The sequence below is a fragment of the Streptomyces sp. NPDC059092 genome, assembly GCF_042756365.1.
Lineage (GTDB): Bacteria > Actinomycetota > Actinomycetes > Streptomycetales > Streptomycetaceae > Streptomyces.
Genome location: NZ_JBHZEJ010000037.1, coordinates 1 through 57671 on the forward strand (window position 1 = coordinate 1; position 57671 = coordinate 57671).

General features: G+C 71.7%; 36 protein-coding genes (1 of these 36 running past the window's edge). 6 read left to right on the forward strand and 30 right to left on the reverse strand.

What is annotated here, in order from left to right; all coding sequences use genetic code 11:
- Positions 1-15034: type I polyketide synthase (locus ACFXPL_RS21565; RefSeq protein ID WP_384921787.1), on the reverse strand; the 15034-nt coding region annotated here is incomplete at its 3' end.
- A gap of 321 nt (positions 15035-15355) precedes the next feature.
- Between ACFXPL_RS21565 and ACFXPL_RS21570 the strand changes: the two genes are divergently transcribed.
- A complete protein-coding gene (locus tag ACFXPL_RS21570; protein ID WP_384921790.1) occupies positions 15356-16258 on the forward strand; it encodes a 2OG-Fe dioxygenase family protein in 903 nt (300 codons plus the stop codon).
- 36 nt (positions 16259-16294) lie between these two features.
- Here ACFXPL_RS21570 and ACFXPL_RS21575 read toward each other — a convergent pair whose 3' ends face one another.
- From ACFXPL_RS21575 to ACFXPL_RS21585, 3 genes are all read right to left on the reverse strand, one after another.
- Positions 16295-17446 carry a glycine amidinotransferase gene (locus ACFXPL_RS21575; protein ID WP_384921792.1) on the reverse strand — a complete coding sequence of 384 codons (1152 nt, stop codon included), beginning with the start codon at positions 17444-17446 and terminating at the stop codon, positions 16295-16297.
- A gap of 139 nt (positions 17447-17585) precedes the next feature.
- Positions 17586-18368: a thioesterase II family protein gene (locus ACFXPL_RS21580; RefSeq protein WP_384921795.1), complete on the reverse strand. Its 783-nt coding sequence runs from the start codon at positions 18366-18368 to the stop codon at positions 17586-17588.
- 264 nt (positions 18369-18632) lie between these two features.
- Positions 18633-19565, reverse strand: a complete 933-nt coding sequence (locus ACFXPL_RS21585) for a sulfotransferase domain-containing protein (RefSeq protein ID WP_384921798.1) — start codon at positions 19563-19565, stop codon at positions 18633-18635.
- Between the two features lie 994 nt (positions 19566-20559).
- Between ACFXPL_RS21585 and ACFXPL_RS21590 the strand changes: the two genes are divergently transcribed.
- Positions 20560-21477 (forward strand): TauD/TfdA dioxygenase family protein, encoded by a 918-nt coding sequence (locus ACFXPL_RS21590; RefSeq protein ID WP_384921800.1) that lies wholly within the window; start codon positions 20560-20562, stop codon positions 21475-21477.
- Between the two features lie 93 nt (positions 21478-21570).
- Here the strand turns inward: ACFXPL_RS21590 and ACFXPL_RS21595 are convergent, their stop codons facing one another.
- The 26 genes from ACFXPL_RS21595 to ACFXPL_RS21720 all read right to left on the reverse strand — a co-directional run bounded on the left by ACFXPL_RS21595 (position 21571) and on the right by ACFXPL_RS21720 (position 54804).
- A complete protein-coding gene (locus ACFXPL_RS21595; RefSeq protein WP_384921803.1) occupies positions 21571-23484 on the reverse strand; it encodes an ABC transporter substrate-binding protein in 1914 nt (637 codons plus the stop codon).
- Positions 23485-23698: 214 nt separating this feature from the next.
- Positions 23699-24745, reverse strand: coding sequence for an ABC transporter permease (locus ACFXPL_RS21600; RefSeq protein ID WP_384921806.1), 1047 nt, complete (start codon positions 24743-24745; stop codon positions 23699-23701).
- Complete coding sequence (locus ACFXPL_RS21605) at positions 24742-26295, reverse strand: sugar ABC transporter ATP-binding protein (protein WP_384921809.1); 1554 nt, start codon at positions 26293-26295, stop codon at positions 24742-24744. Before ACFXPL_RS21605 ends, ACFXPL_RS21600 begins: the two co-directional genes overlap by 4 nt.
- Positions 26296-26329: 34 nt before the next feature.
- The gene (locus ACFXPL_RS21610; RefSeq protein WP_384921812.1) at positions 26330-27445 is read right to left on the reverse strand and encodes a sugar ABC transporter substrate-binding protein; all 1116 of its coding nucleotides are present in this window, start codon (positions 27443-27445) and stop codon (positions 26330-26332) included.
- A 100-nt stretch (positions 27446-27545) separates the two neighbouring features.
- Positions 27546-28388 (reverse strand): polysaccharide deacetylase, encoded by an 843-nt coding sequence (locus ACFXPL_RS21615; RefSeq protein WP_384921815.1) that lies wholly within the window; start codon positions 28386-28388, stop codon positions 27546-27548.
- Positions 28389-28452: 64 nt separating this feature from the next.
- Positions 28453-29340 carry a nitrilase-related carbon-nitrogen hydrolase gene (locus ACFXPL_RS21620; protein WP_384921818.1) on the reverse strand — a complete coding sequence of 296 codons (888 nt, stop codon included), beginning with the start codon at positions 29338-29340 and terminating at the stop codon, positions 28453-28455.
- A 52-nt stretch (positions 29341-29392) separates the two neighbouring features.
- Positions 29393-30112 carry an SDR family oxidoreductase gene (locus tag ACFXPL_RS21625; RefSeq protein ID WP_384921820.1) on the reverse strand — a complete coding sequence of 240 codons (720 nt, stop codon included), beginning with the start codon at positions 30110-30112 and terminating at the stop codon, positions 29393-29395.
- A 126-nt stretch (positions 30113-30238) separates the two neighbouring features.
- Entirely contained in the window at positions 30239-30991 is a 753-nt protein-coding gene (locus ACFXPL_RS21630; RefSeq protein WP_384921823.1) for an SDR family NAD(P)-dependent oxidoreductase, read from the reverse strand.
- 403 nt (positions 30992-31394) lie between these two features.
- The gene (locus ACFXPL_RS21635; RefSeq protein ID WP_384921826.1) at positions 31395-32516 is read right to left on the reverse strand and encodes an aminotransferase class V-fold PLP-dependent enzyme; all 1122 of its coding nucleotides are present in this window, start codon (positions 32514-32516) and stop codon (positions 31395-31397) included.
- Positions 32513-32704: a hypothetical protein gene (locus ACFXPL_RS21640; RefSeq protein ID WP_384921829.1), complete on the reverse strand. Its 192-nt coding sequence runs from the start codon at positions 32702-32704 to the stop codon at positions 32513-32515. Before ACFXPL_RS21640 ends, ACFXPL_RS21635 begins: the two co-directional genes overlap by 4 nt.
- A gap of 325 nt (positions 32705-33029) precedes the next feature.
- Positions 33030-35891 carry a beta-L-arabinofuranosidase domain-containing protein gene (locus ACFXPL_RS21645; RefSeq protein WP_384921832.1) on the reverse strand — a complete coding sequence of 954 codons (2862 nt, stop codon included), beginning with the start codon at positions 35889-35891 and terminating at the stop codon, positions 33030-33032.
- A 312-nt stretch (positions 35892-36203) separates the two neighbouring features.
- Positions 36204-37901 (reverse strand): DUF6055 domain-containing protein, encoded by a 1698-nt coding sequence (locus ACFXPL_RS21650; protein WP_384921835.1) that lies wholly within the window; start codon positions 37899-37901, stop codon positions 36204-36206.
- Positions 37902-38174: 273 nt separating this feature from the next.
- A complete protein-coding gene (locus ACFXPL_RS21655) occupies positions 38175-40829 on the reverse strand; it encodes a beta-L-arabinofuranosidase domain-containing protein (protein ID WP_384921838.1) in 2655 nt (884 codons plus the stop codon).
- A complete protein-coding gene (locus ACFXPL_RS21660) occupies positions 40826-42187 on the reverse strand; it encodes an aminopeptidase P family protein (RefSeq protein ID WP_384921841.1) in 1362 nt (453 codons plus the stop codon). The genes ACFXPL_RS21655 and ACFXPL_RS21660 overlap by 4 nt, the downstream gene beginning before the upstream one ends.
- Positions 42184-43473 carry an alpha/beta fold hydrolase gene (locus ACFXPL_RS21665; RefSeq protein WP_384921844.1) on the reverse strand — a complete coding sequence of 430 codons (1290 nt, stop codon included), beginning with the start codon at positions 43471-43473 and terminating at the stop codon, positions 42184-42186. The genes ACFXPL_RS21660 and ACFXPL_RS21665 overlap by 4 nt, the downstream gene beginning before the upstream one ends.
- Entirely contained in the window at positions 43470-44315 is an 846-nt protein-coding gene (locus tag ACFXPL_RS21670) for an ATP-binding cassette domain-containing protein (RefSeq protein ID WP_384921847.1), read from the reverse strand. Before ACFXPL_RS21670 ends, ACFXPL_RS21665 begins: the two co-directional genes overlap by 4 nt.
- Complete coding sequence (locus tag ACFXPL_RS21675; protein WP_384921850.1) at positions 44312-45127, reverse strand: ABC transporter ATP-binding protein; 816 nt, start codon at positions 45125-45127, stop codon at positions 44312-44314. Before ACFXPL_RS21675 ends, ACFXPL_RS21670 begins: the two co-directional genes overlap by 4 nt.
- Positions 45124-46122: an ABC transporter permease gene (locus tag ACFXPL_RS21680; RefSeq protein WP_384921852.1), complete on the reverse strand. Its 999-nt coding sequence runs from the start codon at positions 46120-46122 to the stop codon at positions 45124-45126. The genes ACFXPL_RS21675 and ACFXPL_RS21680 overlap by 4 nt, the downstream gene beginning before the upstream one ends.
- Complete coding sequence (locus ACFXPL_RS21685; RefSeq protein ID WP_384921855.1) at positions 46119-47084, reverse strand: ABC transporter permease; 966 nt, start codon at positions 47082-47084, stop codon at positions 46119-46121. The genes ACFXPL_RS21680 and ACFXPL_RS21685 overlap by 4 nt, the downstream gene beginning before the upstream one ends.
- A gap of 1 nt (position 47085) precedes the next feature.
- Positions 47086-48774 (reverse strand): ABC transporter substrate-binding protein, encoded by a 1689-nt coding sequence (locus ACFXPL_RS21690; protein WP_384921858.1) that lies wholly within the window; start codon positions 48772-48774, stop codon positions 47086-47088.
- 328 nt (positions 48775-49102) lie between these two features.
- Complete coding sequence (locus ACFXPL_RS21695; protein WP_384921861.1) at positions 49103-49771, reverse strand: GntR family transcriptional regulator; 669 nt, start codon at positions 49769-49771, stop codon at positions 49103-49105.
- A 242-nt stretch (positions 49772-50013) separates the two neighbouring features.
- Entirely contained in the window at positions 50014-51015 is a 1002-nt protein-coding gene (locus ACFXPL_RS21700) for a proline racemase family protein (RefSeq protein ID WP_384921864.1), read from the reverse strand.
- A 1-nt stretch (position 51016) separates the two neighbouring features.
- Positions 51017-51946: a dihydrodipicolinate synthase family protein gene (locus ACFXPL_RS21705; protein WP_384921867.1), complete on the reverse strand. Its 930-nt coding sequence runs from the start codon at positions 51944-51946 to the stop codon at positions 51017-51019.
- Positions 51943-53367 carry an NAD(P)/FAD-dependent oxidoreductase gene (locus ACFXPL_RS21710; protein ID WP_384921870.1) on the reverse strand — a complete coding sequence of 475 codons (1425 nt, stop codon included), beginning with the start codon at positions 53365-53367 and terminating at the stop codon, positions 51943-51945. Before ACFXPL_RS21710 ends, ACFXPL_RS21705 begins: the two co-directional genes overlap by 4 nt.
- Entirely contained in the window at positions 53360-53617 is a 258-nt protein-coding gene (locus ACFXPL_RS21715; RefSeq protein ID WP_384921873.1) for a 2Fe-2S iron-sulfur cluster-binding protein, read from the reverse strand. Before ACFXPL_RS21715 ends, ACFXPL_RS21710 begins: the two co-directional genes overlap by 8 nt.
- Positions 53614-54804, reverse strand: coding sequence for an NAD(P)/FAD-dependent oxidoreductase (locus ACFXPL_RS21720; RefSeq protein ID WP_384921876.1), 1191 nt, complete (start codon positions 54802-54804; stop codon positions 53614-53616). Before ACFXPL_RS21720 ends, ACFXPL_RS21715 begins: the two co-directional genes overlap by 4 nt.
- Before the next feature lie 229 nt (positions 54805-55033).
- Between ACFXPL_RS21720 and ACFXPL_RS21725 the strand changes: the two genes are divergently transcribed.
- From ACFXPL_RS21725 to ACFXPL_RS21740, 4 genes are all read left to right on the forward strand, one after another.
- Positions 55034-55195 carry a hypothetical protein gene (locus ACFXPL_RS21725; RefSeq protein WP_384921879.1) on the forward strand — a complete coding sequence of 54 codons (162 nt, stop codon included), beginning with the start codon at positions 55034-55036 and terminating at the stop codon, positions 55193-55195.
- 284 nt (positions 55196-55479) lie between these two features.
- Positions 55480-56076 carry a hypothetical protein gene (locus ACFXPL_RS21730; RefSeq protein ID WP_384921882.1) on the forward strand — a complete coding sequence of 199 codons (597 nt, stop codon included), beginning with the start codon at positions 55480-55482 and terminating at the stop codon, positions 56074-56076.
- Between the two features lie 253 nt (positions 56077-56329).
- Entirely contained in the window at positions 56330-56497 is a 168-nt protein-coding gene (locus ACFXPL_RS21735) for a hypothetical protein (RefSeq protein ID WP_384921885.1), read from the forward strand.
- 909 nt (positions 56498-57406) lie between these two features.
- Positions 57407-57671 carry the 5' portion of an MFS transporter gene (locus ACFXPL_RS21740; protein ID WP_384921888.1) on the forward strand. Its footprint extends 1226 nt past the window's final position, so 265 of the gene's 1491 nt are visible here — the first part of the coding sequence; it begins with the start codon at positions 57407-57409; its stop codon lies off the right edge, out of view.

Consider the following 57671-nt stretch of genomic DNA (forward strand, 5'->3'; position numbering starts at 1 on the left):
CCGCCCACAACACCGGCTGCACCACATCCACCCGACCCAACGCCGCCCCATCCCCCAGAACCTCCAGCAGAGAAACATCAAGGTAGGGCTCCAGAACAACCGCACACTCCCCCATCCGCTCGGCGAACACCGGCACCTCCGCCAGCAACTCCACCGCCATCCCCACCCACTGCGACCCCTGCCCCGGAAACACGAAGACGACGCGGTCGTCGGAGGTGGTGCCGGTGCCGTGTACGACATCCGGCGTCCGGCGCCCCTCCGCCAGGTCCGTCAGTCCGTTCGCCAGCTCGGCGCCGCTCGCGCCGAGAACCACCGCCCGGTGGCCGAACGCGGTCCGGGTGGTGGCCAGGGCGTGGCCGATGTCGGTGGCCGAGGCCGCGTCCACGGTCAGCGGCAGCAGTCGCCTGGCCTGTTCCCTCAGCGCCGCTTCGGACTTGGCCGACAGCGTCCAGGGCACGACCGTACCGTCGGGGGCCGCACCGCTCTCCTGGGCTGCGGCGTCCGGGCCCTGCTCCAGGATGACGTGGGCGTTCGTACCGCTGATGCCGAACGACGAGACCCCGGCGCGCCGCGGGCGGCCGGTGTCCGGCCAGTCGCGCGGCTCCGCCAGGAGCTTCACGGTGCCGGGGGACCAGTCGACATGCGGCGACGGCTCCTCGGCGTGCAGGGTCCGGGGCAGCGCGCCGTGGCCCAGGGCGAGCACGGTCTTGATGACGCCCGCGACGCCTGCCGCGGCCTGGGTGTGGCCGATGTTCGACTTCACCGAACCCAACCACAACGGCCGCTCCGGGTCACGCCCCTGACCGTACGTCGCCAACAACGCCCCCGCCTCGATCGGGTCACCGAGGGTCGTCCCCGTACCGTGCGCCTCCACCGCGTCCACATCCGACACCCCGAGCCCCGCGTCCGCCAACGCGGCCCGGATCACCCGCTGCTGCGCCACACCGCTCGGCGCGGACAGACCGTTGGAAGCACCGTCCTGATTGACCGCACTCCCCCGCACCACCGCAAGCACCCGATGACCCTCACGCCGCGCGTCCGACAACCGCTCCAACACCAGCACCCCCACACCCTCGGAGAAGCCCGCACCGTCCGCGCCCACGCCGAACGGCTTGCTGCGGCCGTCGGGGGCCAGGCCGCCCTGTCGGGTGAACTCGGTGAACACCCCCGGGGTCGACATGACGGTGACACCGCCGGTGAGGGCGAGGTCGCACTCGCCCTGACGGAGTGAACGGGCGGCGAGGTGCAGAGCGACGAGGGAGGCGGAGCAGGCCGTGTCGACGGTGATGGCCGGTCCCTCCGTACCGAGCGTGTAGGCGACGCGGCCGGACAGCACGCTGCCGATGTTGCCGGTGGCGACGTATCCGGCGGTCTCCTCGGGGACGTCGGGGCTTATGGCGAGGTAGTCCCCGCCGTTGGTGCCGGTGAAGACTGCCGCACGAGTGCCGTGCAGAGTCGTCGGATCGATGCCCGCCCGCTCCAGCGCCTCCCAGGAGGTCTCCAGCATCAGCCGTTGCTGCGGGTCCATCGCCAGCGCCTCACGCGGCGATATGCCGAAGAACTCGGCGTCGAAGTCGCCCGCGTCGTAAAGGAAGCCGCCCTCACGGGTGCGCGAGGTACCGACGCGGTCGGATCCGGGGGCGTCGAGGGCATCGAGGTCCCAGCCGCGGTCGTCGGGGAACGGGGTGATGGCGTCGCCTCCCTCCTGGAGCAGGCGCCACAGGTCCTCGGGCGAGCGGACGTCGCCGGGGAAGCGGCAGCTCATGCCGACAATGGCTATCCGGTCCTCCACGTCTCCCGCGACCGCGACCGTGACGGGTGCGGGTGCGGGTGCGGGCTCCGTGCCCGGAGTGTCACCGAGGATCTCCTTCCGCAGGTGGGCGGCGAGCGCGCGGGCGTTGGGATGGTCGAAGACGATGGTGGGCGCCAGTCGCAGGCCGGTCACGCCGTTGAGCCGGTTGCGCAGTTCGACGGCGGTGACGGAGTCGAAGCCGAGATCCCGGTAGGCCACGGTGGGGTCGACCGCGTCAGGTCCCCGGTGGCCGAGGACCACAGCGATCTGCTCGCGGACGAGGTTGAGGAGGACGGCCTGCTGCTCGGCGCGGCCGCCCGGACCGGCGAGCCGGGCCGCGAGGTCCCCCGGTCCCGTGGCGGTGCCCGGTACGGACTCGTCCGCCGGTGCGGTCGCGGCGAGCCGTTGCACGTCGGGCAGGTCCGCGAGAAACGGGCTGGGCCGGGTGGCGGTGTAGGCGACATGGAACCTGTCCCACTCCACGTCCGCGACCATGACGGCCGGCTCGCGGTCGCCGGCCGTCATGATCAGGGCGGCGGCCGCGAGGTCGGGTGCCATGACGGGCAGGCCGTGGCGGCCGGCCGTCGCCTCGATGTCGCCCTCGGTCGCCATGCCCCGCTCGTCCCAGATGCTCCAGGCGACGGAGGTGGCGGGCAGTCCGAGGGCGTGCCGCTGTTCGGCGAGGGCGTCCAGGTAGGCGTTGCCGGGGGCGTAGTTTCCCTGTCCGGAGGCTCCCAGGGTGCCGGCCAGGGAGGAGAACAGCACGAAGGCGTCCAGGTCGGCGTCCCGGGTCAGTTCGTGCAGGTGCCAGGCGCCGTCGGCCTTGACCCGCAGGACCCGGTCGATCTGATCCGGGGTGAGGCGTTCGATGACGGCGTCGTCGAGGACGGCGGCGGTGTGCACGACGGCCGTCAGCGGGCAGTCGTGGGGCACGGCGGCGAGCAGCCGGGCGAGCTCCGCGCGGTCGCCGACGTCGCAGGCGGCCACGGTGACGCGTACGCCGGCGGCCTCCAGCTCGGCGCGCAGCTCGGCCGCGCCGGGCGCGCCGGAGCCCCGGCGGCTGGCCAGCAGGAGGTGTTCTGCGCCGGAGCTGGCCAGGTGGCGGGCCACCCGGGCGCCGAGTCCTCCGGTGCCACCGGTCACCAGGACGGTGCCGCGCGGACGCCACTGCGGACGCGATCCGGCGGCGGCACGGACGAGACGGCGGACGAAGGCGCCGGAAGGGCGCAGGGCGACCTGGTCCTCGCCGGTGGTGCCGGTGAGGACCGCCGCGAGGAGGCGGCCCGTGCGGGTGTCGGGCCGGGCGGGCAGGTCGACGAGGCCGCCGAACCGCTCGGGGTGTTCCAGGGCGGCGATCCTGCCCAGGCCCCACACCATGTGCTGCGCCGCCGCGTTGCCCCGGTCGGTCCGGACGTCCTGGCCGGTGGCGGTGACCGTGTCGTGGGTCAGGCACCACAGGGGAGCGCCGGTTCCGGTGTCGCCGAGGGCCTGGAGCAGGGCGGTGGTCGTGGTGAGGCCGGTCCGGGAGACCCCGTCCTCGGAGGCCGGGCCGTCTGCGACGGACAGCAGGGACAGTACGCCCGTGAACGGCCCCTCGGGCAGCAGGCGGGCGATGTCCTCCCGGGTGGCGGTGTCGGGCAGGACGAGCGTGGTGACGTCACCGCCGTGGTCGCGTACGGCGGCGGTGACCACTTCGGCGTACTCGGCCACGACCGCGTACTCGGTCACGACGGCGGAGTCGGTGGGGGCGGCGGAGTCGGTGCGGGCGGCGGGGACGGCCACCAGCCATGTGCCGGTCAGGGCGGGGGTGTCCGGCAGGGGCGCGGGAGCCCAGTGGGTGCGATAGAGCCATGAGTCGACGGTGGCCGTCGCGAGACGGTGCCGACGCCAGGTACGCATGGCGGGCAGAACTCGGGCGAGGGATGTGCCGTCGACATCGAGGACGTCCGCCAGGATGTCGGCGTCGCCGCTCTCCACAGCCTCCCAGAAGCCGGTGTCGTCGGCGTGGCCGGTGGTGTCCTCGGGAACGGCTGCCTTCCGCAGGGTGGCGGGGTCCCACCAGTAGCGTTCGCGCTGGAAGGGGTAGGCGGGCAGGTCGACGCGGCCGGCCCCGGTACCGGCGAACACCCGGGCCCAGTCCACCGGGACGCCGTGCGCGAAGACCTCGCCGAACGAGGTGAACAGGCGCCGGCTCCCACCGTCCTCACGGCGCAGTGTCCCGGCCACCACCGCCTCGTGGTCGGCCGATTCCAGGGTCTCCTGCACCGCGGCGGTCAGCACCGGATGGGCGCTGCACTCGACGAACGCCCCGAAGCCCGCGACGGCGAGGGCACGTACGGCCTCTTCGAAACGGACGGGGCGGCGGAGGTTGCGCACCCAGTAGCCGGCGTCCGGCACCTCGTCCCGGAGCCAACCGCCGGTGACCGTCGAGAAGAACGGAACCTCGGCACGCCCCGCACGCACCGGCCCGAGGTCGGTCAGGATCCGCTCGGTCAGGGCGTCCACCTGTGCCGAATGTGAGGCGTAGTCGACGGCGACGGGCCGGTATCGCACCGCGTTCCGTTCGCACCGGGCCCGAAGCGCGTCGAGCCCTTCAGGGGTGCCCGAGACAACGGTGGCGGTCGGCCCGTTGACCGCGGCGACGGCCACGGAGTCCGTGAGGTCCGCCATGAGGCGACGGACCTCGTCCTCGGATGCCGCCACGGCCGCCATGCCGCCGTGGCCGGCGAGTTCGGCGGCGATGGCCCGGCTCCGCAGAGCCACCACCCGCGCCCCGTCCTCCAACGAGAGAGCACCCGCGACCACCGCGGCGGCGATCTCACCCTGCGAATGCCCCACCACCGCAGCCGGACGCACCCCGAACGACTCCCACACCGCCGCCAAAGACACCATCACCGCCCACAGCACCGGCTGCACCACATCCACCCGACCCAACGCCGCCCCATCCCCCAGAACCTCCAGCAGAGAAACATCGAGATACGGCTCCAAGGCGACCGCACACTCCCCCATCCGCTCGGCGAACACCGGCACCTCCGCCAGCAACTCCACCGCCATCCCCACCCACTGCGACCCCTGCCCCGGAAACACGAACACCGTCCGCGGCACGACGTCCTCGCCGGGCACCACGCCGGCGTCCCCGGCGCCGCGCGCCAACGCCTCCACCGCGTCCAGGAGTTCCTGCCGGGTGGCGCCCGCGACCACCGCGCGATGCCCGTGCACCGCACGACCGGTGACGAGCGCAGCTCCGACGGCGGTGGCGGACACCTCGGGCCGCGCCTCGACGAACGAGGCCAGCTGCTCCGCCTGGTCCCGGAGCGCTGCACGGCCACGCCCGGACAGCACCCATGGCACGACCGTGAGGTCACCGTGTTCAGTGCCGGACTCGGCGGGAACCGGCGGCGCCTCTTCCACGATCACGTGCGCGTTCGTGCCGCTGATCCCGAACGACGACACCCCCGCACGCCGCACCCGACCGGACTCCGGCCAGTCGCGTGCCTCCGCCAGAAGCCGCACGCCACCAGAGGACCAGTCGATATGCGGCGACGGCTCCTCGGCGTACAGCGAGGCGGGCAGCACCCCGTGGCGCAGCGCCTGCACCATCTTGATGACGCCGGCCACGCCGGCCGCGGCCTGGGTGTGGCCGATGTTCGACTTCACCGAACCCAACCACAACGGCCGCTCCGGGTCACGCCCCTGACCGTACGTCGCCAGCAACGCCCCCGCCTCGATCGGGTCACCGAGGGTCGTCCCCGTACCGTGCGCCTCCACCGCGTCCACATCCGACGCCCCGAGCCCCGCGTCCGCCAGAGCCTCCTGGATCACCCGTTGCTGCGACGGCCCGTTGGGCGCTGTCAGACCATTGCTGGCCCCGTCCTGGTTGACGGCCGAGCCACGGACCACGGCCAGCACCCGGTGCCCCTCGCGCCGCGCGTCCGACAACCGCTCCAGCACCAGCACGCCCACACCCTCGGAGAAGCCCGCACCGTCCGCGCCCACGCCGAACGGCTTGCTGCGGCCGTCCGCCGCCAACCCCCGCTGCCGAGCGAACTGGATGAAGGTGCTCGGGGTGGACATGACGGTCACGCCGCCGGCCAGCGCCAGGTCGCACTCCCCCGACCGCAGCGCCCGACCGGCCAGATGCAGCGCCACCAGCGACGACGAACACGCCGTGTCCACCGTCATCGCCGGACCCTCGAAACCGAACGTGTACGCCACACGACCGGACAGGACACTGCCGGTGTTGCCGGCCAGCACGAGGCCCTCGACGTGCTCGGGGATCCGGTCCAGAGGCGGGGCGTAGTCGTGGTAGATCTGGCCCGCGAAGACCCCGGTGCGGCTGCCGTGGAGGCCGCTCGCGTCGAGCCCCGCCTGCTCCAGCGCCTCCCAGGACGCCTCCAGCATCAGCCGCTGCTGCGGGTCCATCGCCAGCGCCTCACGCGGCGATATGCCGAAGAAGCCCGCGTCGAAGAGTGCGGCGTCGTACAGGAAGCCGCCTTCGCGGGTGTACGACGTGCCCGGGTGGTCGGGGTCGGGGTGATAGAGCGCGTCGTGATCCCAGCCGCGGTCGGCCGGAAAACCTCCGATGCCGTCGGTGCCGGTGGACACCAGCTCCCACAGGTCCTCCGGACTGGTCACACCGCCGGGGTAGCGGCAGGCCATCCCGACGATCGCGAGAGGCTCGTCGGCGGCAGCGGTGAGCACCGGGCTTTCCTCTTCGGACGCGGCGCTTTCCTCTTCGGTGGCGGAGCTCTCCTCTTCGAGTGCGCGGCCGACCAGTTCGTCCACCAGGAACGCGGCCAGCACGGTGGGGGTGGGATGGTCGAACAGCAGTCCGACGGGCAGGCGCAGGCCGGTCTCGACCTTCAGCCGGTTGCGCAGTTCGAGTGAACTGAGCGAGTCGAAGCCGATGTCCTGGAAGGGCCGTGCGACGGGGACACGCTCGGCCGACGCGTGGCCCAGGACGGAGGAGGCCAGGTCCCGGATGAGGCCGAGGACCATCTCGGCCCGCTCGTCCGGTGCCAGGGCCGTCAGGCGGTCGGCGAACGTTCCGTCGCCGTCCACCGGTCGAGGGCCGCCCACCGGTCGAGGCGGGTGGACGATGCCGCGGAGCAGCGCGGGGATCCCGTCCCGCGCGGCCTGCTCACGGACCGGCCGCGTGTCCAGCTTCGCGGGAACCACCAGCGGCCTCCGGTCGGCGACCGCGCGATCGAACAGGGCGAGGGCCTCGCCCTCGGGCATCGGCCTCACCCCGAGCCGCGCCAGCCGCGTCCGGTCGGCGGTGTCGAGGCCCGAGGCCAGACCGCCGCTGCGGTCGTCCTGATCCCACAGGCCCCAGGCGTGGGACTGTCCCGGCAGGCCGAGGTGGGCACGGTGCGCGGCCAGCGCGTCGAGGAAGGTGTTGGCGGCGGCGTAGTTGGCCTGCCCTCCGCCGCCGAGCACGCCGGAGACCGAGGACAGGAGGACGAACGCGGTCAGCGGGTCCCCGCGGGTGAGTTCGTGCAGGTTCCAGGCGGCGTCCACCTTGGGGCGCAGCACGGCGGCGAGTTGGTCGGGCGTCAGGGAGGTGACGACACCGTCGTCGAGGACGCCCGCGGCGTGCACCACCGCGGTGAGGGTGTGGTCGGTGCGGATGCTCGCGAGTGTGGCGGCGAGGGCCTCGTGGTCCGCCAGGTCGCACGCGAGTGTCGTCACCGCGCAGCCCGCCTCGGTGAGTTCGGCGGTGAGGTCCCGGGTCGCGTCGGGCCCGCGTCGGCTGACGAGGACGAGGCCGCGTACGCCGTGTTCCTGTACCAGGCGCCGGGCGAGCAGCCGACCGACATGCCCGGAGGCGCCTGTGAGCAGGACCGTGCCGCCCGGGCCGAAGGGTGTGGCGGTGTCGGCCGGGCCCGTGACGCGGGCGAGCCGAGGGGCGTGGGCCCGGCCCGCGCGCAGCGCGATCTGGGGTTCGGTGCCGGCGACGACAGCGGGCAGGAGCCGCAGCGATTCCGGGTTCCGGTCCGTGTCGGCCAGGAGGAATCGTCCGGGGGTTTCGGTCTGCGCGGTGCGCAGGAAGCCCCAGACGGTGGCCGCGGCGACATCGGTCACCGGGTCCGGTCCGACAGCGCTCTCGGTGACGGCGAGGAGGCGGGTGGTGGCCAGCCGGTCGTCGAGGAGCAGGGCGCGGGCGGCCTCCAGGACCGCCGCCACATGCCCGTGGGCGGTGGTCACCGTGTCGCCGTCCGGCTGCGGTACGAGCCACACGAGGACGTCGGGCGCGGTGGCACCGGCGTCCAGGGCGGTACGCAGGTCGTCGAGGTTCCGGTAGGTGTCCGGGGCGGCGCCGCGGTCCCGGAGCACGGCCAGGGCCGGGCGGCCTCGATCACCGTCCGTCAGCAGGGCCCAGTGGCCGCTGGACCGCGTATCGCCGGGCAGCGTCAGCGGTTCCCATGTCACGGTGAACAACGAGCGGGCCGCCGCGCCCGAGGAGGCGGTGAGGCGCGCGGTGTCGGCCGGCCGCAGCGCGAGCGATCCGATGCTCGCCACCCGGTGCCCGGACGCGTCGGCGAGGTCAAGGGAGACGTCGTTGTCGCCGGTGCGGGCGATCCGGGCGCGCAGCGAGCGGGCACCGGCGGTGTGCACCGCGACCTCGTTGAAGGCGTACGGCAGCCGCAGTCCCCCTCCTGGCGGGCCGGTGGTGATCACGGCGTGCAGAACGGCGTCGAGGAGTGCCGGGTGGAGGGCGAATCCTGGTTCGTCCGCGGGGTCGGCGCCGTCCCGCTCGGGCGATCGCGCCTCGGCGTAGACGGTTCCGTCGGCGGTTTTCCAGAGCCGGGTGAGGCCCTGGAAGGCAGGCCCGTAGACGTACCCGGCGTCGGCCAGTTCGGCGTAGGTGCCGGTGAGGTCGGTCTCGGGGGTGTCCGTGGGCGGCCAGACGGCGGCCCAGTCGGGTGCGGCGAGGGGTGCGGCGGGAGGCGCGCCGACGGTCGCCGTGGCGTGGTGCGTCCAGGGCGTTTCGGCGTCGCCGGTGCCCGGACGGCCGTGGGCACCGGGCCGGGTGTGGATGGTGACGGTGGCGCGACCTGGCATGTCGGCCGCGGGGGTGACGGTGACCTGGACGTCCGTGGCGTCGCCCGGCGCGGGCAGCGGCACCGGGGCGTGCAGAGTGAGTTCGTCGACGTACGGGGTGCCGTACCGCTCGCCCGCCTGTGCGGTCAGTTCGAGCAGGGCCGTTCCGGGCAGCAGCGGGAGCGCGCCGACGGCGTGGTCGTAGAGCCAGCGGTGGGTGTGGAAGGTGAGCCGTCCGGTCAGGACGAGGGTTTCGCCGGTGGCGGTGCGGACGGCCGCGCCCAGCAACGGGTGACGGGTGGGGATGAGTCCGGCGGCGGCCACGTCGAGGGTGCCGGTGCCGCTGTCGAGCCAGTAGCGGTCGCGCTGGAAGGCGTAGGCGGGCAGGTCGACGCGGCGGGCTCCGGTACCGGCGTAGGTCTGCGTCCAGTCCACCGGGACGCCGTGTGTGAACGCCGCGCCCAGCGAGGTCAGCAGGCGCCGCAGACCGCCGTCGCCACGGTGCAGCGATCCGACCACGACCGCCTCACGACCGGCCGCCTCCAGCGTTTCCCGCACGTTCCCGGCCAGCACCGGATGGGCACTGCACTCGACGAACGCGCCGAAGCCGTCGGCGGTCAGCTCGCGTACGGCTTCCTCGAAACGGACGGGCCGGCGGAGGTTGCGCACCCAGTAGGCGGCGTCCGGCACCTCGTCCCCCAGCCAGCCACCGGTGACCGTCGAGAAGAACGGAACCCCTCCACGACCCGCACGCACCGGCCCGAGATCAGCCAGAATCCGCCCGGCCAGAGCATCCACCTGCGCCGAATGCGACGCGTAATCAACAGGGATACGACGTGCCCGTACACCATCCGTCCCGCACACCGCCAGCAGAGCCTCCAACGCCCCGACATCCCCGGAAACGACCGTCGCGGCAGGGCCGTTCACCGCCGCCACCGTCACCCGCCCCCCGTACACGGCGAGAAGCCCCTCCACCTCCGCCACCGACCGCTGCACCGCGACCATCCCACCGTGGCCGGCCAACTCAGCGGCGATGGCCCGGCTCCGCAGAGCCACCACCCGCGCCCCGTCCTCCAACGAAAGAGCACCCGCCACCACCGCGGCAGCGATCTCACCCTGCGAATGCCCCACCACCGCAGCCGGACGCACCCCGAACGACTCCCACACCGCCGCCAAAGACACCATCACCGCCCACAACACCGGCTGCACCACATCCACCCGACCCAACGCCGCCCCATCCCCCAGAACCTCCAGCAGAGAAACATCAAGGTAGGGCTCCAGAACGACCGCACACTCCCCCATCCGCTCGGCGAACACCGGCACCTCCGCCAGCAACTCCACCGCCATCCCCACCCACTGCGACCCCTGCCCCGGAAACACGAACACCGTCCGCGGCACGACGTCCTCGCCGGGCACCACACCGGCGTCCCCGGCGCCGCGCGCCAACGCCCTCACCGCGTCCAGGAGTTCCTGCCGGGTGGCGCCCGCGACCACCGCACGATGCCCGTGCACCGCACGACCGGTCGCCAGTGAGACACCCACATCCAGCGCGGACGCCTCCGGCCGTGACTCCACGAAGGCTGCCAGCCGCTCCGCCTGTCCCCGAAGCGCCCCGCCACTCCGCCCGGACAGCACCCACGGCACCACCGACGGAACATGACGCGCGCCGGCCGGTTCGGCCGCGGCCGGGGCCTCCTCGACGATCACGTGCGCGTTGGTGCCGCTGATCCCGAACGACGACACCCCCGCGCGCCGTGCCCGTCCGGTCTCCGGCCAGTGGCGTGCCTCCGCCAGAAGCCGCACCGCTCCGGAGGACCAGTCGACACCGGACGACGGCTCCTCGGCGTACAGCGAGGCGGGCAGCACCCCGTGGCGCAGCGCCTCGACCATCTTGATCAGACCGCCGACCCCGGCGGCCGCCTGGGTGTGGCCGATGTTCGACTTCACCGAACCCAACCACAACGGCCGCTCCGGATCCCGCCCCTGACCGTACGTCGCCAGCAACGCCCCCGCCTCGATCGGATCGCCCAACCGCGTCCCCGTACCGTGCGCCTCCACCACGTCCACATCCGACGCCCCGAGCCCCGCGTCCGCCAACGCGGCCCGGATCACCCGCTGCTGCGCCACACCGCTCGGCGCGGACAGACCGTTGGAAGCACCGTCCTGATTGACCGCACTCCCCCGCACCACCGCAAGCACCCGATGACCCTCACGCCGCGCGTCCGACAACCGCTCCAACACCAGCACCCCCACACCCTCGGACCACGCCGTTCCGTCCGCGTCCGCCGAGAACGCCTTGCAGCGGCCGTCCGCCGCCAGCCCTCCCTGCCGGTCGAACTCGCGGAACATCCCGGGTGTCGCCATGACGGTGACACCGCCGGCCAGCGCCAGGTCGCACTCCCCCGACCGCAGCGCCCGACCGGCCAGGTGCACCGCCACCAGCGACGACGAACACGCCGTGTCCACCGTCATCGCCGGACCCTCGAAACCGAACGTGTACGCCACACGACCGGAGATCACGCTCGGGGTACTGCCCGTGAGGAGGTGTCCGGAGAGGTGGTCAGGGGCTTGGTGCGCACGGGGGCCGTAGTCGTGCGTGGTGGCGCCGACGTAGACACCGGTGGCCGAGCTCCGCAGACCGGCCGGATCCATCCCGGCCTGCTCCAGCGCCTCCCAGGAGGTCTCCAGCAGCAGCCGCTGCTGCGGGTCCATCGCCAGCGCCTCACGCGGCGATATGCCGAAGAAGTCCGCGTCGAAGTCCGCGGCCCCGTCGAGGAATCCACCGCCGGGAGCGGGATCGCCGGAGCCCGCACCGTACCGCTCCGTCGGGGCCCAGCCGCGGTCCTCGGGCCAGGTGGCGGCGGCGTGCGCGCCTTCGTCGACCATGCGCCACAGGTCGTCCGCCGAGGCGACGCCGCCGGGGTAGCGGCAGGCCATGCCGACGACGGCCAGGGGCTCGTCCGCGTCACGCCCCGAACTGACCTGCCGGCCCGTGTCGGTGCCGGCCGGTTCGTCGCCGAGGTGAGTGGCGAGCGCCGTGGGCGCAGTGGGCGTCAGGTGGTCGAACACCGCACCCGCCGTCGGCGGCACTCCCGTGCGCGCCGCAAGCCCCCCGGCGAGCTCCTCGGTCATGACCGAATCGGCACCGAGGCCCTCGGGCTCGTCCACGCCATGCCGGGAACCGATGTCCCGGCCGATGTCCCGGCCGGTGCCGGTGCCGGTGCCGGTGCCGGTGCCGGTGCCGGTGCCGGTGCCGGTCAGACGGTCGCCGAGGTGAGTGGCGAGCGCCGTGGGCGTCGGGTGGTCGAACACCGCACTCGCCCTCAGCGGCACTCCCGTACGCGCCGCAAGCCCCCCGGCGAGCTCCTCGGTCATGACCGAATCGAAACCGAGGTCCTTGAAGGTCAGTGCCGGGTTGACCGGGCCGGTGTCCTTCATGACGACGCGGGCCTGCTCACACACCAGCTCGCGCAGCGCGGCTCCACGCTTCGGCCCGGTGAGCGCGGCCAGTCGGGCGGTGAGCTCGGCGCCACCGTCCGCGGGCTCTCCGGCCGGGACGGCAGCGGTGTCGGGGGGCGCGGCGCCCGTCACGGCGGGCCCCGCGCCCGTCACGACAGGCTCGGCGGTGGCCTCGGCGGTGGTCGGTGACGGCAGGCCGTCCAGCCAGAACCGCCGACGCTGGAACGGGTAGGTGGGAAGATCGACGCATCGGGCGCCGCCCAGCAGGGGCGCCCAGTCCACGTCCGCGCCCGCCACCCACAGCTGCGCCAGCGCCCTGACCGGGGCATGCCGTTCGTCCTCCCCCTCACGGATCAGCGCCACGGCGGTGGGAAGTCCCGTCGCGTCCGCGCCCGAGGCGTGTACCGACTCCTCGACCAGAGGTGTGAGCACGGCCTTCGGGCCGATCTCCAGGAATGCCGACACGCCGTGGTCCCGCATCGCGGCGACGCTCTCGGTGGACCGGACCGTCTCCCCGGTCTGCCGCATCCAGTACGCGGGGTCCTGCAAGAGCCCCGGTTCCGCCGGTGCTCCCGTCACGTTCGACGCCACCTTCAGCCGCTGCACGCCGAACTCGACCGAGGACAGCACCTGGTGGAACGCCGCCGGTATCGCCCCACCGGCCGGCGCGGCCTCCATCAGCCAGCCGCGCGCCAGCACCACTCGCGCGGCGTCCCGCAACGACCACACGCCCGCCACATGCGCGGCCACCAGCTCCCCCGCCGAGTGTCCGGCCACCATCGACGGCTCGACACCCCACGACGTCACCAGACGCCACGCGGCCACACCGAACGCGAACAACCCCGGCTGGGCCCAGCCGGCACCGCCCGGTCCGGATCCCTCGGCGACGGATCCGTCAGCGACGGATCCCGGGCCATCGGCCCCCTCCGCCATCACCCGCCGCAGACCCGCGCCGAACGCCCCGCGCTCCACCGCGAACCGCTCACGCGACTCCGCCGACAGCCCCACCGCGTCGGCGACCTCCGCGGCCACCTCGTCGAACGCGCCGCACACCTCCGCCAGCGCCTCGGCGAACACCGGGAAGGCGGACAGGCCCGTACCCATGCCGCCGCGCTCCGGGCCCTGCCCGGAGAACACCACCCCCACGTCGCCCGGCGTCGCCTCGCCGGAGAGCAGGACGCCGGGCGCCGCCGTCCCGTCGGCGAGTCCGCGCACCCCGGCCAGCAGGTCCTGGTGCGACGGCGCCACGATCGCCGCACGCCGTTCGAAGGCGCTCCGTGACGACGCGAGGGACCACGCGATGTCCGCCACCGAGCTTTCCGTGCCGTGGACCGCGTCACCGCTCGCGAGGCGGGACGCGGCGTCGCGCAGGGCGGCCTCGCCGCGTCCGGACAGCAGCCACGGCACCGCGGGAAGGGCCGCCGGTGCGGCGACCGGCGCAGGCGACCGCGGATGCCAGTCGCTCAGCACCACATGGCAGTTGGTGCCGCCCATGCCGAAGGAGCTGACACCGGCGACGAGTTCGCGGCCGGGCGCCGGGTCGCCGGGCCACGGACCGAGCCGCCGCTGGACGCGGAGGTTCAGTTCTGCCAGCGGGATACGGGGGTTGGGGTTCTCGAAGTGGAGACTGGCGGGCAGCCTGCGGTGCTTGAGCGCGAGGACGGTCTTGATGAGGCCCGCGATGCCGGCGGCACCACCGAGGTGACCGATGTTGGTCTTGACGGAGCCTACGGCGAGGGGACGGTCGGCGCGGCGGTGGCGGCCGATCGCCTCGCCGAGCGCGGCGGCCTCGACGGGGTCCCCGGTGGGGGTGCCGGTGCCGTGCAGTTCGACATAGTCCACGGCGTCGGGGGAGATTCCGGCGCTCCGGTACGCGCGGGTGAGGACGTCGGACTGGGCGGCGGCGGTCGGCGTGGTGAAGGTCGCACCGGCCGGGTCGTTGTTGGTGGCGCTGCCGCGGACCAGGCACAGGACGCGGTCGCCGTCGGCGACCGCGGAGCCGAGACGTTTCAGGACGACGGCGCCGCCGCCCTCGCCCGGTACGTAGCCGTCGGCGCGCTCGTCGAACGTGAAGCAGCGGCCTCGCGGAGACAGGGCGCCCAGACGAGCGGCGAGCAGCACGCTCTGGGGCAGCAGATGAAGGTTGACGCCGCAGACGAGCGCGGTGTCGGACTCTCCCGTGCGCAGGCTCTCGCCCGCCAGATGCAGGGCCACGAGGGAGGAGGACTGGGCTGAGTCGACCGTCATGCTCGGACCTCGGGCGCCGAGGAAGGCGGCCAGGCGGTTGGCGATGACACCGCGCTGCACGCCGGGCAGCGCGTGCTGCGTGGCGAGCGCCTGGACGTGCGGGAAGAGCAGATGCGCGTAGTCGTCCCCGGTGACGCCGACGAACGTGCCGAGCCGGCTCCCGCGCACCTGCTCCGGCACGATCCGGGCGTCCTCCAGTGCCTCCCAGCCGAGTTCCAGGACGAGCCTCTGCTGGGGGTCGACGAACGGCGCCTCACGCGGCGAGATCCCGAAGAACGCGGCGTCGAACTCCTCGACGTTGTCCAGGAAGGCACCCCAGCGGGGCGTCTGCCCGGCGGCGGGGTCCGTCCAGCGGCCGGGCGGCACCTCGCCGACGCTGCTCCCGCCGGCGGCCAGCAGCCGCCACAGCCCGTCCGGGTTCTCCGCCCCGGGAAAGCGACATGAGACACCGACGACGGCAAGCGCCGTTTCCTGGCCGCCCGCTGCCCTCATGAGTGCGACTCCCTTGACCCTGGAAAGAAAGCGGAAGAACGTAATCGAGACCTGCTCCGCGGACCTCCAGAATTACATTCCGGATTCTGCGGCAGCATTATTCCCGTGGAAGCATTCCACGGGGTTCCCCCATGGTTCCCCGCGCGGGCGCGGAAGGCATCCGTGAACGCCGCCGTTACGACGTCGACCAGGCGGCTTCCGCCGCATTGCGGCGCACCGTCTTCCGAACGGCATTGCCTTTCCGGGTTGGCCGGTGGTAGACCTGACGCTAATTCCCGCGGCTCGTACCGCACCTATCCTGGAGGAAAATCGGGAATGCCGATGGACAGTCTGACTTCCGAGATCGCAGAGATACGTTCGTCCTATGTCCGTGACCGTCTCGCCTTCGTACCCGGCGAGCGGATGGTCCGCATCGTGCAGGCGCTGGGCGCCACGGACGAGGACCTCGACCGGCTCGTCACCGTCAGCGACGCCCTGGAGAGCGATCCGACGCTCCCGTTCCGTAAGACCCGCACCGGGCGGTTCGGCTTCGACCCCGGCGCCATGGAAGTGCGGCGGCTGGAGTTCCAGCCGTTCATGCTGTCCACGGAGGACGACTTCGTGCGGCACGACGCCGGGCAGGTCCGGGTCTTCGACGAGATCCGCGACGACCTGCAGCTGAACACGGCGCTCCAGGCGCTGTTCGTCTTCAAGTACATGGTGTTCGACGGGATGGCGGTCGAGCACCGCCCGAAGCTGGACTACGACAGTGACCGCTGGGTGTGCACACTGCTGAACGTGCGTACCACCACGACCCGTGACCTGATCGGCGAACCGGCGCTGGAGGGTGTGCACAGCGACGGCGTCGACCACACCATGACCACGTATCTGGGCAGCACCAACATGACCGAGGACAGCGCGGTCACGTTCCTGCACGAGATGGACGAGGTCAACGGCGTCCGCTGGCACGAGACCGACCCGGATCTGGTGCGTGCTCGCGCCCAGCACCGCGACTTCCTCGACACGTGTCTGATCGTCGACCACGAACTCAAGCACAGCGTCTCGACGCTGCACGCGGCCGATCCGGACCGGCCGGCCACCCGTGACCTGCTGGCGTTCCTGACCCGCCGGCCGGTGGGCGGGGGCCACCACTCGTACGAGTTCGACTCGCCGGCGCCGCATTCGACGCTGCCGATGACGGTGGCGCTGAGCACCTTGGACGAGTCGACGCGCACCGCCGGCTGACCTCACGGCGGTCGATCCGGCGGTCCGCCGTCGGGGTCATGCGAGGTACTCCTCGGGGCCGCCGTCACGGACGGTGTCAAGGGTGAAGCAGTGGAATCCGCCCCCGAAGAGGCGCCGGTGCCGGTGGCGTACGGGGACCACGGTGAGCTTCGCCGCCTCCAGGGCCCGGACCAGTTCGGGGCTGGCCTCATTGACCAGGACGGTGTCCGGGGCGACGGACAGCACGTTGAGGTCGATGAAGGGGCTGGTCAGGATGAGCGCGTCGTCGTCGTACCGCGGAAAGCTGTTCTGCCGCGGCGTGGGCGCGACGATCCGGTCCCAGCGGCGCAGCGCGGGCGGCAGCGCGTCCGCGACCGCCTCGGAGCGGACCAGCAGCAGACCGGGGCGCAGGGCCAGCACCATGCTGTCGATGTGGCTGTCGCTCAGCCGGTGCACCCGGTGGATACGGAATCGGCCTTCGAGGTGGCGCTCCAGCCAGGTGACCGCGAGCCCGTGGTTCTCGGTGGCGACGTTGACGACGATGTCCCGGCCGAGCCGGAGGCACTGGGCCGCGTCGAACATCATCTCCACGCCCACGTCCCAGGGCGAGGGCCGCGGCTCCCCGACGGGTTCCGTCGGTCCGCCTGCGGTCGCGGTGCGCACGTACGACAGGTCGAAGGACGTGTCGGTCATCATGGGGCGCGGCATGGTGGTCCAGCGGGCGCCGCGGCGGAAGTACTCCTGGAAGAGCGGTTTGAGGAACTGGGTCTCGAAGTACCGCGAGCGGATCATCGGGGGTGTCTCGATGATCTCGTCGCCGAGGATGAGCGTGTTGTCACGGATGTTGAGCGGGGGTACGACGGAGGCGGACCAGGCCGGGGTGGTGACCTCGACGGTGTCCGGGGGGAGCGGAAGGGGCCGGTGGACGGTGACGCCCAGGGTGCGCAGGGTGTCGGCCAGGCCCTCCAGGTCCTCGTTCAGCTCGTCGACGTACTGCCGGGCCACGGGCAGCCGCCGCCGGCCGGATCCCTCGCGCCGCGCCGTCAGCCGGGGGTAGTACCACTCGGACCGGGTGGGGTTGTCCTGGGCGAGGTTGTCGTGGAAGAAGAGGTCGAAGGAGAGTTCCCGCTCGTGCGAGACATAGTTCTCCGCGGATCCGACGACGACCTCGCGCAGGGTCGACCACTCGTCAAAACTGTTCAAGCGCACGTGGGGACCGCCTACTCATCTGGACGACTGGTTCACGGGATCCGGACAGGCCCTGCTCAGCCGTCCATCACCTCGATCAAGTTCTTCGGGCTCAGGTGGGTCCGGTACTCCTCGGACCGCAGAGAGCGCCGCGCCGGTGTCAACGGATGGGGTGTCCGGGTCGGGTGGCGGCCCGCAGGGTGTCGGTGACCAGCGAGGCGATCTCCGGTTCGTGGTCGGTGAGGAAGAAGTGGCCGCCGGGGAAGACCTTCAGGCCGAAGGTGCCTGTGGTGTGGTCACGCCATTCGGCCACCTCGTCGACCCCGACATGGGCGTCCCGGTCCCCGGCGAGCGCGACGACGTCGCACCCCACGATTGCGCCGGGTCCGGCGTCGTACGTCTCCGAGGCGATGTAGTCGGCCCGCACCGACGGCAGGAGGAGCCGCAGCAGTTCGGGCTCGTCGAGAATGCGGCCGTCGGTGCCCTCCAGGCTCCGTAGTTCGGCGACGATGCCCTCGTCGTCGAGGAAGCGTACGCCGCGGTCGCCGCCGATCGACGGGGCGCGACGGCCGGAGGCGAACAGGGCGAGAGGCGCGGCGGGACCCTCGCGTTCGAGGAGTCGGGCCAGTTCGAAGCCGACGGCGGCGCCCATGCTGTGCCCGAGAAGTGCGAAGGGGCGTCCCGCGATCAGCGGATCCAGGACCTCGAAGGCGCCGCGGGCGAGGTCCCGCACGGATTCCAGACACGGTTCGTGGAACCGGTTCTGGCGCCCCGGGTACTGCGTGGAGAGGACGTCGACCTCCTCGGCCAGGAGCTCCGACAGGGAGAAGTAGGCGCTCGCGGACCCTCCGGCGTACGGCAGGCACACCAGGGCGGCCTCGGCATCCGGGCGCGGGTGGAATCTGCGGAACCATTGGCTCTTGGACGCAGCGGGTGACTCCATGGCGGGGCTGCTCCCTTCGGCTCGTCGAGGCGGGCCCGAGCGGCTGCCGCTCCGTAGGCACTTGCCCGTACGACATGCACGGCCCACCGTACGTTTCGGCCTGTCCGGGCCGGGTCCGTTGCTGTCCGGGCCAGGGCGTCAGGGCCCTGGCGGGTACCGCTTCGCGGGGTTGTTGTCACAGGTGACGGGCTGGCGGGTGGCCGGCATCGCCGGGTTCACGGTCCATGGCGGTGTCGGGCCCCGTCGGTGCGGAGCCGCCTCAGCTCAGCCGAGGGCGCCCGCTCCGCCGCCGTCGGCGGGTGAGTCGCGGTGCAGCCACTCCAGGAACGGCTGCGGAGCAAGGGTGCTGACCCGTTTCCGGTACGCGTCGAGGTCGGCCTCGGTCAGTACTTCGCGGCCGGCGCCCGAGCGTCCTCCGTGGAAGAAGTCCACCGGGTCCGTGAGGACTTCCGTGTCCGGCGCAAGCCACTGCGCGTTGGCCTTCATCGCGTCGAACGTCGCGGCCTTCACCAGCTCCGGCCAGAGCGCCTCGTCCACCGTGATGCCCAGCCACTCGGCCAGCGCCGCCATGTGACCCCCGAGGTCGGTGCACAGGTCGTCGTAGTGCACGAGCTGGATGTTCGGCTCCGCCCGCCGTTTCCAGGCGTCGAAAGGATGATGCAACTCGGCCGAGGCCACGTCCTGCTCCCAGCCGTCGGACGAACCGGGCTCACACCAGTTCAGCAGATACTCGCGCACCGGCGGAAGCGTGGGCGAGGGCTGGTCGGCAGCCGGTGTGTCCTGGTCGCTCCGGAAGGCGTGCAGCCACTCGGCGCGGATGTTGGCGGCCTGGCGGTACATGGACAGTGCCCGGTCGAGAGGGTGCCGGGCGACCACGATGTAGCTGACGCGCGGATCGAGCGGCAGACCGTCGAGCGGAACGTGCGTCTTGAGGAAGCGGCGGTGTTCCTGCTCGGCGAGTTGTGCGTACATCTTCTCCCGCGGTGTGAACAGCTGGTCCAGCCACGGTGACAGGGCCGACAGCGGCTTCGGGAGTTCAGGCGTCTGGAAGACGAGCAACGCGCATATCATCTGCACCCACGTCGTGCCCGACTTCGCCGGGCTGCTGATGACGATGTCGCCTTCACGCAGCGGAAAGTCGTCCCAGCGGGCGCTGTCCTGCTGCGGCGAACTGTACCGACGCGGTGCTGCCGTCATCGTCGCCCCCCGACCGCTCGGAGAACGTCGCTCAGCACCGGTTCGCCACCGTCGCCGGCGGGCTCGAACGGTTCGGGGCGACATTCGTTCAGGACCGGGTGTCGAACACGCATAACGGTATTCCTCAAAGGAGAACGGGCAGGTGGCGGATACCGTCCCAACCTGCCGTCGCCGCCGTGGGGAGGCATCCACGATCACCACAGTTACGGCCGTACGGTGGCCCTTCCGCTCACCACGCGGCGGCGTGCCGCAGCAGGGCTGCCGCCTCGTCGGACGTGGGCCGTGCCGTGGACGGGGACAGCCGGCACCGGTCGCTCGCGCACGACCCTCAGGAGGCGGCGCCGGAGGACGTCACGGTCGGTGCGCTCGTACGCGGTTTTCACGCCGCCGGCAGAGCCGTCGTGACGTAACGGCGGCTCACACCGATCTCCCCGGCCACCGCGGTTCGGGAGCATCCCTCGCAACGGCCGTACGGTCGGCCTCGCTCCGGCCCCTGACGCCGGTCAGGTTCCCTCCGCGCGGAAGGTCGGGCTCCCATGACACATGCCGTCGATTGCGGGTGCGTTCGCCCCGGTTCCGCCGGGGGACGCTCTGCCCGGTGTCGGCGCCGAGGTGTGCGGGGAACGCGTGGACCGGGTGCGAGGTGACCGTGCCGGGGCACCGCACTCGACTCGCTGATCGAGGACTGCCCGCTGGTGGCGCGGACCGGTCCGGCGCACGACGGGCGAGCGGCGGCCGCACGGAGAGCCCCGGGTCGGCGACCCTGTCGGCTTCATCGACCCGCTGTTCTCCTCAGGTCTCCGCACGGCCACCCGCGGTGCCCTGCCTGCCGAACGCGGATGCGCCGGTATCTCCGGACCGAGTCCGACGAGTTGCGCCGGCTCGGGCCGGAAGGCTGTGGCGGGTGGCCCACCGGATCGGCCCCGACGGCAGCCACCGCGTCGCCACCGCCCGCTCGTACCCCGACTCCCGTACTCATGAAGGAGATACCGCTGTGCCGCAGTCCGCATCCCCGCAGCCCACCAGCGCCGCTGCTCCGGCCCCCGCTTCCGCATCCGGCGACGAGTTCGACATCCGCCTCGTCTCCGGCGCCCTCGGCGCCGAGGTACGCGGAATCGATCTGAACACGGTCACGGACGCGCAGTTCGACCGGATCCACGAGCTGATGCTCGAACACCTCGTGCTGTTCTTCCCGGGCCAGGCGAGCCTGACCCCGAAGGCGCATGTGGCGCTCGGCCGGCGCTTCGGCGACGTCGAGGTCCACCCGTTCCTGCCCAAGCTGGAGGAACACCCCGAGATCACTCTTATCGAGTCCGACAAGGGTGGGAAGGCCGACGAGTGGCACATCGACGTCAGCTTCAGCCCCAATCCGCCCATCGCCTCGATCCTGCACCTGGTCACCTGCCCGCCCTCGGGCGGTGACACCATGTGGAGCAACCAGTACCTCGCGTACGAAACACTGTCCGCGACGTTCAAGGAGATGCTCGACGGCCTCACCGCGGTCCACGTGCTGAAGATACCGCCGGTCGTCGAGATGTCCGCCGAGCACCCGGTCGTGCGGGTCCACCCGGTGACCGGGCGCCGGTCGCTCTACGTCACCCGGATGTGGACCTCGCACATCCCACAGCTGACGCGGCAGGAGAGCGACGCCGTGCTCCAGCACCTGTTCGAGCACTCCGAGCAGCCGCGCTTCACCTGCCGGCATCGCTGGGACGCGCACACCGTGGCGCTCTGGGACAACCGGGCCACCCAGCACGTCGCCATCAACGACTACCAGGAATACCGCCGCGGCCAGCGCGTCACCGTCCCCGGGGACCGTCCCACGAGCGACACCCCGCGCAAGCCCGACTACGAGCGGAACGGCGACGAGCGGTACTACCCGCGCCGCGTCAACGCCCGCGTCGGCTACTGAGGTCGCGCCTCTCCGCCGCCCCGGACGCGCGCTGTCGCCCGCGCGACGGAGCGCGGTCCGGCTCACCGGCGAACCGGACGAGGTGGTGCTCGTCTACACCGCGGCTTCCGGGTCACCGTCCGCCGCCGCGCCGCGCGTGATGTCCCGCGCGTCGGACGTCGGCTCCGTACCGCGCCGACCGGCCGGTTCGAACCGGGGCGGCAGCCGGAACCGGCCGTCGGCGTACGGGGACGGCGCGAGGATGCGGTGCCGGCCGTCCTGGATCTGGTGCACGAGGTGGGCCTGGCCGATCGACGGGTCCGGCGTCAGCTCCGGATAGGCCAGCGCCGCCTGCCCGGCGTCGGCCAGGTAGTAGGCGCCGTTCACGCCCCGGTGGATCGTGGTCCGCAGCGCGGTGGCGACCCGCCGGTAGTCCCGGGGGTCGTCCACGCGCGACCACGCCCCGGCGATCATCCGCGCCCGGTCGTAGGCGATCCCCGCATGCGACCGGCCGGGCGCGACACCGTGCAGCACCCGGTAACGCGCCGCGAAGGAACGGCCGATGTGATCGGCGTACGTGCCCGTCACCGTCGCCCAGAGCAGCCCCTCGGCCAGCGGCCCCAACGCCTCGCGGAAACTCGGTATGGAGGGGGTGTAGAGCAGGTACGGCAGTACGGGCGGGCCGCCGTCGCGCAGCAGTTCGCGCAGGAACGCGAGGCTGCCCGGCATGAAGTAGTGGCCGACCAGGACCGAGGCCGGGGCCATCTCCCGCACCCGCCGGGCGACCGACTCCCACTCCGCCCCGGCCATACCGATGCCCGACAGCACCGTCAGGGACCAGCCGCCCTCCTCCACGGCCTTTTCCATCTCCCCCCGGCCCAGATCGCCCAGCGGCCACACTCCCTGCACGACCACCAGCCGGTCCGAATCGGGACGCCACCGGCCGCTGTCCCGCAGCCGGGTCAGGAAGCGGACGTAGCCGGGCCCGTAGCGGGTGTCGCTGGGACACACCTGGAACACGCCGCCGTACCGCCCGGGATCGTCGGCGACCCGCGTCACCATCGAGTCCAGTGTCGCCGCGTGGAGGTAGGGACAGCCGTAGTCCGCCGCGATCTCGTGCGCCACGTCCTGCGGACCGATGTAGCCGGAGGTCAGCGCGTCGACCTCCAGGGCCATCAGCTCCTCGAACGCCCCGCGCACCGAAGCCGGGTCCGTCACCTCGACATCCGCGGTGACCACCTCGACACGTCGGCCCGCGATCCCGCCCAGGTCGTTGATCTCCTCCAGCGCGAGCCGTGTCGCCAGCAGCATCTCCCTGCCGTCGTCCGCCGCAGGACCCGTCAGGGGCAGGACCGCGCCCATCAGCAGCGGGCGCCGCCGCAGCGGCCTGGTGGGTCCCGGCACCGGCGCGGGTACGGGGGTGCCGCCCTGTGCGGCGACCGCGACCCGGCCCACCGCGAGACGGCCGAAGGGCGCGCCGCCGCCGGGGAACGGCAGCCGGACCAGGCCCTGGTCCAGGGCGACGGCCGCCGCCGCGGCGCGGCTGGAGAGCTGGAGTTTGGTGAGCAGCCGGTCCACGTGGGTGGTCACCGTACGGGGGCTGGTGAACAGCCGCTCGCCGATCTCGTTGTTGGTGAGTCCGGCGACGATCAGGGTGAGGACGTCGAGTTCCCGCAGTGTCAGCCCGTAGGGCGAGGGGTGACAGGGCTCGATCAGGACACGGCCCAGTGGCCGGTCCGCCGCGTCGCGGAACGGATCCACCCAGACCCGGACCAGGGCGCGGGCCGTGCTGTCGGTCCACATGAACCCGATCCGGCCGGGTTCGGTCCGCACACTTGCGCTGATCAGATCGGTCAGCGCGGTGTGCGTTCGGAGGAAGGCGACGGCCGGGCCCGGCCCGTCGGACGGGTCGCCGGGGGCCCGGTCGGTGGCCTCGACCCGCCCGTCGGCCAGCACGACAGCGGTGGCCGGAGGTGTCGGACGGGTGCCGTGGTGCCAGGGAGGAGGAGTTTTCTTCACTGCGGACACGGGCGTATCCCCGTCCCTTTGTGTGAGGGCGGCCGCGGACGACGCGGCCCCGGCACGGTGCCCGGACAGTCCCGGGACCGCGGTGTGATACGCGCTCATCATGCCGGGGACGGGCGCCGACCAACAGGGAGATACGTAACAAACAGATAAGGAGTTGTTTCGGCCATCTTCACCCGCGCGCCGGCCGTGCGTGGCCGCCGGGCCACGGAACCGCTCAGGTCCGCCGTCGGCGCAGCAGCGAGTCGAGCGCGACGGCCGCCACCACGATGGTGCCCTTCGCGATGAGCTGCCAGTGCTGGCTGATGTTGAGGCTGTAGAAGACGTTGGTGAGCGTGGCCAGGATCAGCAGCCCGACGCCGGAGCGCCAGACGGCGCCCTCACCGCCGCGCAGCGAGGTGCCGCCGACCACGACGACGGCGATGGTGTCGAGCGCCACGGTAGCGCCGACGTCGGCCTGGCCCACGCCGAGCCGGGAGGCGTCCATCATGCCCGCGAGCGCGGCCGCCACTCCGGTCATCACGTACGCGCTGCCCACCAGCCACGGCACCCGCAGGCCGGACAGCCGGCCCGCTTCCTCGTTGCCGCCGATGGCGTAGATGTTGCGCCCGTATCCGGTCTGCGAGAGCAGTACGGCGCCCGCGAGGAAGACCACCAGCAGGATCCAGATCGGCAGCGGCACCCCGGCGACCGCGGTGAGGGCCAGGTACTGGAAGGAGATGCCGTCCACGATGAACGGCGCCGAGTTGGAGTACACGTACGCCAGTCCCGAGATCACCGAGGACATGCCCAGCGTCGTGACGAAGGGGTTCACCTTCCAGCGGGCGATGATCGTGCCGTTGGCGGCGCCGACCGCCACGCCCGCCAGCAGGGCGCAGCCGCCCGCCAGGACGACCGACCCGGTGCTCTTGGTGACCCCCGCGAAGACCGTCGCTCCCAGGGCGTAGGTGGCGCCGACGGAGAGGTCGAAACCACCGGAGATGATCACGAACGTCATGGCGACGGCGATGAGGCCCACGGCGGCGTTCTGCGTCAGGATGTCCTGCACGTTGGCGAGCTGGAGGAAGCCCGGGTAGAGCACGGTGGCGGCGAGGACGAGGGCCACCAGGACCCACAGCATGCTGTAGCGCAGGGCGAGCGCCCGGACCCGGGCGGCCCGGCCGGTGGCCGCGGCGCTGTCGGCGGGGTGTTCCGGGCCGGTGGGCACGCCCGGACCGCCGCTGGGCGGCGCGGACGATGTGGTGGGCACGGCGGGTGAACTCATCTGTCGGTCTCCTTCTCGTGAAAGCCCAGGCGTACGATGTCCCGCACCCGGAACCGGGGTGAGTCGGCGGGGATCTCACCGACCACCCGCCCCTTCGCGAAGACCAGGAGACGGTTCGCGATGGCGAGCACCTCCTCCAGTTCGGAGGAGGTGACGATCACGGCGGCGCCGTCCCGCGCGAGGCTGACCAGACTGGCCAGCACCTCGGACTTGGCGCCGACGTCGATCCCGCGGGTCGGCTCGTCGATGAGGAACACGCGTGGGGTGCGGGCCGCCCACTTCGCCAGCAGGACCTTCTGCTGGTTGCCGCCGGACAGGTGGCGCACCGGGGCGTCCAGCCGGTCGGCGTCGAAGCCGAAGTAGCGGGTGAAGCGCTCGGCGTCGGCGCGCTCCCGGCCGCGGTCGATACGCCCGAGCCGTGTGAAGCGGGTGACACCGACACTGACGTTGCCCACCGCGTCCATGCCGGGGACGAGCCCGTTCTTGCGGTCCTCGGGCACCATGACCACACCGCTCGCGATGGCCTCCCTGGCGGAGCGCGGCCAGGGCACGGGCTCGCCGCCGAGGCGCAGTTCGCCCGAGGACGTACGGTCCAGGCCCGCCAGGGCCCGCATGAACGTGGTGCGGCCGGAGCCGACCAGCCCCCACAGACCGACGATCTCGCCCTGGTGGACCCGGATGCCGATGTCGTCGACGATGCCCGCGCTGACGGCGGACGCCTCCAGCGCCGGGCCGCCCGGCTCGTGGGTGGCGCCTCGCGCGGTCACCCCGATCTCCCGGCCGACCATGGAGCGGATCAGCGCCTGCCGGTTCCACCGCTCGCGGGGAGCGGTCTCCACCAGGCGTCCGTTGCGCAGTACGGAGATGGTGTCGCTCAGCCGGAGCACCTCTTCGAGGTTGTGGCTGACGAAGACGATCGTCGTTCCCCGGGAGCGCAGCCGGTCCAGGATCCGGTACAGGATGTCCCGTTCGTGCTCGGCGAGGGCGGCGCTGGGCTCGTCCAGCAGCAGCACCCGGCCGTCGGCCTGGACACCGCGCATGATCTCCAGGATCTGCTGCTGGGAGACGGAGAGGGTACAGGCGAGGGCGTCGGCCGGGATCGACACCTCGAAGTCCGCGCACATCTCCTCGTACCGGCGGCGCATCTCACGGCGGGAGAGCAGCCCCCGCCGGGTGAGCTGGCCGCCGAGGAAGACGTTCGCCTCGGCGCTCAACGCGGGGACCATGGTGAGTTCCTGGTAGACCGTCACCAGTCCGAGTCCACGTGCCTTGCGGGGACCGCCGGCGCCCAGGACCGTGTCGAAGACCTCCACGGATCCGGTGTCGGCGGCGAGCCGGCCGCTGACCATCCCGAGCAGGGTGGACTTCCCGGCGCCGTTCTCGCCGACGAGGGCGTGCACGGCGCCCGCGGGGATCTCCAGGTCGACGTCGCGTACCGCGTACGTCTTGCCGAACACCTTTCCCACTCCCCGGCACACCACGGCCGGCGGGGGCGGCTGCGCCACCGGAGGGGACGCGGCCCGATCGGAGGCGGTGGGTTGCGCTGTCATCTGTGGCTCCTCTCGTGACACGGCACGGACCGGTTCAGTACTCGGGGTGGAAGTCGCCGATGGTCTCCCGGGTCGCGAAGGGCGTGCCGGGCAGCGCGGACGACTCGGTGAGGTTGATGAAGCGCGGGACGTCCTCGCCCTTGACGTGGTCGGCGAGCGCGCGGATCGCCTCGATGGTCTCCTGCGCGGGCAGCATCATCACGCTCTGTTCCAGCGCGCCCCGCTTCACCGAGTCCAGTGCCCAGGCGTCGCCGCCGAAGTCGTAGATCTTGACCTTCCCGGCGCGTTGCACACCGCTCACGGCCTGGACGACGCCGCGGCTCATCCCGGAGAAGTTCGACATGATGACGTCGAGGTCCGGGTTGGCCCGCAGGATGGTCTGGGCCGCCGCCAGGCCCTTGGGCGTGGTGTAGTCGGTGGACTGCCGGGCGACGACCTCGAACCCCTTGTGCTTCGCGAACTCCTTGGCGGCCTCCTGGAAGCAGATGGTGTTGGCGTTGAGGTCGGGGCCGGAGATGAGCGCCACCTTGGCGCCCCCGGGGTTGTCCTTGACGACTTGGCCGACCCACGCGCGGTAGACGTCGAGGGTCTGGCCACCGACGTAGGTGACGGTGCCCGGCTCCCAGGTCTTTTCACCGAGTTCGGTGGCGCGCCCGCAGATCGGCAGGTTGAAGACGGAGACGAGGATGCCCTTGTCTGCGGCGTTCTTGGTGAGCAGCTTGCACACCAGGTTGCCGTCGTTCGGTTCGACGGCGAAGGCGTTGTACCGGCCGCTGGTCAGGGCCGTCTGTATCTGGTCGAACTGCTTCTGCGCGTCGAACCGCCCGTCGAAGACGTCGAGTTTCACCCCCAGCGTGCCGGACTCCTTCTTGGCCGCCGCGATGGCCGCCTGGAGGTAGGCGTTGCTGGTGCCCGCCGAGAAGTAGGCGATCTTCAGATCCGAGACCTCGGCGGGCCCCTCGGCGCCTGCGGAGGAGGTGCCGTCGGAGGCGGACGCGGCCTGGTCCGAGGGGACGGAACACGCCCCGGCGGTCAGGGCCACGGTGAGCGCGCAGGCGACGGCAGCGAGGAGGGAGCGCGCGCCGCGCCTGCCGGTGGCGGTACGGGTGCCGGGTCTGCGAGGGCCGGAGTTCTTGACGGGTCGTTCCATGGTCGTTCTCCCTACGGGGTACGGGCGAGGTGACACGGGAGCGCGGGGGGCGTCGGCCGGGGGGGGCGAAAGCGGGATGCGATGGCTTCGGGGTGTGCCCTCAGTCCTCGGTCCAGGTGTCGTAGATCTCGCTCAGACCGGCGAACCAGGTGCCCTCGTGGCCGCTCATGTAGTCGATGAGCTTCTCGAAACCGATCAGGTTGTGCGCACGCGCGATGGTCTGCGGGTGCACGGTCAGTGCGAGCACGCCCGACGGCACATGCTGGTAGGCATAGTCGAAGTGGTCCTTCCAGCGCTGGAACATCACCTCGCTGGAGCCCAGTCCCTGGTTGACGCCGGGGATGTACTCGGCGACGGGGAAGTCGTCGAGGAACCACGAGACGGGGAACTCCAGCAGCGGGCTCGGCGGACCGAAGCTGCTGCCCTCCTCCCAGCCCACGGTCACCGGCCGCGGGTGGTACGGCTCGAAGTCACGGCCCATGAGCGAGGAGTCCCACTCGAATCCGTTCTCCTCCAGGATCTGGAGGGTCCCGTCGGTGAAGTCCCAGGCGGGGGAACGGTATCCGCGCGGGCGGACACCGACCAGTTTCTCGTGCTGGGCCAGCTGCGCGGCCATCAGCCGCCGCTCGGTGTCGAGGTCGAGGCTCGGCACGCCCTCGTGGTAACAGCCGTGGGCGGCTATCTCGTGACCGGCGTCCACGATCTCCCGGAAGCGGTCCGGGAACGTCACCATGGAGTGGCCCGGCGTGCACCAGGTGGCCCGTACCCCGTACCGCTCGAAGAGGCTGATCAGCCGGGGCACTCCGACCTCGGCGCAGAACTCACCACGGGAGAGATAGCTGGGGCTGCTGAGGTTGAAGGTGCCCATCCAGACGCTGTGCGCGTCGAAGTCGGCACCGATGGAGACGGCGAGAGTCTTGCCCTCGGGAAGGTGGAGAGGCATGTCGTCCTCCGATGGGAGACGGGAAAGGAAGGGGGCGGGTGCTACGCGGGGCGGACCCGGGAGGTCAGAGACCGGCGAGCAGTTCGTCGGCGTAGCCGCGGTACACCGGCGCGCGGCGGCGCCGGTCCCTATGGGTGGTGGCCGCGCCCGTACGCCGGTTCTCGTGGAGCAGATCGAGGTCGAGCCGGGCCAGGATGACGTCCTCGGTGTCCGGGGCCGCCTCGGCGAGCACACCGTCAGGGGTGAACCCGGCGTCGCAGGGGCCGAGGACCGAGGAGCGGCCCCTGCCCGGGGAGAGCGGAGCCCCGGGATCGCCGGTGGTCGGGCAGTGCACCATGTACACCTGGTTCTCGATGGCGCGGGCCTGGGCGCAGTGCCGGACGCGCCAGAAACCGGCCGGGGTGAAGGTGTAGGAAGGGCTGACGATCAGATCCGCGCCCTTGCGGGCGAGGACCGTCGCGACCTCGGGGATCTCCGTCTCGTAGCAGATGGAGACGCCGACGGTGACGGAGCCGACACGGAAGGGCGCCAGGGTGTCGCCCTCGCCGGTGCCCCAGCCGGCCTCGGCGGGGAAGATATGGGTCTTGACGTGACGGACGACCGAGCCGTCGGGGAAGAACACGAAGGCCGTGTTGTGCACCCCTGCTCCGTCGGGGGCGCGCACCAGGTGCGAGCCGGCGACGATGACCTGGCCCCGGATGCGGGCCAAGTCCTGGAACAGGGCGCCGTAGTCGTCGGTGTAGTCCGCGATACGGCTCAACTCGCCGACGGGTTCGCCGCGCCAGCCGGGCCGGGCGGTGAAGAGCGCCGCCGTGAACAGCTCGGGCAGGACCACCAGGTCGGCGCCGTCGGTACGGTCGAGCAGGCCGCGCACCTGTCCGGCGAAGGCGGCGAACCCGTCGACCTCGCGCATCTCGAACTGGGCCGCCGCGACGGTGAGGGAGTTACTCATCTCGGGTCTGTCCTCTCTGTGGTGGGTCCGGCCTCCGCGTACCCGTAGTGGCTCACTGGGCGAGCAGTCCGCCGTCGATGACCAGGTCGGTGCCGGTCACGTACGCCGACTCGTCCGAGGCCAGATACACACACCCGTGGGCGATCTCGGCCGGTGTGCCGCCGCGGCGCATCGGGGTGCCCGCCAGGACCGCCGCGTTCAGCTCGGCGGGCTGTGCGTCGGTCAGCGGGGTTTCGATCCAGCCGGGGATAACGGAGTTGGCGCGGATCGCCTCGGCGGCGTAGGTGACGGCAGCGTTGCGGGTCATGCTGCGCACCGCGCCCTTCGCGGCGTGGTAGGCGTGGGTGCCCACACCGCCCACCACCCCCCAGGCCGAGGAGATGTTGATGAGCGAGCCGCCGCCCGCGCGGCGCATCGCGGGGATCGCCGCCCGCATCCCGAGGAAGACACCGGTCTGGTCCACGGCGACGACCCGCTCCCACTCGGCGAGGGTGAGGGTGTCGATCGGCTCGTAGGAGATGAGACCGGCGTTGTTGACGAGGATGTCGAGGCGGCCGTACGTACGCTCCACATCGGCGACGGCCTCCGCCCAGCCGTCCTCGTCCGTGACATCGAGGCGGATCTCCCGGACGCCGGGCACCGGGGGATCGGCCACGGTCAGATCGGCGGAGACGACCACGGCGCCCTCCCGGACGAACGCCTCGGTGATCCCCCGGCCGATCCCCCGGGAACCCCCGGTGACCAGGGCGACCTTGCCCGCCAAACGTCCCATGATGTGCTCTCCGGTCCTACCGGCGCACGGCCGGTCGCAGTATGGTGCGGTGCGGTGTGTGGTGGTGCGGTGTGTGGTGTGATGTGGCGCTGTCCCGGCGTCGGTGCGGGTGTTGACGCGCGAGGTTCAGCGCGCCAGAAAACCGCCGTCGATCACCAGATCGGTACCGGTCACATACGCCGACTCGTCCGACGCCAGATAGACACACCCGTAGGCGATGTCCAGCGGCTCGGCGCCCCGGCCCATCGGCGTCGACGCGATGACGGCGTCGTTGAACTCCGCGGTCTGCGACGCGGTCATGGGCGTGCGGATCCAGCCAGGCAGCACCGCGTTCGCCCGGATCGACTCGGCGGCGTAGGTGACGGCCGCGTTACGGGTCATGCTGCGCACCGCGCCCTTCGTCGCCTGGTAGGCGAGCGATCCGGGGACGGCGGCGGCGCCGTAGATCGAGGAGATGTTGATGAGCGACCCGCCACCGCGCCGCCGCATCGCGGGAATCACCGCCCGCATCCCGAGGAAGACACCGGTCTGGTTCACACCGAGGACACGGTCCCACTCGGCGGCGTGCAGCTCGTGGACGGCTTCGTACGAACCCACTCCGGCGTTGTTGACCAGTACGTCGATACCGCCGAAGCGGTCCTCGACCACGCCCACGACACGGGCCCAGGCGTCCTCGTCGGTCACGTCGAGCCATTCGAACGCGACGGTCCCCGCACCCTCGGCGTGGTCCACCCGGCCGTCCGGCCTCCCGGGGTCGGGCCGGATGACATCGGCGGCCACCACCATGGCCCCTTGCGCGGCGAAGAGGTCGGCGATACCCCGTCCGATCCCCCGGGCCCCGCCACTGACCAGTGCGACCTTGCCTGCCAAACGGCTCATGTCCGCCCTCCGTCCTCAGCCTCGCCCCGGGCCCGGTGACCCCGGTCCGGGGGCTCGTGGAAGGACAGTAGGAGCGGCGGACGCGCACCACGTCCGTAGAAATGCTTACTTCCTGGTCCGCACCGGCCCGGCGGGCCGCACGAGCGGCGGGCAGCGGCTCAGGCCAGAGGCAGGCGGAGACGCGGTGGCGCGGGCGGCGGTACGGGCGGTGGCCGCGCCCGGAGCGAACACGGCCTCAGCGGCCGGAGTCGCCTCGGTGCGGCGCCTTCGGTCCTCCTGTCCGTCGTCCTCCGCCGGATCCTCTTCCGCCCCGTTCAGCTCGACGCCGCCGACGCCCGCCGTCCGGTGACCAGGTTCCTCGGCGCACCGGCATGGGCCCATGGCGGAGAGGGTCAGGAGCGGCTCATGACGGTTCTCCCAGAACGGCCAGGGCGGCGTCGAGTGCGCTCGGCGTGGTGGTGGCGTGCATGCTGAAACGTATGCGGTCGTCCCCGTGCACGGTTGCGGTCACGCCCGCCGCGTCGAGCCGTTCGTGGAGAGCCGGGGCGTCGCCGTGCGTAACACCGACCACGACAAGACCCGCGCGTTCAGACGGTGCGACGGGCGACAGTACCGGCAGGCCGGCGGCGAGCAGCCGGTCGATGAAGGCCGTCGCCGTGTCCTCGATACGACGGTGGACGGTGGCGACCCCGACCGATTCCAGCTGCGCGAGCGCCGTCGCGAGCGCCCCGGATGCGAACGGTGATCCGTTGGTCGTCGAGAAACGCTGTGCGCCCGGGAGCAGTTCGTGGGGCACGCCGTCGTAGTGCGAGGGCCTTTCGACACCGGTCCAGCCGCCGAGAACGGGCCGCAGGCGAGCCAGGCCCCGGGGGGACAGTGCCACGAAGCCCGTGCCCCACCCGGCTCTGAGCCACTTCTGACCGCCGACGACGAGCGCGTCGGCCACGGTCCAGTCGGCGTCGACGACACCGAATCCCTGGATACCGTCGACCACGAGGAGGCGGTCGCCGATCGCCGATCTGATGCCGGCCAGATCGGCGCGGGCCCCGGTGCGGAAGTCGACCGCGCTGACCGCCACGGCGACCGTGTCCGGCGTGAGGGAGGCCGCCACGCGTTCGGGTGTGACCGGCGCGAGCTCGTTCCCGGGCACGGCACGCAGGGTGCGTACGGTAGTGAGCCCCGCGTCCTGTGCTCGCCACCACGCGTACAGATTCGAGGGGAACTCCGCACTGCTGACGAGCACGGCGCCGCGCGGCAGGCCGAAGGCGATCTGGAGGAGGCCGAGCGATGTGCTGGGCGTCAGCACCACCGCGCCGCGGTCGAACCCGGTGAGTCGCGAGACCGCCGCGAGGGCCTTGTCGTCCTCCGCGTGCAGTCCCGCCGAGGGAACACCGGCGCCCGCGTCGGCCGTGAGCCGCCCGATCGTCTCCACGACCGCGCGCGACGGTGGTCCGTAGCTGCCGAAGTTGAGGTATCCGGTCGGCTCGGTGAAGGAGGCGAGGTAGTCGTCGAGCTCCGCCGTCACGCGAGCACCCCCCGGAGGAACTGCCGGGTACTCGGTTCGCCCGGGGCGCCCGTCACCTGCTCGGCCATGTCTCTCTCGACGATGCCGGAATCGTCGATGAAGACGGTCCGCTCGGCACCCTCTCGGGCGAACGCGATCTCGTGTGGGACGACGAGCATGGTCATGCCGTCGCGCGCCGGGGCGCTCATCACGCGCAGTACCTTCCTGACGGGCCGGGGCCGGGCACCGGAGTCGGCTCGTCGAAGAGCAGGAACGGGGGGCTTCATCACGACGGCCCGCGCGTCGGCGACGCGCTGCCATTGGCCTCCTGGGGGCTGTCCAGGATACGCGTCGGCTCCGTCACCGGGGCCCACGCCCTGAGGGATCTCGACAGCCCTGGCCCGCATCCGCCGCACGCGCACCCGTCCCTCCCTCCTGTACCGACGACTTGACGACTTCGAGGACGGGTGCGGTGCGGTGCGGGCGGCCGATGCAGCGGCTGCGGCTGCGGCTGCGGCTGCGGCTGCTGATCCTTCAGCGCAGCCGGAACGCGTCTCGCGTCATCGGTGCCGCGGCCGCGGCCGCGGTGACAGCGGCGGCCTCCGCCCGGCTCAGCAACCCGTCGCTCCTCCACTCGCGGGCGGTGGCGGCCACCGCCCGCAGGAACGCCGGGCGGCCGGCGAACGGGGCATCCGCCCACAGCTTGTCGAGGAACGTCGTGCCACTTCCGTCGGCGCGGTTCGCGACGCCGGCATCGGTGCCGGCGAACACGATCCGCGGCTCCTCCCGGCGGAAGTAGGTGTGGTACGGGTCGGTGTCGCCCAGGTAGAACGGCTCGAACGGCACTCCACCAGCCGTGAACGTCATCGGCCGCTCACCCGCCTCGACGGCGGTGGTGAGGTCGCCGGAGAGGCCCAGGGAGCCGTACCACGACATCGGCGGGGACTCCGGGCTCGCCGACTTCGCGACGAGCGCGACGGGCCCGTGGAGGAGGGCCTGCAGACCGGGGTCGTCGAGAGCCCGCTCGACGTGCAGCCGGAACGGGAAGCGGACCTGGACCCGGTCGCCGTCCCGCCAGGTCCTGGCGACGCTCGCGTACCCGTCGCGACCTGCCCGTACCGTCTGCTTCCGGCTGTTGACCGTGACCGTGAACCCGGACCGTGCCCACGACGGCACCCTCAGCCGCAGGTCCAGCCGGCCGCCACCGGTGATCGTCAGCGTGGTGGTGTCCGACCTCGGGTAGTCGCCGCGCTGGGTGACGGTCAGTCCCCGCTCCGTCCACCGCAGGGTCGACGCGAGATACAGATTGACGTAGAGCACGTCGCCGCGCGGGGACCGGAAGTAGATCGAGTCCTGGTACTTGGTGTGGTTCTCCAGGCCGGTGCCGCCGCAGCACGTGCCGGTGTTGCCGTACTCCCGCCGCACGCCAGGGCCGACCGGCACCATGTACGTGACCAGCGGGTCGTCGGTGCTGTCGGTGTCCTGCCGGGAGGCGAGGATCTGGTTGACCAGCGTCTTCTCGTAGTAGTCGAAGAGCCGGGCGTCCGGGGCGTGCAGGAACAGCCCCCGTGCCACCTTGAGCATGTTGTACGCCGCGCACGACTCGGCGTTGGTCGTCGTGACGATGCTGCCGGCGATGGCGTCCCGGCCGCGGAAGACCTCGCCCTGGCCGGTGCCGCCGTGCGCATAGGTGCGGTGCGGCACGACCATGTCGTAGAAGTTGGCCGCGGCCGTCCGGTACTCCTCGCCGCCGCCGTTCTCGAACAGGCGCAGATAGCCGAGGAACTGCGGGATGTGCTGGTTCGCGTGCCTGCCGTCGAGGCTGTCGGTGCCGGCCACGCAGTCGGCGAGCAGACCGGTGTTGTCGAAGCAGCGGGCCGTGGCGAGGAACGTCGTGTCGCCGGTCAGCGCGTACAGGTCGGCCATGACCTCGTTCATGCCGCCGTACTCCCCGGCGATGTACAGCGACCACATCCGGTCGAGCTGCTCGCGGGGCAGCGTGCCGAGCCGGCTGTGCACCCACTCCCCCATCCCGGTCACGACGGCGAGCGCCGTCGTGTTGCCGGCCAGTGTGTACGCGTCGAGCAACCCCCGCATGATCTTGTGGCAGGTGTAGTACGGCGCCCAGATCCCCGGGTAGGTGGCGTACGACTCCAGCTGGATGAACTGCGTCTCGGGGTAGGCCGCGAGGAAACCGGCGTGACTCGGCCCGGGGGCGCCGCCGGTGCCGGTGACGACCGTCGCGTCCCGGCCGCGGCCCGAGGAGTCGGCGACCGCCGATCCGGAGGTCTCGTCGAACCGGTACCAGGCGAGGTTGCCGTGCGTGCCGCCCTCCGCGGCCGCCAGCGCGGCGACCTCCGCCGCGTCGAGGGCACGGTCGTACAGGTGGAACTCGTCGACGGTGGCCGCCAGGTTCGCGTCCCCGAACGGGGAACGGCCGATCCAGTTGTTCTTCGGGGCGCCCAGATCGGTCGGGGACAGGGTCATCTCCGCGTTCGTACCGGCCACCGCGCCGTCGACGTAGAGCGTCCCGGTCCCGCCCGCGAGGGTGACGGCCAGATGGACCCACCGTCCGACCGGCAGTGGCGCGGTGCCCCGGATCCGTTGCTCGCCGGAGCTGCCTCCGGTGGTGATCGCGAAGCGGGGTGCCGCGCCGTCGTCCACGGTCAGGAACATGTAGGTGCCGGTGCCGGTGCCGAAGTCGAACACCCGCGACCAGGTCCGCCTCTCGGCGAGCCGTACCCATACGGCGGCGGTGAAGGTGTCGAGACCGTCGACGGTGGCGTCGGGCAGCCCGATGTACTGGCCGTCACCGGTGAGTTCGAGCCCGCCTCCGGCCCTGCCGGTCGACCACACCGCCGGCGGCGGCGGTGTGCCCGGCCGGCCCACCTGCTCCGTCCAGGCGTCCTGGCACTCCTTGAGCCCGGCGACGACGGCGTCGAGCTTGTCCTTGAACACGGCCTCGCCGGTGCCCGCCCACGCCTGGGCGAGCATGGACAGGAAGTGTCCGCTGTAGTGGCCTCGCAGGTTGCCCGTCGCGTCGTCCCATCCGCCCGGCGGCTCCGCGCCCGCGGTGTCCAGTCCCGCCGCGGCGCGGAAGTTACTGAGGACACGGTCGACGGGGTACGCCCGGGCGTAGGCGAGGACGCGGTCACGTTTCTCGGTGAACAGGCTCGCCCCGAGGGTGACTTGGCCGAGGGAGAACGGTACGGCCAGCCACGACGGGGGGACCGGGAGGCGGTCGACCCGCGGCCGGCCGTCGCCGACGGCCGGCGCCACCGGAGTGTCCGAGGCGGCGGCTGCCGGCCCGGTGCCGGTCACGCCGGCCAAGGTCGCACCGGCGGTCACCGCTCCGTACCGCAGCAGCCGGCGGCGGGACATCTCGTTGTGCGTCATGTGTGCGTCCACTCCCGGTACGAGTCCATAAAAGGGTTTCTTCGGTCGTTGACCGCGTCGCAATGCTTTTCCGGAAGGCTTTCGGTATCGATATCGATCGACGGCGCTTGAACGGCCGTCCGGGAACGGCGAATGGAACACCGGTCCCGGCCTGAAGAAGGCATGTCGGATCGAGGCCGGAAATGTTTCCCGGGAAGCTGTCGACGCGGGACATTCACTGTCAGGAACGTCGGTGGTTTCACCGCGGGAACCGGATGGTCCGCGCCGCTCGGACGGGCCGCCCCGACCTGGCCGGCCGGGGCGGCCGTCGCGCTAGGAGATGGCCAGATCGACGCTGGGGAACGCGGTGAACGACGGGTTGACGTCGGACTCACCGGCGCCGCCGTCGCAGCCCCGGTCCGGGTTGAACATCAGATAGGTACCGGCACCGCAGGTGATGGCGAGCTCGGCGTCCCCACCGACGACGATGTTTCCGGACAGGTTGGCGCCGCCCTGGATCAGGGCGTTGTCCCTGACCACGGCGTTGCCGCCGACGGTACCGCCGTTGACCCAGCCGAGCCCCTCGATACGGGCGTTGCCGGAGACCGTACCCGCGTACACCGCGGCCTTCGGGCCGACATAGGCGGAAGCGGCGACGTTGGCCGTGTTCGAGACCCAGCCGCCGCCGTTGGCGTGCCAGTGCCCGCCGCCGGTCGCGGCCGGCTTGACGTGGCCGGGCTCGAAGCCGGACGGGGTGGCGCCGGAGAGCCGGAACTCGTAAGGGAAGCGCCGGGCCTTGGGGTATCCGTCCAGGAAGCCGTGGTGCGGCACCGCGGTCGGGGTGGCGGTGACCACGAGCCAGAGCTCGCTCTCACCGGACTGCGGCTGGAAGCTGATCTGTCCGTCGGTGCCCGAGGTCAGCGCCGAGTAGCGGGCCGTACCGTTACGGACCGCCACCAGTCCGAACGTCCAGCCGCTCGCACCGGTCTCCGCGTGCCCCTTCACCCGGATCTTCACGAGCCCGCCCGCCGACGCCGGTACCAGCTTGATCTTGTTGAAGCCGTAGTCCGAGGGCGCCACCCGCGCGTTGATCCGGTAGTGGCCCAGGCTCTGGTCGACGGCCTCGACGTTGCCCCCGTTGTACGCGTTGAGGAAACCCGCGCCGTACACATTGTTGAGGAACGGCATCAGCGTCGACCGGTTGCCGAAGTCGTAGGTGACGGTGCGGGTGGCGTACTCGCCGACCCGCCGGTTGAGCTCCGGCTGGCTGATGCCGGTGATCCGGCGGTACGTCTCCAGCGGATGCTCGGTGCTGCGTGCCTCGTTCCAGATCCGGTTGAACATCGCCAGACCGTCACGGTCCTTGATGTACTGCGCCAGCATCCAGTTGCCGTAGTGGTGCCGGCTGGAGCTCCAGTACAGATTCTCCGAGCGCAGCCAGCGGGTCAGGTCCCCCGCCGCGGTGGTGGGCAGCGCCTGCATCGCCATGAACTCGGCGCTGGTCTCCCAGAACGTGCCCGCGCTCGGATCGACGAAGCCGGCCCCGGACCGGCCCAGGAACGTGTAGTTCTGGAAGACATGGGCGAGTTCGTGCGCCAGCCCCCATGAACCGGGCAGCGCCGCACCCGGGGCGGCATTGATGATGCCGACCCTGTTGTCCACAGAGCCGCCACTGGCCCACGCGTCCAGCTCGGTACGGTTCCAGGTGCGGGTGACGATCACGATGATCTTGTGCTGCGCCAGCAGCCCGGTCTCCGGGGTGAAGGCCATCGTGTTGACGTAGAAGCTGTAGAGATTCTCCAGCTGGGTGATCACACTGTTCGGGTCGAAGTTGTACGGCGAGGGCGCCGACACCGGGTTGGTGCCCGACTTCTCGCCCCACAGCAGGACGAAGTTCGTCGACTCCCGGCTCCGGTCGGCCGCCCAGGGCACCTCGCCCGTCTGGGTCCATCTCGCGGGGATGTACACCGACTTCGCGGCGGCGGCCGAGGCGCGCGCCGTCGCGGGCGGCGCGACGGACGCACCGGTCACCAACGTGAGAGTCAGTACGACAGCGAGCCACAGTGGCCGTAATCGAGCATGAAGAAGCTTCATGACGGAAACACCATCCCGTTGAGGGCCGATGATGGAAGAGCGCCACGTCTTTTCCGGCCTTTCCCGCGCACCGGACAATGACGGTGGTTACGGAGGACTCCGGTGAGCGAGTGAAGACCAACACCGTTGGACGGGGAATCTATTGCTGTCGACACTGACGTACGAAAACCCTTTCGGCAACCTTCGGTTCGGGAAAATCGCCCGGGATCCTCACGGCAGCGGCGGCAACTCCACCCGCTGGACCGGTGTGGTGTTCCCGGCGCGGTCGGTGGCGATGAACTCAAGGGTCTGCGGCTCGTCGCGCAGGGCCCTGGTGAACGGCTCCTGATAGACGCCCCAGAACGTCTCCGGGGTACGCCATTGAACGCGGTCCACGCCGGACACGTCGTCGTCGGCGTGGAGGGTCACCTCGACGTTGCTCGGTCCGAGCGGACGGACCTCGGCACGCACCGCCGGGGGCCGCGTGTCCACGGCGACCTCACACGTGGTGTGGACGGTCCGGCCGGAGGAGTCGGTGGCCCGGCCCCGGAGCACGTGCCGGCCCTCCCGGTCCAGCGCGATCACGCCGGTCGTGGGCCGCCACGCGCCCTCGCCCACCGCGGCTTCGAGAGTGGCGGGCGAGACCGAGGTCACCGCGAAGCCGGGCTCCCGGGTGTACCACCCGGACGGGGCACGGTCGCCGGTCACCTCCACCCGGACCACCGGCAGCGGATCTCCCACGCCGACGTCCGCCGGGAGCGACCACTCGACGACGTCCTCGGCCGGCGTACCGTCCGCGGAGGTCAGCCGGGTCACGCGCGGTACGTCCGCCGAGTCCTGGCCGACGACACCACGGCGGGGCACGGCCGGGCCGTCGAGGGTGCTCGCGGCGGCTGCCATGAGCACCAGGGCAGCCTCGTCCCGGCTCAGCAGCCCGGAGCGGGCCGCCCGCACCACCCCCCGGTGGACGGCGGTGAAGAACGCGGCGACATCGGCGTAACCGCCGTCCGCCCACAGTCCGGTGAGGAACGACCAGCCGTCCGGGTCATGGCGGTCGGGTACCCCGGGTGAGCTGCCCAGGAAGGCGATCTCCGGGTCGGCCAGGCGCAGGTACATGTGGTAGCGGTGGTCGCCGCCGGACCAGGCCGGTTCGAAGGTCCGGCCGAGCACCGAGACCAGGTCGCCGTCGGTGGTGTGCCCGGCGACGCTGCCGTCGAGACGCCGGTGGGCGGCCGCCGCGACGGGCAGGGTGGTGGTGGCGTCGTCGCGCGCGAGCAGCACCGTGGGGCCGAGTTCCAGGCTGACCAGGGTGGGGTCGTCGGGGGTGGGGACCAGCCGCAGCGGCATCGGCAGGTCGAGCTCGACGAGGTCTCCGGGGCGGAAATCGCGCCGCAGTGTGACGAATCCGGTCTCCGGCACCGGCGTCTCCACCCCGTCGAGGCGGGGGCCGGCGGCCCAGGGCGGGATGCGCAGGTGCAGTTCGCCCGAGAAGGCGACGCCGAACTCGATCGCCACCTTCCCGTCGCGGGGGTACCGGGTCCGCAGGGTGATCTCGCCGTCGGCGTGGCGCAGCCGCGTGGGTATGTACTGCGTGACGTACAGCTGTCCGGGTGCGTGGAACCACACCGATTCCTGGTGTTTGAGGTGGCTCTCCAGACCGGTGCCGCCGCAGCAGGTGCCGGCGTTGTCGTACTCGCGGACGGCGCCCGGGTCCACCGGGTACATGTACAGGACCTCGGGGCTGGTGTCCGAGGTGACGTCCGCGCGGGAGCCGACGATGTGGTTGAGCGAGGCGCGCTCGGCGTAGTCGGCGTACCGGCCGTCGAGGGTGTGCGCGAAGAGCGAACGGGCGATCTTCAGCAGGTTGTAGGTGGCGCAGGTCTCGGCGTTGCGCCGGTTGACGAACCCTGCCACGGTGTCCGCGGGGCCCCACAGTTCGCCCTCGCCGGTGCCGCCGTGCGCGAAGGTGCGGCCGGGCACGATCTGGTCCCAGAGGGCGGTCACCGCGTCGAGGTAGCGGCGGTCGCCGGTGGCGTCGTACTGGTCGAGGTGTCCGACGAGCATCGGGAGGTGCTGGTTGGCGTGCATGCCGTCGAGGACGTCACGGCCCCCGGCCGCGGCGTCGAGCACGTGGTCGACCTCGAACGCCCCGGCGGTGCGCAGGAACGACGGTTCTCCGGTGATCCGGTGCAGTGTCGCCATGGTCTCGTTCATGCCGCCGAACTCGCCGGCGATGTAGAGCGACCACATGCGCTGCGACCGCGCCCGCTCCAGCCGCAGAATTCGGCCGGCCACCCAGTGCCCCATGCCGGTGGCGATCCGCAGCGCTTGCTGGGAGCCCGTCAGTTCGTACGCGTCCAGCAACCCGGCCATGATCTTGTGGCAGGTGTAGTACGGCGCCCAGATCTCCCCGTACGGTGCCAGGTCCTCCAGCCGCGAGAACTGCCACTCGCCGTACGCCGCCAGAAACCCGGGATGGCTGTAACGCCCGGTCGCCGCCAGCGCGTCGCGCACCTCGGTCAGGCCCGCGACCATCTTGTCCGTCTTCACCCGCAGGGCTTCCTCGCCGGTCGAGGCGTACGCCAGCGACAGCATCGACAGGAAGTGCCCGGCGTAGTGGCCGCGCAGCAGGCTCGCCGTGGGTGCCACGCCCGGTCCCGGGTAGCCGGCCCCGGACCAGGCCCGCTCTTCGGGGTGGCCGAAGTCCTCCCAGGTGCCGGGGGGCAGCGCCCCGTGGGTGTCGAGCCCCGCGTTGGCCCGGAAGACGGCGAGCACCCGGTCCACCGGGAACTCCCTGGCGAGATGGAGCATCTGGTCCCGGGTCCGGGAGTGCACCCCGTCGAGAAGCTCGACGTCCCGCAGGGCGAAGGGACGCGCGCGGGTCATCGGGCCGCCCATTTCTCGATCCCGGCGGCGTCGATCGGCAGCGCGCCCGACAGCACCTCGTGCCCGGTCCCGGTGACCAGGAGGTCGTCCTCCAGGCGTACGCCTGTTCCGCGCAGTTCGGGGGGCAGGGTCTCGTCGTGGGCGTGGAAGTACAGGCCGGGCTCGACCGTCAGCACCATGCCGGGCCGCAGGGGCGCGCCCTGGTAGTGCTCGTACGTCGAGGAGCCGCAGTCGTGCACGTCCAGGCCCAGGTGGTGGCCGATGCCGCAGACGAGGTAGCGGCGGTGCTGCTGGCCCTCGGGGGCGAGGGCCTCGTCGACCGAGACGGGCAGCAGCCCCCAGTCGTGCAGCCCGCGGGCCAGCACCTCCATGGCGGCGAAGTGGAAGTCGGTGTAGGTGGCGCCGGGGCGTACCTGGTCCATGCCGGCCCGGTGGGCGGCCTCGACCAGGTCGTGCACCCGGCGCTGGGCCGGGGTGAAGGTGCCGCCCACCGGTATCGTCCGCGTCACGTCCGCGGTGTACAGCGAGTTCGTCTCGACGCCCATGTCCAGCAGCAGGGTCTCGCCGGGCCTGACCGGGCCGTCGCAGCGGACCCAGTGCAGGATCGGCGCGTGCTCGCCGGAGCCGACGATGGTGTGGTAGCCGGGCCCGTTGCCGAAGGTGCGGGCGTGCCGGTCGAAGGTGCCCTGCAACCAGCGCTCGCCCAGGCCGTCGGCGACGGCCCGCGGGATCTCGTCGGCGACGGCGGCGAATCCGGTGACCGTGTGGTCCACGGCCTCACGCAGCTGTGCGATCTCCCAGTCGTCCTTGATCATGCGCAGGCCGGAGAGCACGGTACGCACTTCGTCCGGCCGGCCGCCGTGCTCCTCGCCGAGGTCGCCGATCGGCCGGACCGGCAGATCCAGCGCAGCCGACCACGCCGCGAGCCCCGCCGACGGGCCGACCCACAGTTCCCCGTGCGCCGCGCTGGCGTGGAAGTCGCGTTCGCCGGGCCGGGCCGGGGCCGGCATGTACAGCACCGCGTCGTGGCCGCCCGGCCGTGGCCTCATCACCAGGACCGCGCCCTCGGCCTGGCACGAGGTGGCCCAGACGAAGTCGCTGTCCGCCCGGAACGGGTGGTCCGCGTCGCCGTTACGGCGGGGGGCGCGGCCCGCGGCCAGGACCAGGGTCCGGTCCGGCAGGCGGGCGCTCAGCCGGGCCCGGTGCTCGGCCGCCGCGCGTGCCGCGGCCGGGCTCACCGGTGCCGGGACGTCGCGTGCGGCCCAGCCCTGCCCGATGCGGGCCAGGAAGCCGGGGCTCTCGTCGGCCAGCCGTGGCGGTTTCGTCCCGGCGTACGGCGGGATGGTCGTCTCGGTCAACGCTGTTCGCCTCCTCGGTCGCGGACCATCTCCCGCAGCCGGCGCAGCACCCGGCCGTCGGTGATGCCGTCGTGTTCGTACTCGTTGGTCACCCAGGTCTGCGCGTTGCCGACCCGGGTCAGGGTGTCGCGCTGCAGCCCGGCGTCGACGAACACGTCGTCGGCGTAGACGGCGGCGGCCAGCGGGACGTCGTTGGCGGCGAGCCGGGCCGGGTCGTAGAGCGGGGTCCAGACCCGCTGCTCGGCGAGTTCGGCCATCGCGGGCCCGAACGGCCGCAGTGCCCGTATCTCCTCGAACATCCACGGAAACGTCATCTCCGAGGTGAACAGCAGCGGCCGGCGGTCCTCGGCGAACTCCGGCCGCCGGTCCCGTTCGCGCTGGGCCGCCCAGCGGAAGGGGCCGTTGGCGCCGTCGCCGTAGATCGACTCCTGGAGGGTCCAGAACAGCGGGTTGCCCGCGTTCGACGTCTTGACCAGCACCGTCTCCAGGAAGGCGCCGTCGAGACGGCCGTCCCGGCGGACCGCCTCGGAGACCAGCCAGTGCAGGCGCTGGTGGCCGGCGCCGAAGCCGAGGTCACCGCCCAGGGTCTGGAACCGGCGTACCGACAGGGGCGTTCCGTCGGGCAGCGTCACGTCACCGGCGGCGAGCCGGTCGGCGATCGCCGCCACGGCGGCGGCGTCCTGCGGGTAACGCCGGTAGAAGTCGGCGGTCTTGCCGGCCACCCGGTCGAAGGTGCGCCGGTAGACCTCTTCCGGATCGGGCGGTGTGCCGGGGATCCCGCCGCAGACGTAGCAGGCGGTCAGCGCCTCGGGGGCGTGCGACAGGTAGGTCAGGGTGATCCATCCGCCGAAGCTCTGTCCGAGGGTGGCCCATCGCTTGCCGTCGTAGCACCGGGCCCTGACGTGTTCGAGGTCGCGCACGATCGAGTCGGCCCGGAAGTGCAGCAGGTGGTCCGCGGCAGCCCGGGCGTCGGGGAAAGCCGCGATGTCGGTCCCGTCGACCGGGGTGGAGCGTCCGGTGCCGCGCTGGTCGACCAGGACGACCCGGTAGTGCCGCAGGGCCTCGGACAGCCAGCCGGCCACCGGGGCGGGCCGGGGGTTGGCGCCGCCGGGGCCGCCCTGCAGATAGGTCAGCAGCGGCAGGTCGTCGTGGCGGCGGCCGGGGTCGGTGAACTCCCGGACGAACAGCTCGATGCTCCCGCCGCCGGGGTCGGACCAGTCCAGTGGCGCGGCGACGGTGAACTCGCGGACCCAGGCGCCGGGCAGGGGGTACTCCACCAGGTTCACGCGGTGGCTCCCGTTGCGTTGGCGCGTCTGCGCGCGTCCCACTCGGGGCGGATCCGCGGCACGGCGGCGAGCAGGGTGCGGGTGTACTCGTGCCGCGGGTGGTCGAAGACCGCGTCCCGTTCGCCGGCCTCCACCACGCGGCCGGCGGTCATCACCGCGACGCTGGTGGCGATCTGCCGGACCACGGCGAGGTCGTGGGCGATGAACAGGCAGCCGAAGCCCTCCTCGCGCTGGAGTTCGCGCAGCAGGTTGATGATCTGGGCCTGTACCGAGACGTCGAGCGCCGAGACCGCCTCGTCGCAGATCAGTACGCGCGGGCTCACGGCGAGCGCGCGGGCGATGCCGATGCGCTGGGCCTGCCCGCCGGAGAACTGCGCGGGGTAGCGGTCGGCATGGCCGGGGTCGAGCCCCACCCGTTCCATGAGCGCGCGGGCGACCGTCCTGGTGCCTCCGGGGATCGGCCGTTTCTGGTAGCGCAGGGGCGCGGTGACGATCCGTTCGACGGTGTGCCGGGGGTTGAGCGACGAGAACGGGTCCTGGAACACGACCTGTACCTGGCGGCGTACCTCCAGCAGGTCCGGCCCGTGCAGGGCGGTGATGTCGCGGCCGTCGAGGTGGACGGTGCCCGACGTGACGTCGATCAGCCGGGCGGCGAGCCGCGCGGTGGTCGACTTGCCCGACCCGGACTCCCCCACCAGCGCGAGGGTTCTGCCCGCGTGCAGGTCGAAGGAGACGGTGTCGACGGCGGTGAACCTGCGCGCGGGGCGCAGCAGGCCGGCCGTACCGGCGACGGGGAATTCCTTGACCAGTTCCCGGGCCCGCAGCAGTGGTTCGGGGCTCATGTGTCGCCTCCCAGGGTCTGCAGTTCGCCGATCTCGTCGTCGATCCGCGGGACCGCGTCGAGCAGCGCCCGGGTGTACGGGTGCCGCGGGTCGGAGAAGATCTGCTCGGCGGTGCCGGACTCGACGACCTTGCCGTGGCGCATGACGATCAGCGTGTCGGCGACCTCGCTGACCACGGCGAGGTCGTGGGTGATGAGGATGAGCGCGGCACCGGTGTCGCGGCGTACCTCGGCGAGCAGGTCGAGGATCTGCGCCTGGACGGTGACGTCGAGGGCGGTGGTCGGCTCGTCGGCGATGATCAGGCCGGGCTCGGTGGAGAGCGCCATCGCGATCATCACGCGCTGGCGCATGCCGCCGGAGAACTGGTGCGGGTATTCGTCGACGCGGCGGGCCGCGTCGCGGATGTGTACGCGTTCCATCGCCTCGATCGCCGCTTTGCGGGCCGCCCGGCGGGTGACGCCGGAGCGGTGGGACCGGTAGGCCTCGGCGATCTGCGTGCCCACCGTGTAGTACGGGTTCAGCGAGGAGAGCGGGTCCTGGAACACCATCGCGATCCGGTCGCCGCGAACGGCGCGCATCCCGCGTTCGTTCAGTGTGGTGAGTTCGGTGCCGTCGAACTCGACGCTGCCGGTGCGGGTGGCGCCCTTCGGGAGGAGTCCCATGATCGCGAGGCTGGTCATGGACTTGCCGGAGCCCGACTCGCCGACGATGCCGAGGGCGCCGCCGGGCGGCACGGCGAAGCCGATGGCGTCGACCACGGGGGCGCCGTGGAAGGCGACGGTCAGGTCGCGGACGCGCAGCAGGTCGCTCATGACGCCGCTCCCTTGCCGACCCGCGGGTCGATCGCCGAGTACACGAGGTCGACGGCCATGTTGCCGACCACGACGAAGAACGCGGCGAGCAGCGTCACCGCCATGATGACCGGCTGGTCGTTCTTGGTGATGGAGTCCGCCGCGAGTTTGCCGACGCCGTTGATCCCGAAGACGGTCTCGGTGATCAGCGCGCCGCCGAGGAGGCCGGCGAAGTCCATGCCGGCGATCGTGACGATCGGGGTCAGCGCCGGCCGCAGCGCGTGCCGCCGCCACACCAGGGCGGGTCGCAGGCCCTTGGCTCTCGCGGTCCGTACGAAGTTCTCGTCCAGGGTGTCGATGACGTTGGCCCGGGTGAGCCGGGTGTACGAGGAGGCGTACCCGATCGCCAGCACCGTCCACGGCATGATGAAGTTGAGGAACCACTGCCCCGGGTCGTCGGCGAACCGCACGGCCTGCGGGAAGGGCAGCCATTGCAGCCGGACCACGAGTACGTACTGGAGCGCGAGGGCGAGCACATAGTTGGGGACCGACATGCCGCCCAGGGTGAGCGCGGCGATGAACCGGTCGGTGAACCTCCCTTCGCGCACGGCGCTGAGCAGACCGCCGATGACGCCCATGACCAGCCAGAGCACGGCCGCGCCGAGGGCGACCACCGCGGTCACCGGCAGCCGTTGCACGACCATGTCGGTGACGAACTGCGAGGTCTGGAAGGAGTAGCCGAGGCAGGGGGCCGGGCAGTGGACCGCGGACGGGCCGCCGCCGTGGTCGCGGCCGAGGAACAGCCCTTGCAGGAAGTGCAGGAACTGGGTCAGGAACGGGTCGGTCAGGCCGAGGTTGGCGCGGATCTGGTCGATGCGCTCCGGGGTGCAGTTCTTGCCGCAGATCTGTACGGCCGGGTCGGGCGACAGGGCGAAGAAGATGATGTAGGTGAACAGGCAGACCAGGAAGAGCACCAGCACCATGCCCAGCACGCGGTGCACGACGTAGCGGGTCATGAGCGGCCCCCGGGCTCGGCGGCGGTCCTGATGTGGTCGCCGAGGACCATGAAGGACAGCACCAGCAGCGCCAGGAAGAGGCCCGGCACCAGGAAGTACGTGGGGACCACCGCGTACCAGTTCACCGAACTGGAGATCATCTGCCCCCAGGACGGTGTGGGCGGGACCAGGCCGACGCCGAGGAAGGACAGTCCGGCCTCGGTACCGATGTAGCCGGGTACCGCCAGGGTCACCATGACCAGGATGGTCGAGCGCAGGTTGGGCAGGATCTCGGTGAACACGATGGTGGTGCGGGAGGCACCGGACGCGCGGGCCGCCTCGACGAACTCGCGCTCCTTGAGCGACATGGTCTGTCCTCGGACGATCCGGGCCAGGTAGGGCCAGCCGAACAGCGAAATCACCACGACCAGCAGGTACTGCCGGTCGTCCGCGGGCAGTGCGGACAGTACGGCGATCATGAAGATGAGCGCGGGGAACGCCATCAGGAACTCCATGACCCGCGAGATCACCATGTCGGTCCGGCCGCCGAAGTAGCCGGCCAGCAGGCCGAACACCATGCCGAGCACCGTGGTGAGCAGCGTCGCGCCGAGCGCGATGAGCATCGAGGAGCGGGCGCCGTACACGATCCGGGCGAAGATGTCCCGGCCGCTGCCGGGCTCGACACCGAGCCAGTGCGACCCGGAGACGCCGCCCCAGGACCCGGTGGGCATGCCGCCGAGGTCGGGGTCGATGGCGCTCTGGTCGAACTCGTACGGGTCCCAGCCGCTGACCCGGACGATGAGAGGTGCGAACACCGCCATGAGCACGATCAGCGCGATGTAGCCGAGGCAGGCCACGGCCGCCGGGTCGCGCAGCAGGGCGCGGGCCACGCTCCTGCGGGGGTCGGGGGCGGTGCCGGAGGTGCCGCCGGTGCCCGGTACCGACACCTCCGGCACCTGCGGGCCGGTTGACGAGATCGTCATGTCAGCCCTTCGCCGGGTCCTTGAGACCGATGATCCCGTAGTCGATGTCGCCGCTGGGCACGATCATCCCCGCCACGTTGGTGCCCGGCAGGTAGATGCGGTTCTCGACGTTCAGCGGAACGAAGGGAGCCAGCGCCGTGATCTTCTTGTCCAGCTCGCCCCAGGCCTTGTTCGCCGCGGCCAGGTCGGTCATCGCGCCGATCCGGTCGATCTCGGCGTTGACGGCGTCGTCGTCGAGCTGGGCGAGGTTCTGGTTGCCCTTGGCGGTGATGTGCCGGCCGTCGAACAGCGGCGGCAGGAATGTCGACGCGCTCGACGCCCAGTCCGGGCACCAGCCGGTGATCGCCGCGTCGTGCTGCTGCGACGGCGTGCCGATCGTCTCGTAGTAGGTCGACCCGTCGATCACGTTCAGCTCGACCTTGATGCCGGCCCGCTTGAGCGCCTGCTGAATCGCCTCGCCCTGGCGCTGGGCGGTCTCTTGCGCGCGTACGTCCAGGGTCATCGTGAAGCCGTTCGGGTAGCCCGCCTCGGTGAGCAGCCGCTTGGCCTTGGCCGCGTCACCGGCGTTGTCCGCGCTCGGATAGGGGTCGTGGTCGACATGCCCGGAGACCGTCGGTGGCAGGAGGCTGTTCGAGACCGTCGCGAACTGCTTGCCGCCGGTGGCGTTGAGCACCGAGCCTTTGTCCACCGCGTAGTTGACGGCCTGACGCACCTTCAGGTCGCCCAGGGGCTTCTTCGTCGTGTTGAGACCCATGTATGTGAGACAGGTCGACGGCGCCTTGATCGTCCGCGCCTTGAGCTGCGGCGTCCGCAGGCGGGCGACGGTGGCTGTCTGCACACTTCCGGAGATCGCGTTGATGTCGGCGCCCTGGCCGGCGATGAGACGCTCGTCGATGGTGGCGCCCTCGACGCCGATGGTGAAGCGCCACGCGTCGGGGTAGGCCTTGCGGACCGTGTCACCCTGCGCGTCCCAGTGCGGGTTGCGCTTGAGCTGGATCAGGCTGCCCGGGACGAATTTCTCCACGTCGTACGGGCCGGAGGCGATGACGTCCTTGATGAACGAGTTGCCCTCGCCGGTGCCGACCGGGAACGGGGTGCCGCTCGGCTGGGACAGCGCCGCGTCGAACTCGGGGAACGGAGCCTTGAGATGGAAGACGATCGTCCGGTCGTCCGGCGTCCCGATCGTCGGCAGATCGCCCGAGCGGTACGGGCCTTGATAGCCCTTCGGGGCGTCGATCAGCTGCTTCAGGTAGGGCGCGCCGATACCGATCTCGGGGTCCCAGCCGCGGCTGACGCCGAACTTGACGTCCTTGGACGTGATCGGCGCGCCGGTGTCGAACTTGATCCCGGCCTTGAGCTTGTAGGTCCAGGTCAGACCGTCGGCGGAGACCTTGCCGAGGCTCTGCGCGAGGTCGGGGACCATCGCGTTGGGGTCCTTGGCGTCATTGGGTGCCTTGGCGATCAGCTGGCGGTACATCAGACGGTACAGCGCGTTGACGCCACCGTCCCAGCCGCGGGCCGGGTCGAGATAGGAGAAGTCGGTCGCCTGCAGGACCTGCACGGTCCCGCCCTTGACCGCGGCCCCACCGCCGGTGGTCGTGGACGAGGGGCCGCCGCCGGTGCAGGCCGAAAGGGCGAGTACGCCGGCCGCCAGCCCAGCGAGCGCCGCTGAAGACGAGGTTCTCTTCAAGTGGTCCTACCTTCCGGTCGGGTGCGGGCAGCCCGGCCGTCCGGATGAGCGGGACGGGTGACGGGCCGGCGGACCAGCGACTACGTGCGGGAACGGTGGGCAGATGTGCTGCGCATCCGATGGGCCGGCGGGCAGGGCGGAGCAGCCACGACCGGTCCCACGAAGCGATCGGGATCACTGCGATCCCGGCCACTTGAGAGGACAGTAGTATGTGACACCTCTCGGGAGAAGAGCTGTCACGAGAATTTACTGCGAGGACCCTCCTGTGCACGGGCGCGCGCCGACGGCCCGCCCGGCTCGGCCGGGCGGGCTCGTCACACCGGGTGTCTCACTCCTCCGAGCGGCCGTTCCACCAGCCGAGCACGTGTCCGATGTGGGCGGTGAGCAGTGTCTCCGCACCCCGCCCGTCACGCGCCTCCAACAGGTCCACCAGGCTGTGGTGTTCGGCGGCCGAGCGGGCCAGCTCTGCTGTGCCGATCATGTCGGCCAGGCCGACCATACGGGTCTGCTGCCGCAGGTCCTTCACCATCGCGACCAGCCGGCGGTTGCCGTGCAGCTCCAGCAGCCGCAGGTGGAAGGCCATGTCGGCGGCAAGGTAGCCGGCCAGATCGGCCGCCGCGGCCGCGTCGACGATCGTCTGGGCCCTGCGCCGCAGGTCGGCACCGGCCTCCGGTTGCAGCGTCCGCGCGATCTCCCGCATCGGCGGGGCCTCCAGCAGCTGGCGCAGCCGCACGATCTCCCAGAGGTCCTGCTCGCTGACCTCGGTGATCCGGAAACCCTTGTTGCGCACCACGTCGACGAAGCCGCGTTCCTGCAGGTTGAGCAGGGCTTCACGGACCGGGGTGGCGGAGATCCCGAAACGTGCGGCCAGTGTCGGCGCGGTGACCAGGGCCCCGGGAGCCAGCTCGCCCGAGACGATGGCCGCGGCCACCGCGTCCTCCACTGTGCCGCGCAGGCTCGCCCCCACCGACACCGGGCCGATGATTGATGAGCTCATCCGCGCCGTCCTCCCACCACTGAAATGTCACACCCCGCCGAGCACCGTCGGCCGACGGTGGTGCTGAGTATCGCATTCGCCGTTCGTCGCAGGCGCCGCGGGAACATCGACGGTGGTGTCCCCTGACAGGTCACCGGCGGCTGGAAGCGCCGGTCGGCGTGCGGCCCGGCCTCTCCCGGGCCGCGGCCTCTCCCGGGCGCGGCCCGGCGGCGCGGAGCCGTGCGCGACGCCCCCTTCCCCCCTCAGAACTCGAAACCGGCCGGGTAGGGGTCGGTCGGGTCCAGCATGTACTGGCCGATCCCGGTCACCCAGGCCCGGCCGGTGATGGTCGGCAGCACGGCGGGCAGGCCGCCGACCGTGGTCTCTCCCACGAGGCGGCCGGTGAACCGGCTGCCGATGAAGGACTCGTTGACGAAATCCTGGTGCAGCGCCAGCTCACCGCGTGCGTGCAGTTCGGCCATCCGCGCCGACGTACCGGTTCCGCAGGGCGACCGGTCGAACCATCCCGGGTGGATGGCCATGGCGTGCCGCGAGTGCGCGGCGTCGGAACCGGGCGCGATGAACTCCACGTGGTGGCAGTGGTCGACACCGTCGATCCGCGGGTGCTCGGGGGGCGCAGACGTGTTGATCGCATCCATGATCGCCAGCCCGGCGCTCAGAATCTCGTCCTTGCGTCCACGGTCGAACGGCAGCCGCACGTCGTCGAGGTCCACCATGGCGTAGAAGTTCCCGCCGAACGCCAGGCTGTACCTGACCTCGCCGAGGCCGGGCACCTCGATGGTCTCGTCGAGCCGGTCGCAGTACGCGGGCACGTTCTCCAGCGTGACGCTCTCGGCGTGCCCGTCCTTGACCGCGACGTTGGCCACCACCAGCCCGGCCGGGGTGTCCAGCCGGATGCTGGTCACCGGCTCGACGACCTCGACCATCCCGGTCTCGACCAGCACGGTGGCCACCCCGATCGTGCCGTGCCCGCACATCGGCAGGCACCCGGACACCTCGATGTACAGCACGCCGAAGTCCGCGTCGGGGCGGGTCGGCGGCTGGAGGAGGGCCCCGCTCATCGCCGAATGGCCGCGCGGCTCGTTCACCAGCAGCCGCCGTACGTGGTCGAGGTGCTCGGCGAAGTACAGCCTCCGCTCGTTCATGGTGGCGCCGGGGATCACCCCGACGCCACCGGTCACGACGCGGGTCGGCATGCCCTCGGTGTGCGAGTCGACGGCGGAGAACAGCCGCGATGTACGCATCTCAGACCGCCACCGCACGGCGCGCCTCAAGCGCCGAGATGGCCCGTCGCATGTCGGCGCGCACCTGGGCGTCGTGCTCGGCGGAGAGCGGGCCACGCGGCGGGCGGCAGGGACCGCCGTACCGGCCGACCATGTCCATGCCGAGCTTGATGGCCTGCACGAACTCGGTACGCGAGTCCCACCGGAACACCGCGACGAGGTGCTTGTAGAGCTCCCGGGCCTCCTCGAACCGCCCGGCCAGCATGTGCTCGTAGATCGCCACCGACTCGGCCGGGAAGGTGTTGGGGAAGCCGGCGAACCAGCCGACCGCCCCGTCGGCCATCAGCTCGAACAGCACGTCGTCGGCGCCGGCCACGACGTCGATGTCGCACCGCTCGGTGATGTCGAACAGCCGGCGCACGTCCCCGCTGAATTCCTTGACCGCGGTCACGTGGGGCAGCTGGGCGATCTCGGCCACCAGGTCGGGGACGAGGTCGACCTTGGTGTCGACCGGGTTGTTGTAGATCATGATCGGCAGTCCGACCTCGTCGATCTTCGTGTAGTGCTCGACGACCTGTGCGCGGCTGGCCCGGTACATCGTCGGCGGCAGCGCCAGCACGGCGTCGGCCCCGTCCTCGGCGGCCAGTTCGGCCCACTGCCTGGCCTGGTGCCAGCCCGGCCCGTGCACCCCGGCCACCACGACGCCGCGCCCGCCGACCGCCTCGACGGCCACCTGGACGACCTTGCGGCGCTCCGCGTCGGTCAGCGCGGAGTACTCGCCGAGCGATCCGTTCGGACCTACGCCGTGGCAGCCCTCGCCGATCAGCCAGTCGCAGTGCTCCGCGTAACGGTCGTAGTCGACCTCCAGCCCGGCGGGGGCCGAGGGGTTCTCCTTGAAGGGCAGCGCGGTGGCGACGATCACCCCGCGCAGATCGGTCGGTGCGGAACTCATGGGACGTCCTCTCGGTTGCTGGTCCTGGCCGAAGCCGCGAGTTCGCCCAGGCGTACGGGGATCGCGATCGGCCGGTGGGCGGTACGGCCCGGGTCGAGCAGGCCGGGCCCGCTCGCACCGGTGAGCAGTTCCTCGACCGCACGGCCGCAGGTGCGGCCCTGGCACAGGCCCAGGCCGGCCCGGGTGGTCAGTTTGAGCGAGCGCAGCCCGCGGGAGCCGGTCAGCTCCGCGGCCCGGCGCAGCGCGCCCGCGGTGACGTCCTCGCAGCGGCACACCACGGTGTCGTCGTCCACCCAGGCTCGCCAGCCGGGGCGGATGGCGCCCGCGGCGGCGAGCCGCGCGGCGAACGCCCGGAAGACCGCCCGCTCGCGGACCGCGCCCGGTGCGGGCACTCCCCCGGCTGCGACGCTCCCGGCGATCCCGCCCTCCGCCAGGGCCAGGTCGACGCCGCCGATACCGGTCAGCTCACCGGCGGTCAGCACTCCGGCCACCGACGTACGCTGCCGCTCGTCGACGGTGACCGCACCGTCCACGCCCACCGCGCAGCCGGCCGCGAGGGCGAGCTCGGTGCGCGGGACGAAGCCATGGCTCACGCAGACCGCGTCGACCTCGATCCGGCGTCCGGTGCCGGGGACCGGCTTCCACTCCCGGGTCAGGCGCGCCACCGTGACCGCCTCCACCCGATCGGTGCCGTGCGCCGCGACGACTGCCGCACCGGTCCGGTACGGAACGCGGTGGGCGGCCAGTTGGCGGGCGTACCCGGCCAGTTCACCGGCCTTGCGCCGAGCCGCGAACAGCTGCCACGGCCGGGTGGCCCAGCCTCCGGCGAGCTGCGCAGGACCGGCCGCCTCGACGACCCCCGCGACCTCGACGCCGATCCGCAGCAGGCTGGAGACCACGGGCAGCAGGAACGGCCCGGCGCCGGCCACCAGGACGCGGCGGCCGACGGCCACCCGCTCGCCCTTGGCCAGCGCCTGCGCCGCCCCGGCGGTGAAGACCCCGGGCAGGTCCCAGCCGGGGAACGGCAGGGTGCGCTCGTACGCCCCGGTCGCGAGCACCAGGGCCGCCGGATCGAAGGTACGCGGCTCGCGCCGCTGCCCGTCCGGCTCGCCGACGAACACGTGCACCAGCGGCGGGGCGTCCTCACGCCGACCGACCGACCAGACGTGCGCGCCGGTCACGATCTCGCAGCCCTCGTCGCCCAGCAGTTCGCCGCGCATCGCGACGAAGCGGTCCCAGCCGTGCTGCCACAGCCGCTCGCCCGCGTCTCCACGCCCGCCCGGCAGATGCCGCCAGTACTGCCCGCCGAGGTCATCACCGGCTTCGAGCAGCACGACACTGGCGCCGTGACGGCGGGCGGCCAGCGCCGCGGCCATCCCGGCCGGCCCGCCGCCCACGACGAGTACCTGTACCTCAGTCACGATCGTCCTCCTGCAGGTCGACCTTGTCCCCGTCCACGGCCCGCCGCTGGCAGGCCCGTACGTCACGCAAACCGTTGACGGTCACCAGGCAGTCGAAACAGGCTCCGATACCGCAGAACACACCGCGGGGGCGGCCGGTGCGGGTACGCCGCCAGGCCACCCGCCCGTCGGCCAGCAGCAGCCCGGCGATGCTCTGCCCGGCCAGGCCGGGGATCCGGTCCCCGTCGACCTCGATATGTATCCCCTTCATCGGGCGGCCCCTTCGAGGTGCGGCAGCAGGGTGGGACGGTCCAGCCGGAACTCGGCCGCCAGCGGATCGGCGGCGCCGCCCAGGAGTTGGTCGCGCAGCAGCTCGGCGGTGGCCAGACTCAGGCCGATCCCGGCGCCCTCGTGCCCGGTCGCGTGCCAGAGACCGGGCAGCCGCGGGTCGGCACCGATCACCGGCAGGTGGTCGGGGACGAACGGCCGGAACCCTCCGTACGCGCGCATCGCCTGCGCGTCGGCCAGGAAGGGGAACAACAGCAACGCCTTGGCGGCCAGCGCGGCGAGCACCCGGGCCTCGATCCGCTCGTCGAAGCCGCGGCGCTCCCGGGAGGAGCCGATCAGGACGGTCCCGCCGGCGGTCGACTCGACCACGCTGGAGACCTGCAGGTCGGCCGAGCCGGAGCCGACCGCGCCCACATAGTCGGCGTCGTACACCTTGTGCCGTACACGGACCGGCATCCGGGAAGTGACCAGCACCGTGCCGCGCCGCGGACGCACCGGGAGAAGAACGCCGAGCCGCTCGGCGACCAGGCCGGACCAGGGTCCGGCGGCGAGCACCACGGCGTCGGCGGGCAGGGTTCCGGACGCCAGCCGTACGCCGACGAGCCGGCCCGACGACAGCACCGGCCCCGTCACCTCTACGCCCTGTCGTACGCGCGCGCCGTGGCGGCGGGCCGCGGCCAGCAGCGCCTCGGTCGCGGCCACCGGCTGCACCTGCAGGTCCTCGGGGTAGAACACCATGGCGGTGCGGTGCGGTGTCAGGTCGGGTTCGAGCTCATGAGCCCGGGCGTCGTCCACCGTCTCGGCCAGCACTCCGGCCCCCCGCTGGGTGTCCGCGAACGTCAGCAGAGCCTGCGCGCCGGCCTCGGTCGTGGCGACCACCAGACCGCCCTTGCGTTCCAGTTCGAGGTTGGGGAATCCGGCGGGGAGCTCGTCCCGCAACTCGTCCTGGATCCGCGCCCAGGCGGCGAGCGAACGCTGCGCCAGCCGCAGCTCGGGGCCGGGTTCCTTGTCCGAGACGAGCAGATTGCCCTCGCCACCGGCGGAGGTGCCCCCGGACGTAGCGCCGCGGTCGACGACGGTCACATCGCAACCGGCGCGGACCAGGGCACGGGCTGTCGCCGCGCCGACGATACCGGCGCCCACGACGACGATCCGAAGAGGAGTGGACACATCAGTACTATGTCACATGTCCCGTTGCGAGGGGAGCCCTTTGATCTCTCGGCTGCGATCGGGGCCGCATCCAGAAATCGGTGCAGGGCCGGTGGCCCCCGTGGGGGCGCCCCTACAGGTTTCGTCAACCTGTGGCGGGTCGGGGGTCGTAGAGGGTGCCGTCGCGGAGCATCGCGAGGAAGACGTCGGCTCGGCGGCGGGCGAGGCGGAAAATCCTTGGGCAGCGTCTGTGGGTGAACTCGCGCAACCGCTCGGGCTCCAGCCCGGCAGCGGAGTCCTCGCGGTACGGGTCGCCGAACAGCCGGCGGCCTCGCGGCCCTGCCGGATGACCCTCGGCGAAATCGCGGGCGCCGACCGTGCGGCCGACTCCAAGGTCTGCCCATGTCTGTGAAGGGTTCCCCGAAGGGATCCTGGCGCTGAGCCAGGGACTTCGTCGCCCACGTGGAGGCCTGACGGTCGCGTCAGCGCACAACGCCTTATCCATTACTGAACACGCGGACGTAATTATTCATATTTGCAACCTGCCACACGGCCACTCTTGGCAGGCAGTCGCCATTCCTGGGGGCATAGCCGACTCGTGCTGGTGGAATCCTTCATTCAAGCCTATCGCGCTCACTTCCAGAGCGTTCGTCGACAGTTGACGGGGATTTTCCCCGGCAAGGAAATGAGGGAATCATGCGCGCATTTCGCAGCCAGGCAGGAGCCGTGGCGGGCCTCGTCGTTCTCACACTGACCGGGATCGGGTCGGCGACCGCGGTGCAGCCGGTGAACTCCGCCTCCCCCACGGACCGTACCGTCATGGCGCCGCGAGTGGACTACACGGGCATCGTCACCACCCCCGGCAACGCCGACGTCGTCAAGAGCAAGCGCTTCGACGCCGAAGAGTGGGGGATCGTCTACGACACCGAGACGGTCCACCTGCGGTGCAAGGGGACCGGCGACGGGGCCAGGTGGTACCAGCTGCTGGGGCAGGGGAACAGGTGGATCATCGGCGAGAAACTCGAACGGCTCACGCCGGGAATTCCCGACTGTCAAGGCGACGGAGCGACCGGCGGCAGGGCCACGGTCAAGGGCCCCGACAACGCCGACGTACTCAAGAGGAGAAGCGTCGACGCCGAGCAGTGGGGAATCGTCTACGACACCGAGACGGTCCACCTGCACTGCAAGGCCACCACAGGCGGATCCACCTGGTACGAGCTGTCGGGGCAGGACGGCAGGTGGATCATCGGCAGTGATCTGGAGAACATCTCCGCGGGAATTCCCCGCTGTTGAACGCCTGCCATTCATGAGTCCCCGTCAGCTTGTCGGCGGGGACTCAGCATTTCATGGGGCGCGGACCGAATGCCACCGCCAGGCCGCCGCCTTGCACGCGCAGGCGCTGTGCACGCGCAGGCGCTGCGCCGGACCCGTACGGGGCGCGCCCGGCAACCCGAGACAGGACTCGGGAGGCAGGCGGCGTCGTCGTGGGCAGGGTATGAGGGCGTCGGCTGTTGGTGTGGCGTGGGGGCGCGATCGAGGTGCGGGAGTGTCGCCCGCCCGCGTGCGGGAGTGTCGCCCGCCCGCGGGCTTCAGCGGCCAACTGTCCGTGGTCCAGGCTCTCCGCCTGGCCTGGGCGAGCGACCGACACAGCCTGCTGATCCACGAGTCCGTCCCGATCGCCGCGGAGCACGACGCCACAGGACACCACCCGTGACCATGGCGTCCACGACGCTCGCCACAAGACGACACACCCGCGCGGTGGCACCGCGGCCGGAGGACCGACCTGCCGTCGACGCCGCAGCGACCGGTAGGGGACGCCCGCCCTTGGCAGGGTGGGCTACGGCGCAGCGAAGACGATCTCGCGTCTCCCTTCCCGCCTGTCTCTTTCCCGCTGGTCCCTCATACGTTTTCGGCCAATAACTTGAGCCGTTGCCGTCGGTCCGGCGATATCCGGGGAGTGGGATTCCGGATATCGCACCGGCCCGCACGCTTCCGCCGAGGCCTTCTCCTCCCGTGGGGTGCGCGGGGTGCGGCGCGTCGACGGCGGGGGCCGCGTTCGCCACCGGGAAGGCCGCGTACGCCGTCGGCGGCGGGCATGGCGGGCGCCTCCGGCGGCCGCGGCGGGGCGTCGTGGCGCTGGTGGGACCGGGGCCGGTCGACGGCGTCCCGTCCCGTTCCCCGCGCAGTTCAGATACCGTTCCCCCCGCGGAGTGGCGAATTCCGGCTTATGTCCGGCGTGGTCGGCGCCGATCCACAAGGGGCTCCGCCCGCCCGGAAGATTCATTCGGCGCCGCGAATGCCAAAGCGAAGCGGGAACCCCGGGCGCCACGCCGTCGCCGCCCGAATTCGCCACCCCTGGCACGGTGATCGCGGATGGCGGGCGTGGTAAGAACCGCTCGTCCCGATGCCGCTGTACGGGGCCCTGGCGCGCCCCACAGCGCTCGCGTGAAAGCGGACCAGCCCTCGTACGGGCAGCCTTGTCCTCCACATCGGCGCCTGGTTAAGCTCCCGAGCGTTTCAATTCCTGCACCTTTTCTACGCATCTTTGTCAAGTATGGCGCTATTTCGCATGCCATCCCGCATGCGACGTGGAGTGTGACGGCGGAAACGGGGAGGGCTGCGCATGGGATCTTCTGTTCCCGAGACAGGGGCCTCGCACGTCCAGGCCGTTTCGACACCGCCGGTCCTGATCGAGGACACCGAACCCGCCAAGGACACCCGGCCCGCCACCCGCGACGTCCGGCTCCTCTGGTGCGCGAACGCCGCCGACTCCCTGGGCAGCCAGGCGTCCGGGGTCGTCCTGCCGCTGCTGCTCCTCGGGCTCGGCTACTCGCCGGCGGTGGTGGGGCTGGTCGCCGGGGTGTCCACGGCGACCGGTCTGGTCCTCG

Bases quoted from the DNA above. Each gene is read 5' to 3' on its own strand.
- ACFXPL_RS21680 (WP_384921852.1), bottom strand. From the start codon at position 46,122: ATGACCCGCTACGTCGTGCACCGCGTGCTGGGCATGGTGCTGGTGCTC.
- ACFXPL_RS21655 (WP_384921838.1), bottom strand. From the start codon at position 40,829: ATGACCCGCGCGCGTCCCTTCGCCCTGCGGGACGTCGAGCTTCTCGAC.
- ACFXPL_RS21675 (WP_384921850.1), bottom strand. From the start codon at position 45,127: ATGAGCGACCTGCTGCGCGTCCGCGACCTGACCGTCGCCTTCCACGGC.
- ACFXPL_RS21715 (WP_384921873.1), bottom strand. From the start codon at position 53,617: ATGAAGGGGATACATATCGAGGTCGACGGGGACCGGATCCCCGGCCTG.
- ACFXPL_RS21610 (WP_384921812.1), bottom strand. From the start codon at position 27,445: ATGGAACGACCCGTCAAGAACTCCGGCCCTCGCAGACCCGGCACCCGT.
- ACFXPL_RS21640 (WP_384921829.1), bottom strand. From the start codon at position 32,704: ATGAGCGCCCCGGCGCGCGACGGCATGACCATGCTCGTCGTCCCACAC.
- ACFXPL_RS21685 (WP_384921855.1), bottom strand. From the start codon at position 47,084: ATGACGATCTCGTCAACCGGCCCGCAGGTGCCGGAGGTGTCGGTACCG.
- ACFXPL_RS21670 (WP_384921847.1), bottom strand. From the start codon at position 44,315: ATGAGCCCCGAACCACTGCTGCGGGCCCGGGAACTGGTCAAGGAATTC.
- ACFXPL_RS21615 (WP_384921815.1), bottom strand. From the start codon at position 28,388: ATGCCTCTCCACCTTCCCGAGGGCAAGACTCTCGCCGTCTCCATCGGT.
- ACFXPL_RS21620 (WP_384921818.1), bottom strand. From the start codon at position 29,340: ATGAGTAACTCCCTCACCGTCGCGGCGGCCCAGTTCGAGATGCGCGAG.
- ACFXPL_RS21585 (WP_384921798.1), bottom strand. From the start codon at position 19,565: ATGACGGCAGCACCGCGTCGGTACAGTTCGCCGCAGCAGGACAGCGCC.
- ACFXPL_RS21600 (WP_384921806.1), bottom strand. From the start codon at position 24,745: ATGAGTTCACCCGCCGTGCCCACCACATCGTCCGCGCCGCCCAGCGGC.
- ACFXPL_RS21645 (WP_384921832.1), bottom strand. From the start codon at position 35,891: ATGACGCACAACGAGATGTCCCGCCGCCGGCTGCTGCGGTACGGAGCG.
- ACFXPL_RS21705 (WP_384921867.1), bottom strand. From the start codon at position 51,946: ATGAGTTCCGCACCGACCGATCTGCGCGGGGTGATCGTCGCCACCGCG.
- ACFXPL_RS21630 (WP_384921823.1), bottom strand. From the start codon at position 30,991: ATGAGCCGTTTGGCAGGCAAGGTCGCACTGGTCAGTGGCGGGGCCCGG.
- ACFXPL_RS21700 (WP_384921864.1), bottom strand. From the start codon at position 51,015: ATGCGTACATCGCGGCTGTTCTCCGCCGTCGACTCGCACACCGAGGGC.
- ACFXPL_RS21570 (WP_384921790.1), top strand. From the start codon at position 15,356: ATGGACAGTCTGACTTCCGAGATCGCAGAGATACGTTCGTCCTATGTC.
- ACFXPL_RS21695 (WP_384921861.1), bottom strand. From the start codon at position 49,771: ATGAGCTCATCAATCATCGGCCCGGTGTCGGTGGGGGCGAGCCTGCGC.
- ACFXPL_RS21580 (WP_384921795.1), bottom strand. From the start codon at position 18,368: ATGGAGTCACCCGCTGCGTCCAAGAGCCAATGGTTCCGCAGATTCCAC.
- ACFXPL_RS21605 (WP_384921809.1), bottom strand. From the start codon at position 26,295: ATGACAGCGCAACCCACCGCCTCCGATCGGGCCGCGTCCCCTCCGGTG.
- ACFXPL_RS21625 (WP_384921820.1), bottom strand. From the start codon at position 30,112: ATGGGACGTTTGGCGGGCAAGGTCGCCCTGGTCACCGGGGGTTCCCGG.
- ACFXPL_RS21730 (WP_384921882.1), top strand. From the start codon at position 55,480: ATGCGCGCATTTCGCAGCCAGGCAGGAGCCGTGGCGGGCCTCGTCGTT.